Genomic DNA, 55,562 nt, shown 5'->3' with positions numbered 1-55,562 from the left:
ACAAGCTTTGCAAGCTGTAGATGCACCTGATGTGCTTTTGCGCGATATGGTGCGTGTTGGGAAACAAGCAATTATTACTTTTCCTAACTTTGCACACTGGAAAACACGCTCTTTCCTTGCTTTAAAAGGGAAAATGCCTGTTTCGGATGCCTTACCCTATATGTGGTATAACACTCCAAATATCCATCTGTGCACGTTTAAGGATTTCGAAGCACTTTGTGCTGAGAATCAAATTAAAATTATTGACCGTTTAGCCGTGAATGGGAATCAACAAGGGAGTTTGCTCAGCAAGCATATCCCGAACTTGTTTGGCGAGGTCGCGATTTATCGAGTGAGCGCTCTATGAAAAAGTTATTCTTAGGTACTTCATTATTTCTAGGGTTGTTGAGTTTCCAAGTTCATGCAGATTATGTACCTCAACAACCATCAACTTCTGCACTAGCTGCACAGTATTCACGTATGCCTGTATCTGAGCTCCAAAAAGCTGCTCGAGCAGGTCAACCGGCTGCCCAGTTTTATCTGGCAACACATTATCAACATGGTAAAGATGTTGCTAAAGACCTAAAGCAAGCTTTCGTTTGGTATAAGGCAGCAGCCGATCAAGGTATTTCATCTGCTCAGCTGAATGTGGGTCGTATGTATGCTGACGGTATTGGTGTTGCTAAAAATGAAACCTTAGCTCGCCAATACTTCGAAAAAGCAGCAAGTCATGGTGACAATCGTGCAAGCTTCAATTTAGCCGTTATGGAAGAGCAAAAGAAAAACTATATGGGTGCTTACCAATGGTATGAGCTTTCTACACGTGATGGCATGTTAGATAATAAAGTGATCAATATGTCTGAGACGAAAAAGACGGCTTTGGCTGCCAACCTGACACCAGAACAAATTCGTACTGCACGTGACCGTGCTGATCAATGGATTCAAAGCCGTTAATTACGCTTATAAGTTTGAAGAAAGCACCTATCGGTGCTTTTTTTATTCGATCATCTTCTTCATTCTTATGAATTTCATATCTTCGAATATTTCCACTTCACTCTGTGAAGTAAAACCTAATTTTTTATAAAAATGAACAGCCCCTATATGCGCATTGACTGTTATCTGTTGGATATCCGTTTGAGTTAATTGATCTAACACATAATTAAATAAATGAGTTCCAACGCCTTGAAATTGTAGATTTGGATGAACAAAAAAATGAAAAATATGGGCGGGTTGTTTGTAAGCAATCACCCCCACAAGCGACTGCTTTAATTCTGCAACAAAGTATTTTATCTCTTGATGATTGATGTGCGATACAAGAGCTTCTTTTGAAAATAGGGACTTACTTTTTGGCATTTCATCAAAGTAATTCAAAGCTAAAGCAATACAGGATGCAATATTTTCAGCATCAGCGATCTCGGCTTGACGAATATGAATGCTATTTAAATTTGTCATGTTTAATGATTGGTTATTTTAAAGATGAGTTCATCTGTATCATCGCAAATATCCGTTAGAATAGCTTCAAATTTGAAACAGAAAGTGATTCAACATGGCGTCTAAAGATTGGTTAGATCAAGGTACTTTGGTTTTAGCGAGCAACAATAAAGGGAAAATAGCTGAATTCGAAAAGTTATTTGAAGAATTAAAACTCCCTGTTAACGTTGTGCCTCAAGGACAACTGAACATTGAGGATGCGGTGGAAGATGGGTTAAGTTTTGTAGAAAATGCCATTATCAAAGCACGACATGCCTCTAAGATTTCGGGTAAACCAGCTATAGCAGATGACTCAGGTATTTGCGTCCCTGCACTTGGTGGTGCTCCTGGTATTTACTCTGCACGTTATGCTGGTGAGCATGGCGATGATGCTGCCAATAATGCTAAATTACTGGCGGATTTAGCACCATTACGTAACAATGGTGACGTGATTGAAGGGATGTTTGTGTGTGTACTCGCCTTAGTTCAACACGCTGAAGATCCTTTACCTCAGATTTTCCAAGGAATCTGGAAAGGTGAAATTTTGGAAGTAGCACGTGGCAAAAATGGTTTTGGCTACGACCCACTGTTTTGGCTACCTGAACTCAATATTAGTAGCGCTGAAATGACCAAAGAAGAAAAAAATAAGATCAGTCATCGTGGTCAAGCCATGCAGTTATTCAAAGCAAGCCTCGAAACGAACTAAACGATCAGTCCATGATAAACCATGGCAAATAAACCAATTGTCATGCAACTTACGATGGTACCCGCTGCGATATATTGGGCTGAAACGCCTGTTCCTGAATAATGTGTTTCTAAAGCAACAATATTCGCTGCGGGTGGCAATAAAAAAAACATAGACATCAGCGCAATAATAACCAGTTCGTGAGGAATCGGTAGAAGCAAATAGGCTACCGCACAGCACACTAAACCAAATAAAAATTTAATCAAAGCAAGTTTTAAACTTTCAATTAAGTCGGACAAGTGAATTTTTACTTGAGATAACCACATCCCAAGGATACACATCCCTGTAAAGGTCATTAACCACTTATCCAATATATACAATGATTGAATCATTGCATTCTGCTGAAAATGACTAACATTCCATAACGAAAGAAAACCAGCAACTAATAAAGCTAAAATCGGTGGAGAGAAAGTCAATTTTCTCAAAATCTCCATCGCAGACTGCTTTTCAGCACTTAATACGGTCACTGCACAAATATTACCAAAAATAGAGCCTCCGACATAAAGTGCAACCATAGGACTAGATGCTTGCGCACCAAAAATAGCGAATGCAAATGGAAAGCCCAGCCAAGCCATATTGAGGTAACTGGAACATAAGGAGACTAATTTGTCTTTTGTACGGTAATAAACAAATAAATACAGCAAAAATGAAGCGATAAAACTAAATAACATCAACCATATACTACCCTCTTGATAAAACACCATATTGTAAATAATGATGAGAGGAATCAGCACTTTCGCCAACAACATCGCCATAAAGGGACGAATTTTTTTTAAATATTCTACGCCAAAATAGCCGATAAGAAAGGAGACTAGTGGGAGTAGAAGAACCATATTAAATATGAAATAGATTTTTTCTCATCTTAGCACAACATCTATTTCACTTCAGGATAAGTCTCTTGCACACATAAGAAAGCCATGACTTCAAACTGAAATAATTCCGTCAACTTGCTGTCATAAAGAACTGTTGAAATCATTCAAGATCATTTTCAATAAGGAATATATCATGGCTGGATTATCAATTTGGCACGTACTTATTTTCGCAATTGTCGTTTTACTTTTGTTCGGTACGTCTAAGCTAAAAAATTTGGGTAAAGATGTTGGTGGTGCGGTTAAAGATTTTAAAAAATCAATTAAGGATGACGAAGACCAGAGCACATCTGCTCAATTAAAAGAACCACGCACGATTGAACATCAAACATCTCATGATTTGAATTCAACAGCGAAACATTAAAGGTAGGTAACAGTAATGCTGAATATTGGTATGGCTGAACTATTAATGTTTGGCATCATTGCATTGCTTGTTCTTGGACCTGAAAAGCTTCCTGAGGGTGCGCGATTTGCTGGTAAATGGTATGGCAAAATTAAACGTATGGTCAGCAATGTACAAAATGATATTGATCGTGAACTAAGAATGTCTGAACTTAAAGAACAAATGCAGACTGAAATGAAGCGCATTCAAGAATTAGAAGAAAAAATGAAAGCGCAAATGCAGGAAATTGAAAAACACACAGTATTAAGCGATGAATATTTAAATCCACCTATCCATCAACAGGTTCGCTCTGAAACAAGCCCTGTTTATGTGTATTTAAACGTTCAGCAAAGTACAGCAGTTCCTTTTAGAGGACACGCTACACCTAAGCAAAGTTTTATTCATATTCAAAATTCGGCGCAACACAATAAACCGTATGTAGTCTTAGCGGAGGCAGTATGAGTCACAATACTCTGCCAAATATCATCTCTTCAAATGAGGAAAATCCTCAGCTTGAAGAAATGCCAATAACCAAGCATCTTATTATTTTAAGAAAATATTTATTTAGAATAGTTGGGGTCATTCTCGTTTTATTCTTTTGTTTATTACCATTTGCAAATCAAAGCTATCAAATGATGTCTGAGCCTCTTAGAGCTCAACTCCCAATAAATTCATCAATGATTGCAACTGATGTCACCGCGACATTTATGGCACCATTTAAGTTAAACTTCTTCGTTGCTCTAATGATCGCCATGCCATTTATCATTTATCAAATATGGGCTTTTGTCAGACCGGCGCTTTATAAAAATGAGAAAGCTTTAGCTCTACCATTACTCATCGGAAGTATTACATTATTTTATGCAGGTGTTGCTTTTGCTTACTTTATAGCCCTCCCTTCGATTTTACATTTTTTCATTAGCGTTGCACCTGAAACGGTTGCACCCATGACTGACATTAATAGCTATCTGAGTTTCTGTTTAAAATTATTCTTGGTTTTTGGTTTAACTTTTGAAATTCCAATTGTGACTTTATTACTCATTATGATTGGGGTCGTTACCACAGAACAATTGGTTGAAAAAAGACGTTTTATTATTGTAGGTTGTTTCTTCGTTTCTATGTTTGTGACGCCACCTGATGCACTCTCGATGATTATGTTAGCGATACCAATGTGGATGTTATTTGAATTGGGACTTTTGTTTGGAAAATTACTCGAAAACAGAAGAGCAAAGTCAGTACTTTGATATCTTGACCCTTTTACACATAGGCGAGTCTGAAGACTCGCCTTTTTCATACTCTTTAAATAAAAGCTTAATTCAACTGACATAAATCTATCACTTGATTGTCATGATTCCGCATTAAGTTGTTTGTGACGCTAAAAACTACCAAGCAAGATGCTAGGAACGAACATGACTGATTTAACACCTTTTAACGATGATTACGATAGCAATGATTCGGGGAATCCAGAATTTCACCATTTACTTGAAAAGCAAATTACGCGTAGAGATCTCATTAAGAAGACTGCTGGTGGTGCAGTAGCATTGACAGTAGCGGCTTCAGTAGCAGGCTGTAACAGTGACGACAATGACAATAACAACTCAAATCCTTCTCTACCTGAATTCGACAAATCAAAAACGCCAACTGAACTAACATTTAAAGCGGTTGATAAAAATATTAAAAATGAATTCACAGTGCCTGAAGGATATGAAGCACGTGTTATTTATGCACTAGGAGACCCGCTTTTTGAAGGTATGCCTGAATGGGATGCAGATAATATTCCGAGTGGTGCTTCATTTACCATGCGCTCAGGCGAATGTCATGACGGTATGACATATTTCGGCATGAAAAATAGTCGTTATGATCAAAATGAGTCAAATGTAGGTTTACTGGTACTCAACCACGAATATGTAGATAACAAAGCGATTTTGCATCCAGCGAATAATACCATTTCAGCGGATATTCGTTCTGAAGATGAAGCATTACGTGAAATCAACTGTCACGGCGTTTCAGTGATTGAAGTACAAAAAAATCCTACAACTCAACAAGTCACTCTAAACAAACGCTCTGTATTCAACCGTCGAATTACAGCTGCAACACCGATCGATTTCGCTGGTCCTGTAAAAGGGCATGAATTGGTACAAACCAAGATCAGTCCAGAAGGCACATTTACATTAGGTACGATCAATAACTGTGGTAACGGTTATACGCCTTGGGGCACATACTTAACCACTGAAGAAAACTTTAACCAATACTTTACTCGCGATGATAAAGATCGTTCTGAAAAGGATTTGGAGTCGTTAAAACGCTATAAAATTGCTTCAAATAGTTCTTATAAGTGGCACACAGTTCAAGCACAACTGTTCCCTCAAGATGTTTATGAGCGCTGGTTAACTAAAGTCTCTGCATCTTCTGCAACTCAAGATTTTAGAAACTCACCAAATACATTTGGTTGGATTGTTGAAATTGACCCGTTTGATGGTCGTCAACGCCCAGTAAAACGTACAGCTCTTGGACGTTTTGCACATGAAGATTGTCGTGTCAGTCGTGCCATTCCTGGGCAACCACTAGCCTTCTATATGGGGGATGACTCTCAAGGCGAATATATCTATAAATTTGTTTCAGATGCGGTTTGGGACCCTAAAGATATCAACGGTGGTTATGCTGCTGGCGATAAATATATGAATAACGGTAAATTCTATGTTGCTAAATTTAACTTTAATGAAGCAACTCAAAAGACGTCTGGTGAGTGGATTGAACTCAATATCTCCAATCCATTAATTGCTAGTTATTCAAAATACAAATTTACAGATCAAGCTGATGTATTGGTAAATGCCCGTTTAGCAGGTGATGCAGTTGGTGCAACCAAAATGGATCGTCCAGAATGGGTTGCCGTAAACCCAGAGAATGGTGAGGTTTATGTCACCTTAACAAATAACTCATTACGTGGAAGTGAGCATACGATTGATGCTGCCAACCCTCGTAATTATGCTGATAATGATAAAGGTGGTAGTCCTCGCGGGAATATCAACGGACATATTATTCGTTTCCGTGAAACTGGTGATACTGTTACAGCAAAAACATTTGTATGGGATATCTTCTTATTTGGCGCAGAAGAAGATTCACTTCCGGGTGTAAACCTATCTGGACTCACATCAGCAAATGATTTCTCAAGTCCAGATGGCCTATGGTTTGATCCACGTGGTGTCTTGTGGGTACAGACTGATGATGGCGCTTATACAGATGAAACGAATTGCATGATGCTCGCTGCACTTCCAGGTCAAGTAAGTGATGGTAAAGTGACTTCTGCAAATGCTGGTTCAAATAATGCCACTCAACTTACTCCTGCTGGCGCACAGCTTGATGATTCAAAGTTACGTCGTTTTTTAACAGGCCCTTCAGGCTGTGAAATTACAGGTGTAACGATGACACCAGACTATAAAGCTATTTTTGTGAATGTTCAGCATCCAGGTGGCACTTGGCCTGCAAATCACAGCAACACTATCAGCGGTGGTAAAGGTACACGTCCTCGCTCTGCGACGGTCGTGATTACACGTAAAGATGGTGGCGAGATTGTTGGTGAAAGTCTAGAAAAGAAAGAAAACACTCCTGCTGCTTAATTCAAACATTGAAATAGAAAATGCCGACTACGATGTCGGCATTTTTTTTGAGAGATTCAGATCAATTTTGACTATGTGATTCTGATGTTCACCTTGCTGCGTTTTTTCAAGCCAAGTCCATTGGTTTCTTTTCAACAACAGGTAGTTTGAGCATCGTGTTCCATATATCGGGCTTTGTATAAAAGTAGAAGATAACAGCTGCTCCATTTCCACTGATATGCCCGTTTGAGGTAATAAGTCTAAATCAATTTTTCTTTCATCTTGTAAGATATCCCAAACGGCGTACTCTAAATCATACGCTTTTTGAGCATTGGGATTTAATTGCAATAATGGTAAGAACTCTTGTGTGAAGCGTTTACGCAAATGTTTGGTTTTTTCCCATGGATCACTTAATACACCATTGGAAACCACATATACACCTTTGGCAAGCACTTGTGGAGATTCACCACGATTACTCATATAAACCGCTTGATCAGAGGTTCCGATAAAAAGGTTAAATCCAGCGTAATCACATTGCTTTTTTTCTAATTCTTGGGCGAATCGGATCGGTGCTAAATCGGATTCCAGATATTGCTGAATGATATGTCCTCTTGAAGTTGGATATTCCTTCTTATCATTTGCATCACGGTAATTTGTCACAAGTGCCCAACGCCCTGCAGCAGTAATCCCCATCCATGTCCCACCAGATTGTAAATCTTGACCTGCAATAATTGGGCTATTTTCCCACTTATGAATTTGTGAAGCAGGTCGGTGATAAAACTCATCCCGATTTGAAATTAAGCATAATGGTGTTTCATCCAACACTTGCCATGCGATTGCTACAATACACATCGTTGCATCCTTAGAACTTTACACATTGAATGTACAACATTTTTTCAGTCTTTCCGTTAGAATCGACACAAAACATAATATAAAGGAAAAGCAATGCTGACCTATCCTTCTATTGACCCAGTGGCAATATCTGTGGGTCCATTACAAGTTCACTGGTATGGACTCATGTATCTACTCGCATTTTTATTTGCTTGGGGCTTGGCAACATTCCGTGCTAAGCAACGAGGATGGACACCAGACATGGTCTCTGATCTCATCTTTTACGGTGCATTAGGTGTCGTGATTGGTGGTCGAGTAGGCTATGTGTTCTTTTATGGTTTTGATCAATTCCTTGCAAATCCGATATGGTTATTCCAAGTTTGGACAGGTGGCATGAGCTTCCATGGCGGCTTCTTAGGTGTCATGTTGGCCATGTTATTGTGGTGTAAAAAATACAAAATGACTTGGTTCCAAACACTGGATTTTATTGCCCCATGTGTTCCAACAGGTCTGATGTTTGGTCGTATTGGCAACTTTATTGGCGGCGAACTTTATGGCCGACAAGTCACAGATCCAAATTTCGCATTGGGTATGATTTTCCCTACAGATCCTTTACAACTCGTACGACATCCATCCCAACTTTACCAAGCACTCTGTGAGGGTTTGATTCTTTTTATTGTTCTGTGGTGGTTTAGTTCTAAACCTCGTCCACGCATGGCTGTTTCTGCCCTCTTCTTAATTGGATATGGCATCGCTCGCTTCACAGTTGAATTCTTCCGTGAGCCAGATAATGGACAATTATTTATCGGATGGATGAGCAAAGGACAATTCCTTACAGTTCCAATGATTCTCATCGGGCTATGGATGCTTTGGTATGCCTACCAAAAGAAAGTATATGACTGGGGTCCTCTACAAAATAATGGCAAATAAGTAAATCATGCCCTCAAAGGTGAACATCTTGTTCACCTTTTTTTGTGCTAGAGTTTTGACTTATTTACTTTGATTCAGATTACTATGCTCGAGTTTTGGTTTGATCCTAAAGTTTCAATACAACACAAAGCTTTATTTTTTATTTTGATTACGAGTGCTACCGCTACGTTATATTGGATGCAACCGCTTAACTTCGATGCGATCTTAATGTTTGTGGGCACAGGTATCGTTTTTCTTATTTGCCGTTACTGTAAAATTCATTTCGCTTCACACCATCCAACAGGGTTGATGTACCGATTATTTACTTGGATTCCTATCGCTCTGCTACTTGCCTTAATTTTCATACATGCAAAGGATGGAGAAATTCTTTTACCTGGTGCTCAAGGATTAGGATTTATGGCTTTATCTATTTGCTTATTTTCTCCACTGTCACTACTTCATCAACATCAGCATTAAAACGTCATTATGTTAAATTTCTGGTATTCGGAACGATGCACACGCACGATTAAATTGATCATTTGTATATCAACGTGTGTAGTGATTCTGTTGACAGCTGAAATTAAAAAACTTGATTTTCTATCGACACTAATGAGCTTATGTTTAGGCTTAAGTCTACACATTATTCATCATGTTTTGATCCAATCTAAGCGTCTAAAGCATCAGCTGAAAGCATATTATGCTTTTAGTCCTTTCATCTTGATTGTATTTTTTATCTTCATGCTTTCAGCGCTGAACTTTCAAAATAGCAGAGAGTTTTTTGCACTTTTTGTACAACTCATGGGTTATAGCGCAGTGGGATTATTCGTAGTGAGTTTATATGCATCTCGTACACCCCGCTGAATTTCAAAACAACTAAGCAAATGAAAATAAATATAAAATTAATCACACTCACTTAACGCTTTGCTACAGAACAGTATTATTTCTACTCCAAAACTGTGCCTATACTCAAAGGATGTATCTAATTTAGATTAAATGGAGTAAATCATAATGAGTCAAAATTTAACGACCGTATCTAACTTCCAACTTGAACGCTATTTAGGTACTTGGTATGAGATTGCACGCTTACCAATGAAGCATCAACCTGAAGACAGTACGGATATTTCGGCAGTCTATACCTTAAACAGCGATGGAACTGTACGTGTTCAAAATCGTTGTCTTGATGGCAACAAAGAACTGGATGAGTCTATTGGCGAAGCCACAGTTGTAGATGCTGAACATGGCAAATTAGAAGTCAGCTTTTTGCCTGAAGGATTTCGTTGGATTCCATTCACTAAGGGTGATTATTGGGTACTTAAGATCGATGAAAATTATCAAACTGCTTTAGTCGGTGAACCTAATCAAAAATATCTTTGGATTCTGCACCGTGAACCTGTGTTAAATGAATCTATCAAGCAAGCGTATCTAGCATATGCTCAATCCATTGGTTATGACCTAAGCGATTTAATTCATACTGTACATACAGGACACAAAACTGTTTAAGCCCTAAAATTTTGTGTTAAATGAGAGCACCCTAAAGGGTGCTTTCTTATTTCTTTAATTACTCGCTTTCAAAGAGTCTATTCCGTAAGGAAGATATTAAAATGCATGCTGCTTTAGTATAAACTGATGCCAATGAAATTTTTGGCATTGGTTTATTCTTCAAATGCCACATTCAAATCGATCAGGACATTTATGAAAGCGTATTTAGACCTACTACAACATATCCTCGACAATGGCGGTGATAAAGGTGACCGTACTGGTACAGGTACTCGTTCTGTATTTGGTCATCAAATGCGCTTTGATCTTTCTAAAGGTTTTCCTCTACTGACCACAAAGAAAGTTCACTTCCGTTCAATCGTGATTGAATTACTTTGGTTCCTTAAAGGTGATACCAATGTTAAATATCTGCAAGATCATAAAGTTACAATTTGGGATGAATGGTCGACAGCTGAGCAGACTGCTCGTTTTGGACGTCCTGAAGGAGAGCTAGGTCCAGTATATGGACACCAATGGCGTAACTTTGGTGCAACTAAAAAAGACGATGGTTTATACGAGCAAGATGGTTTTGATCAAATCAAATGGTTAATTAATGAAATTAAAACCAATCCAAACTCCCGTCGTTTAATCGTATCAGGTTGGAACCCAAAAGAAGCTGGACAAGTGGCACTCCCTCCTTGTCACACGCTTTTCCAGTTTTTTGTTCAGGATGGAAAATTATCATGTCAGCTTTATCAACGTAGTGCTGATGTTTTTCTTGGCGTTCCATTTAATATTGCAAGTTATGCACTTCTCACCCATATGATTGCGCAAGTCTGTGATCTAGAAGTCGGTGATTTTGTTTGGACAGGTGGTGATACTCATCTTTACGCCAATCATTTCGAGCAAGCACAACTTCAATTAACACGTGAACCACTTCCATTGTGCCAACTCAAACTGAATCCCGAAATTAAAGATATTTTTGATTTCAAATTTGAAGATATTGAAATCGTAAATTACGAATCGCATCCTGCAATTAAAGCACCTGTTGCGGTTTGATTTTAACTAATGTCTTTTGGGATCACAGTTGATACTAATCGTGATCCAACTTTACATTTCCCTCTTTAACTCATATTCGCTGGAAGAATAATCATGGCATTTCAAGGTTTAGAAGTCGTACACGTCGTTGCAATGGATCAGCAACGTTGTATTGGCAAAGGAAATGATTTGCCATGGCATATTTCAGCTGATCTCAAACATTTTAAAGAAATTACCCAAGGTGGTGTTGTGGTGATGGGACGTAAAACACTTGAGTCTATGGGTAGAACGCTTCCTAAACGTGTAAATTGGGTCATTACACGAGATACGTCATGGCAATTTGAAGGAACAAAAATCGCGCATACAATCGAGAGTGCACTTGAGCAGGCAGTCCATGATGTAAAAGCTTCAGAAAAGCCTGGATCTATTTTTATCATAGGTGGTGGAGAAATTTTTAGCCAAACGATCTCTATTGCGGATCGCTTAGAACTCACGCATGTTGAATTAGACGTTCAAGGTGATGCTCATTATCCTGAGATTCCACCTGAATTTAAAAAAGTGGCATCAGAGCAACACATTGATGACAAAACAAATATTGCATTTGAGTTCGCAACCTACCAAAAATAAAGCTTTCTTACATATAGCCAATAACAATGCATAACATCGGTAAAAGAGAGTTTATTCTTGCGCTTGCAAAGGGAGCTTTTCACTCCCTATTTAGTTTATTTGTCATCTTCTCTTCAATTTGGTTATGTATGGCCTTATGGGTTCAAGAGCCATTTGGCTGGTTAGTCAGTCGTATTATCATTGGCTTTTGGGTCGCTTTTGCCTTAAGTGTTTTAGGCATATATGCAACACAACATTTTTTCAGCCGTAGTAAAGATGTTGTCTTATACATTGTCTTTTTTGCGTTCAGTTTAGTTTGGTATTTTAGTATCCCTGCCAAACAAGACCGTGAGTGGAATCCTGAAGTCGCAAGAATTCTCAATTATGAACGTCAAGGTGATTGGGTCACTTTACACAATGTGCGTAATTTTGCATGGAATGAAGACGGAACCTATCAAGAACGCTGGGAAACACGTCAAATTGATTTGAATCAAATCAGTGGCATTAACATCATTACTTCATATTGGATGGGACCACAAATCGCCCACACTTTAGTCAGCTTTGATTTCAAAAACTCTAAACCACTGACCTTTTCGATTGAAATTCGCAAAGAAAAAGATGAAGAGTTTTCTGCTATTGGTGGTTTTTTTAGAAAGTACGAAGTCAGTTTAGTTGCTGCTGACGAGAAAGACATTATTTATACACGTAGCAATGTACGTAATGAGCAGGTCTATTTTTTCCCAATCAACATGGAAGCTGCTGAAATGAAAGCTTTATTTGAGGAATATTTAGAGCAAGCAGATAAACTTAGTCAAGAACCAAAATGGTATAACACCTTGACCAGTAACTGCACCACTTTGGTTTTTGATATGGTTCAAGCGATTTCCAAACATGAACTGCCAGTGGACTACCGATTATTAGCCTCAGGTTATTTACCTAATTATCTGTATGACTTAGGGGCATTACAACATCATTGGGATATCAAAACATGGTACAACAAGGCACATGTCAACCCAAGAACAGACCAATTTAATCAATTTAAATATCAAAGTAGTGAAAATTATTCAAAATTGATTCGTCTGGGTCTCCCTCAGAGTCAGCCAGAGCTTGCACCTTAGCGTATCAGTTGATATACATAAAATTGACTTGAATTTAATTTACATTAGAAAGAAATAACACAGGGGCATTTCATATGTTAAAACAACTTTTAGCCGTATCCGTTATAGGCTCAGCATTACTTTTTACAGCATGTACCACAACACCATCTGCTGAAAAGCAACAACAAGCACTTAATCAATTGCAAAATAAAACTTGGATTTTGACACATATTGGCGCAACAGAATTTAAGACCGACCCTACTGCACACAATGTTCCAAGTATTCAATTTGATGCAGCATCTAGTCGTTTGAGTGGTGCAGATGGTTGTAACCGTTTTATGGGTGCATATAGCATTAAAGCTGACAAAATTAGCTTGAGTGAAGTTGCAACTACACAAATGATGTGTGTGAATACTCAAGAACTTGCAAATCGCTATAATGCTGCCTTGGCAAAAGTCGCGGCATTCCAAGTCTATGACAAAACGCTTCGCCTACTCGATGAGAATGGTAATCCAGTATTGCAGTATGAGTCTGCAATACAACCGCGTTAACAGTTAAGCAACCATTTCACTGGTTGCTTTTTTCATTCTACACCCCATTATTTCAGTCATTGCAACTCAATAAGGTGAATCCCATGCAACAAGCTTTGCTCGGTGGCGGATGCTTCTGGTGTGTTGAAGCAGTTTTCCTTCAACTCAAAGGTGTCACTAAAGTCGTGAGTGGTTATGCGGGTGGGTATACGGCCAATCCAAGCTATGAGGACATTTGCAAAGGAGACACCCATCACGCAGAAGTGGTTTTAGTGGATTTTGATGAAAGTCAAATTAGCTTTGCTCAATTGCTTGATGTATTTTTTGCAACACATGATCCAACCACACTCAATCGCCAAGGTAATGATATAGGTACGCAATATCGCTCTGTCATTTATTATTTTAATGAAGAACAGCGCCAGATTGCAGAGAAAGCGATTCAACAGTTAAAAGCAGAAGGTTTAGATATTGTTACAGAACTAAGCTCAGTACCGACCTTCTACCCTGCTGAAGAATATCATCAAAATTTCTTTGCTCGTAACCCGACTCAGGGCTACTGCAATTTTAGTATCCCACCAAAACTTTTAAAGCTTCGCTCTAAATTTGAAGGTTTACTCAAAGACTAATACAGGTATAAAAAAAGCGACCTTATGGTCGCTTTTCTCATGTTAATCAGTTAATTATCTGTGGCAAAGGCAATGTCAGCAAGCCCGGCTTCGCTTGCACGTGACATCACTTGAGCAACAGTATCGTAACGTGATTCTTTATCTGCTTTAAGAATAATTGTCGGTTGTTGTGCTGAACCACCGGCATCGTTAAATCTTTTTTGCAATTCATCTAAGCTGATAATTTCTGAATCCCATGCAATCTCACCCTGTGAGTTAATGCTTACTTGAATCGATTCAGGTGGCGGATCAATGATATCCGCTGTCGTTTTTGGTAAAGTTAATGGAATTGATGGGTTAGCAACGGTCGCTGTCACCAAGAAGATGATCATCAAAACCAACATAATGTCAATTAACGGGATGAGGTTCATCTCCGTCATGCCTGTATCGTTGTCTTCACCCAATTGAAAAGCCATTAAGCTTGACCTCCAACGTAACTTTCTTGAGTCGCTTTCACTTCAACTTTTTGCGCAGAAGAATCTTGTTGCAGCATCGTGTCGATTAAAAGACTGTGAGCATGATCTTGTAGTTCATTACTTAATGTACGATTAAAGCGAATACAAATGTTGTATGCGATCACTGCTGGAATAGCTACTGCTAGACCAATACCAGTCATAATCAGGGCTTCACCCACAGGGGTTGCAACTTGTGCAAGTCCTGCTTGACCGCTTTTACCTACTGCAACCAATGCATGGAAGATTCCCCATACTGTACCAAATAGCCCTACAAATGGTGCAAGTGAGGCAATTGTTCCGAGTACAGCAACACCTTTTTCAGCAGATGCTTTTTCCAAAGCAATCTGACGCAATAAAGCTTGCTCAGCAACAGCTTTACGTTGTTCAAATCCCAAAGGAGCGAGTTTTGCTTTCAATCCTGCTAATGCTTTAGAGAGTTGAGCATAAGCAACTTCTTTCAGTTGACGTGTTCCCATCACACGTAAAACGACAATTGTCCATGTCGCAATAGACATTGCGAGTAAAACGAAATAAAGCGTCTTACTGACTGCATCAGCATGTTGCCAATAAACTGAAAAGTTCATACTCGAACTCCTAATAAAAGTTAGCCGTTAGAATTCAACTTAAGTTCAAATGGTTGTTCCGCTCTAAACGGATAAGCCACGCCATTTTCCTTATAAGGTCTGAATTTTGCATTACGCACCGAGCGTAAAATCTTTTGATCAAGCGAATCAATTCCACTTGATTTTGTGATTCTGGCATTCACTACATTACCGTTAGTGTCCGCTTCAATCGATACTACAACAGTACGATCAGAACCTTGTAAATCTCGGTTGGTATATGATGGCTTCGGTGTACGAGACCATGATATTTGCCCAATACTTAAATTCTTTGGTGTATTACGTGCTTGCTGCTCACGACGTTCTTGTTCGCGTCTTTCATTTTCCAAGCGCTCACGTTCTTGTTGCTCACGTAGCTGTTGGTCACGCAATGCTTGCTCACGTCGCTGCTGTTCAAGCAACTCACGATTTTTACGTTCTTGCTCTAAACGCTGTTGTTCCTGCTTTTGCTTTTCTAATTTATCTTCTTGAACAATTGCTTTTTGTTCGACAGGTTTAGGCTTTTCAGCAATGACTTTGGGTTTAACCACAGGAGGTGGTTCAACGACTTTAGGTTCTGGTTTTGGTTGAACTTGAGGTTTCACAGGTTCAACAGGAGGTGGCGGCGGTGGCGCATCCTCTTTTATCTGAACAAAACGAACCTTAATTGGATCCTTATCAATAGGTTTTAATTCAGGTGTTTTCATCTGACTCACGGCAAATAAAACACCAATATGCCCGATCACCACTGCAATGAGCGAAGTAAGCACTTTCTTTTTCATTGAGATTGGATTTTGCATCATAGGAATGGGAGATGGGCTCATTAAAATTTATGATCTGATATACATTGACGCTGTCTTCATAAGGAAGATTTCAATCAAACTTATCGGTTAGTACAATTAAAGTACGCCAATAATAAATGAGAAGTGTTTTCATTTGCAACTATTAATTCTGCAGTTTTGATGAGTTTTTTTGATCATCAATAAAAAAGGCATGCTCATGCATGCCTTAATAAATCAGTGATATTTAATTAAAAATCACTGGAATACCACAGTTTTATTACCATCAACAATGATACGGTCTTCTAAATGCCACTTAACAGCACGCGCCAAGACATTACGTTCAACGTCTTGACCTAATTCACGTAATTGATCAACTGTAAAATCATGGCTGACACGCTCAACATCTTGTTCAATAATCGGACCTTGATCCAAATCAGCTGTCACATAATGCGCTGTTGCACCAATCAGTTTTACGCCTTTTTCATACGCTTGCTTATAAGGATTAGCACCCACAAAAGCTGGAAGGAAAGAATGATGAATGTTGATCACTTTCATTTCCCACTTAGAGACGAACTCTTCATCAAGAATCTGCATATAACGTGCGAGTACAAGCAAATCATTACCTTGCATTAACTCATCAATTTTTGCATATGCTTCGCGCTTGTTCTCTTTATTGACAGGCACAACTTCAAAAGGAATACCGAAGTTTTCCACAGACTCACGTAGATCTTCATGATTCGACACAACCTTAGTGATTTCACAAGGTAATCCACCACGTGCATGACGCCATAAAAGTTCAAGCAAGGCATGATCGACTTTCGATACCAAAATACCTACTTTCTTTACATCTGACACTAAAGCTAGACGCCAATGCATGTTGTAACGTTCAGCTACGTTTGTGGCGAAAGTTTGTAGAATATTTTCCTTACGGCTTTGCAAATTGTCGAGTTCAAACTCAACACGCATGAAATAACGCCCGCCCTGAGCTTCTGTTGCATATTGATCAAGCGCAGTGATGTTTGCCCCTTGATGATACAAAAAGCTCGATACAGCCTGCACGATTCCTGGTTTATCTTCGCAAGTAATCAGTAAACGTGCTGTGTTAGCAGTTGTCATATTCATGATGATTTATATCACTTAACAGTTAAATTGAAAAACAGCCGCGTATTCTAACTCTTTTTTTAATGCTTTCAAATTATCTTTGCTGAAATCAATCTTCTCGATCAGCAGAAAGACTAGCAAATAATTCAGATGTTCCCAACGTTTCAAGCAAGCGCTCATAAGTCTGACGACTTTCACCACGTAAATAAGGACCTTCAAGAAACACCATTTGACGCAGTGCCTGCCAAACCCACTTTTCATCTAGATGGTTGGAATCTTTTAAATGACCAGACATATAGAGAAAGTTCGTCCAATTGGTTAGGACAATCCATAGGTTAATGATCAACGCTTCAATTTCAGACTCTGTCATTTGCATGAGACCTGCATTGACGAAGGCTCGGTAAATCTTTTGACCTTGTTGCATCACTTTACCCGCGAAACGCGGGTAAATTTTTCTAAAGTCGTCATTATTTTCGGTTAAATGATATACATCACGATGCAGAAAACGATAGGCCCATAACTGACTACTGAGTACTTGAAAGTATCGGATTTTATCATTGGCATTTACATCACGGTCTTCTGGCAATGCTAGCAGCTCTAAAGTTGCATGCTGATATTGCTCCATCAACTCTTTAATGATCTCTTGCTTGTTACGAAAGTGATAATAGAGATTACCAGGGCTAATACCTAACTCTGCTGCGATATGGTTAGTTGTGACAGATCGCTCTCCACGTTCGTTAAAGAGTTGCAAACTAATTTGCAAGATTCGGTCTTTGGTTTTTAACGTTTTGGAATGCGACATCCTAATACCATCTATAACAAGAATAATGACGTTTAGCCCAAGCTAACATAAAAGTGACTTGACTTTTAGAGTATTTACTCTAAAAATAAAAATCACATCAACCCTTACATTAGTGGTACTGGTCATGAACAGTCAAACAAAAACAAATTTAATGACGACTGAAGCATCGGAAGTTCAGCATTTACATGATCTTCTAGCGCTTCAGAAAGCAGCCTATCGACGTTATCCGAACCCGACAGCAAAACAGCGTATTGAACGTTTGGCTCGTCTTAAAGCAGTTTTGATTAAATATCAGGACCAAATTGCAGAAGCAATTAGCCAAGATTATGGTAATCGTTCGGTTTCTGAAACGAAAATTGGTGAACTACTCACTTCACTCGAACAAATCAAATATTACAGCAAACATTTAACAGAGTGGATGAAGCCTTCTAAACGCCATATCGGTATTTTACATCAACCTGCAAAAGGTTGGGTTCAGTATCAACCTTTAGGTGTTGTCGGTATCATTTCCCCTTGGAACTACCCTTTATTATTGGCGATTAGCCCATTAGTATGTGCATTGGCAGCGGGCAACCATGCCATGATTAAAGTTTCAAGCACCTCTCGTAACTTTGGCTATGTATTACAAAATGCTTTATCTGAAGCGTTCCCACAAGAGTTAGTTGCCGTTGTTACAGGTGGTGGCGTAATCTCTGACACATTCAGTCATCTTGCATTTGATAAATTAGTCTTCACAGGCTCTACCAATGTTGGTAAGACTGTGATGAAAGCAGCATCTGAAAACTTAGTTCCAGTTATTCTAGAACTTGGTGGTAAATCACCAGTTATCGTGCACCCTTCAATTGACTTAAAGGATGTCGCGGAGCGTGTTGCATTCGGTAAATTGTGGAATGCGGGTCAAACTTGTGTCGCACCAGATTATATTTTCCTACCACGTGGTAAAACTTCAGAGTTTATTCACCAGTTTGAAACCGTTGCGAAAACGATGTATCCAACATTACGTGACAACCAAGATTACACCTCTATAGTGAGCGATAAGCAAAATAAACGCTTACAAGGTTACTTAGAAGATGCGATTCAAAATGGTGCTCAAGTCACTGAAATTAACCCATTAAAAGAAGAGCTTGCTTCTGTACGTAAAATAGCGCCAACCCTTCTGACCAATATCAGCCCTGATATGGAAATTATGAAGAACGAAATCTTTGGTCCAATTTTACCAATCTTAGAATATGATCAAATAGACGAAGTTATCGAGTTTATTAATGACCGACCACGTCCACTTGCATTATACTATTTCGACTTTAACGATGCTCGAGCAGAATACGTTTCGCAACGTACTCACTCTGGACACTTTGGTCAAAACGCTGTTGTTACTCATGTTGCACAAGATGATCTACCTTTCGGTGGCGTTGGTGCATCTGGTATGGGCAGATACCATGGTCCCGAAGGCTTCTTCAGTTTATCAAATGAACGCTCAGTCATGTCTATTCCAAAGCTATTCAGCTTGAAATACGTACTGCCTCCGTTTAATAGACCGATCCCTAGTCTTATCCGTAAAGCCTTTCTTCGTTAAATGATCAAGGCATGATCTATCACAACAGGTCATGCCCTGTTTTTATCAATTTCGCTTGTCTTTTAAGCGTATTTTTGATATAAAACGCCCCTTGAATGAATTCAATCCGTTTTATTTTGACTGGCCATACAGGTTTGCTGTTGGCTAAATCAATGGAGTTACACCATGTCTAAGGTTTGCCAAGTTACCGGCAAGCGTCCAGTCGTTGGTAACAACGTCTCACACGCCAACAACAAAACTAAGCGCCGGTTCGAGCCGAACCTGCACCACCACCGTTTTTGGTTAGAAAGCGAAAAACGTTTCGTACGTCTTCGTCTAACTACTAAAGGTATGCGTATTATCGACAAATTGGGCATCGAAAAGGTTGTTGCTGACCTACGTGCTCAAGGTCAAAAGATCTAAGGAGCAACGAAAATGCGTGATAAGATTCGCCTAGTTTCTTCTGCTGGTACAGGTTATTTCTATACCACTACTAAGAACAAACGTACTATGCCGGAAAAAATGGAAATCAAAAAATTTGATCCAAAAATCCGTCAACACGTAATCTTCAAAGAAGCTAAAATCAAATAATTTTAGTTCTTTAAAAAAATACGACCCATTGGGTCGTTTTTTTTGCCTTTTTTTTCTTCAGGTTGTTAAAATTTAATCTCAGTTTGGCATTTTTTATGCTTATACAGCTCAAAAGCCAATTCATAATTTATAAATATTTAAGGGGTGATTAGTGCCACATGATGTAGATTTAATTATATTGCTTGCGGTTGGTTTTGGCTTAGCCCTTATTTTTGGCTTTATCGCCGCACGTTTACGTCTACCCCCTCTTGTTGGCTATCTCATTGCCGGCATTATTATTAGCCCCAAAACCCCCGGTATCGTCGCCGATATCACACTAGCCAATCAACTCGCAGAACTGGGTGTCATGTTTTTGATGTTCGGTGTCGGGATGCACTTTTCACTGAAAGATTTAATGCAAGTTCGGCGTATTGCTGTCCCTGGTGCAATTTTACAAATCACAGTGGCTACCATCCTCGGGATTGGCGTCTCTATGCTATGGGGATGGAGTTTTGGGTCAGCATTGGTGTTTGGCTTAAGCTTATCTTGTGCGAGTACTGTGGTACTCCTGAAAGCTTTGGGTGACCGAGGCTTATTGGATTCAGTCAATGGAAAAATTGCTGTGGGATGGCTACTCGTCGAAGACCTAGTTATGGTGCTCGCTTTAGTTTTATTACCCGCTACAGCCGTACTCCTCGGCGGAACAGCACTCGAAGGCGCCAATCCAGATCAAAATGTCTTTGTGACTTTAGGAATAACCTTACTTAAAGTTGCGGGCTTTATCGCCTTTATGCTGATTATAGGTAAGCGCCTCATCCCTAAAATTATTCAGTTTGTCGTACGCTTAGGTTCTCGCGAGCTATTTACATTGACTGTGGTTGCAGCAGCCGTATCCATTGCCTATGGTTCGTATGCAGTTTTTGGCGTTTCAATGGCATTAGGTGCATTCTTTGCTGGGATGGTGGTTAAAGAGTCTGACTTCAGTCATCGTGCTGAAGAAGAAACGTTACCACTGCGTGAGATATTCTCCATCCTATTCTTCGTCTCTGTCGGAATGTTGTTTGACCCAACAATTATCGTTGAAGAACCACTTCATATTCTGGCTGTGATTGGCATTATCATGATCGGAAAAACATTAGCAGCAATGGCGCTGGTTTTGTTCTTCCGCTATCCATTAAATACCGCACTTACAGTAGGTGCCTCACTGGCTCAAATCGGTGAGTTCTCCTTTATCTTGGCAACACTCGGTCTATCTATAGGATTATTAACCCCTGAAGCTCAAAACTTGATTTTAGCCGGGGCATTATTTTCTATTTCGCTCAATTCTGTTTTATTTTCAGCCATTGAACCCGTACAGAAATGGATTCGTGAGCGCTCGCATTTGGCTCGTTTGCTTGAGCGTAGTGGTGATCCATTGGCGATGTTACCTGACGAGGTCTCACAGGACTACCTGCGCGATCAAGTGGTCATGGTCGGTCATGGAGAAGTTGGACGTCGCTTAACAAAAACACTGATGGAAAATAACATCAAAGTGGTGATTGCTGAAGAAAATCGAGAAATTGTTGAAAAACTACGTGCAAAAGATATTGCTGCAGTATCAGGTTCAGCAACAGAACCGGGCGTATTAATTCAAGCGCATATACAACATGCGAGGCTTTTAATTATCTCGCCGATGGATATTTTAGATATTCATAAGATTGTAGATACTGCCAAACTTCTGAATCCACAGATTCAAGTTTTGATCTGTGCAGAAAGTAAAGAAGAAGCTGAAGCAATACGTGCAGATGAAATTGGTGAAGTGTATTACGCGAAGGAAGAAATGGCGAAGAACATGAGCAATCATATTCTAAATCAAATTGAAATCGCACATCATCATGCACCATCTCACTAAGTAAAATAAAAACCGCGCTATTTGCGCGGTTTTTTCTTAGCTATAAAACTGTGGTTTTTCATCTACGACTTCCGCATGCCATTCATTCGATTGTTTTTCGAGAAGTGCAAATAACGCAGCCTGAATCATGTGTTGGGCAATCAAAGGCATATGATCACCTAATAAAGCTTTCACTTCATCATTAAATTGAATTTTCACAAGTGGCTCATCCTCGGATGCAGCGTGACGAAGAGCTAACTCGCCATTCTCAAGTTGCACCAATTCTAAAATTGCTTCTTGTGTTCCGAATAATTCTTTCAATTGCTCTATAGACATATACCCTCCATGATTCACATGGTGGCAAAATGCTGAATGCACTTTGCATTGCTTAGACTATTTTATATAAGTTCTAAAATTTATATTTCAAGTCTAATCGTTTAAAACTGTCATGATTACAATTAAAACTCAACCATTTCGTTACGAAAACCGTCAATAAGATGGGTTAAGTCACGATGCCACTCTCGAAGAATTTGAGTGTCTGGCAACCACGCTTGAGGTGTCTGCGTGACTTTAATAATAAGATTTGAAGAAGTCTCATCCTCAGGTTCTGGTGCACTTGGTTCAGGTGCATACTGGCACATACGATAAGCGCGCTTTAGTTCTGCAATAAAACCATCCTTTGCAAGATGCTGTAACACGGTGATTTCTGGAGAAACTTGCCCTTTAGCGGCCATATGCTCTTCAATAGATTTTAATGTAGGTGAAAAATCATTTAAACGGTAATAACGCACCAACTCTTGCAAAAATGCCAAGACCGCTCCATGCAAATGAAAGACTGCCGCTTCACGATGGGCTTGAGCTTGTTGAATATGCTCTGTCTGTTCTGCTTGCTGACATGATAGACGGGCAAAATAGAGTTTTTGATTAGTGCGATCTGCATGAAAACGAGCAACACGAGACATGAAAACTTCCTAACAACATTTATGTCATACAACTTAAATGTTGACGCCATATCACGCAATGCTTTTAAGAAAAAAATCAAGATTAATTTTAGATCAACAAGATTGATTGAAAGCCTGATTATTAATGCATACTGCTTAAATAAAAAAGCCAGCCAAATGCATGGCTGACCCTTTCGAATGAATCTAAGGTTATATTAGCGAACAATACCCTTAAAAATTCCTAATGGATTATAAGTCCCATCGCCTTTTTCATTGTCATAATGAAATTTGACCTGATCTTGATCGCCACCTAACAGTGTTCCAGCCCTGTAAAGACCTTCTGAAATCGCAAGGAAGCCAACATCAATTGCTTGATGAACTGTACCAACACCAGGAATTAGGCTCAATGGCTTCCAAATTGGAGCTTGAACATTCAATGTGCTCGAAAATAGGTTTGATGCGTTTTGAAGCGTGTCACCGATTAACGTACCTGCACCTGATACGATTTCTGTTTCTAGATGATTTAATTCTTGAATAGACATTTTTATAACCTTTTGGGGTTTTATAATGGAGCTTTTATACTACACACTTCACTCAAACTTATTCAATCTATTATTAAGATATACTTCACAATAATTTGTATATAAATGTGATTTTAAATGTATGTTTTTAATAAAAATATTAATATATAACAGAAATAAATTTCAAAAATATGTCAACTCTTCAAAGTACAAAAGTTGGTCAAAAAAGCTAAAAAAGATTCATATTTATTAGTAAAATTAAATAAAATATCAAATAAAAAGGAGCAATAACTGCTCCTACTTTATTTAGACATCAAGTTATGCTTCTGGCTTTTCGTCTGCAGCTTTTACTCGAATACCTGCACCTTTAACTTTACGGGTGTTCAGCCCCTTAATTGCTTTCACAGCTTCACGGCCATGTGGCATTTCAACAAAGGCAAATCCTTTCGATTTGCCTGTTGCAGCATCTAACACCAATGTACATGAGTCTACTGTTCCAAACTGCTGAAATAACTCCAGAATCTCAGCTTCAGTAATGCTGCGCTCTAAGTTACGAACTAAAATTTTCATGAAAAAACCTTAAGAAGATAGGCAAAAAAACCAAAAAGTACGCGCCTACTCTACTTTTTGTATGAAACAATCTAGATAGTTTAATCGAGATCAATTCCAAAATCTAAATTAATCGACTGTCGCTCAATCAAAGCACTCTTAACCGTTTGCTGCCTGGTTTTATAATGTGTTTCACTTGTACACAAATGTCTTGAAAGATTATTAAGAAAATAGCTTTCAACTTTTCGTCCTTGCTCATCGACTTGTTCCCTTGCCCACGTCACCAAATTTTGCTTGGTTAAAATCAATTCATTTTGTGCACGGGTAAGTGCTACATAAAGCACACGGCGTTCTTCTTCAACTTCATCAAAATCCCCTTGAGCTCTTGCATGTGGATACTGACCAGGTGTCACATTCGCCACGTAACAAACTTTTTGTTCAGTTCCTTTAGCAGAATGTATCGTGATCAAGGTAACAACATCAGTATCTGACTGGCGTTCGATTTCACTGATTGAAACTGGATCAAGCACGTAGGCTTCTAAAAACTCACTTAACTGAGTATGTTTTGAAGCTAACTGTTTCACCAACTCAAAGTCTCCTTGACGACGCCCCCAATCCTTTTTGTAATTTTCACTCAACTGAATTTCTATTGCCTGAATTGCCAAGCTTACGCAAGCTTGAACTTCAGTCTTTAACACATTCAACTGCTTCATAATGAGTAGAGCCTCAGCAGGAATACGTCCAAATTTTTCTAGTTTTTCCGCAATGACGTCATCTTGAGGGTCCTGTAACAACTGTTGCGCTAAACGGCTTGCGCCAACATCACCGACCCCATCCCAAAGCGTCAAAAACCGCATCCATGCAATATCGTCTGAAGGATTGGCAATGACCCGTAGTAAACTCAGTAAATCCTTAACATGCGCAGTTTCAAGAAGTTTCATACCACCAATAAACCGATATGGGACATTCGCTGCAATGAAAGCTGCTTCAATATGACGAGCTGCAAAGCTTGAACGTACCAGAACCATATGATCGCGCCAAGGACTTCCCTCAAGCAAATGTCGCTCTTTAATATCTATGGCAATCCATTTTGCTTCATCAAACTCATTCGGGAAAATATGAATTTTAGGCTTTATGCCTGTACCTCGATACGCATTTAAGCGCTTGTCATATTTAATCTCACTTTGATCAAGCAACCAATTTGATAAATCTAAAATTTCTTGAGTAGATCGGTAGTTTTTTTCTAATTTAAAGATCTGTGCTGCTGGCACACGCTCTTTAAAATGATGAATGTTTTCGAAATCTGCTCCACGAAAACCATAAATCGATTGAGCATCATCCCCGACACAAAACAAACTTACTCGATCCTTTAAAGGCTCTAATAGCGCCCATTGCAATGGATTGGTGTCTTGCATTTCATCCACAAGCATATGTCTGCAAATCGAGGCCACATAATCGACTAGACCCTCAGACTGTGCTAAAGCTGATGCCACGATCGCAAGAATATCGTCATAATCAAGAAAGCTACGTGCCTGCTTTCGAGTTTCATATTCTTTCATGATTTCTGCAATCAGGTCTTTCATTGCTAAGAATTCAGGCATTTGCTTTTCTATGGCAACACTTAGCTTTTGACGCGTATTTCTAGCATATGAATACAGATCACATAATTCAGCAGGCTTCGGGAGCTGATTGGGATTCTTCTTATCATCTTTACCACGTATCAAACGAAACATCATGAGTTGATCATCACGATCAATAATTGAGAATTGCGCTAAGCTGAAAGCTTTTGGTATACGACGCAGCAAGTACATACAAAAAGTATGGAATGTTGATGCTCGTAATCCTTTTGCTTGTTCACCGAGTGCCAATTCGACACGCGCCACGATTTCACTGGCAGCACGACGCGTAAACGTCAAAATTTGAATTTGATTGGCGGGTACACCTTGATCAATGAGATAAGCAGCACGTGCCACAATCGTTTTGGTTTTACCACAGCCCGCACCCGCCAACACCAAACTATGTAAGGCTTCTGTGGTTGCAGCTTGTTTTTGTTGAGGATTTAATTCATCAATCAGGCTGTCTAAACTCATCGCTACTCATCAATTTTACAATAACAATAGTTTAACAGAGCTAGATTTAGAAAATACAAACACGCTTCAGTTTTAAACATCAAAGCCCACTTACATAGAGAATTAGATATACTGCCTTACGATATTTTGTACCGTTAAATCTAAATTCTGAACTGCATTTTTCAAGGATTCTGACAAACTTTGATCCAGAGGATTAATACTACAGATGTGATGAAACCCTTGTTCGTACAATGGTTCTACTCCTTCACCAACTCTACCAGCGAATGCAAATACAGGCTTGTTGTGCCGATATGCGACTTGAGCAACGGCAAATGGGGTTTTACCAAATTGAGTCTGAGTATCAATTTTCCCTTCACCCGTAAATACATAATCAGCTTGCTCAATTTTTTCAGCCAATTGAGTTTCCTCAATGATTAATTCAGCACCCGATCGAATATCTGCGCCTGTAAATGCCATCAAACCAAATCCCAAACCACCTGCTGCACCAGCACCAGATCGATGACGTAAATCGACTAAAAGCTGCTGCTCTACCACCCCTGCAAAGTGCAATAAATTATGATCCAATACTTGCACCATTTCAGGTGTTGCCCCTTTTTGCGGACCAAAAATATAAGATGCGCCAAGTGGACCACATAATGGATTGTTTACATCTGAAGCAATAACAATATCTGTTTTAGTCAATCTTGGGTCGAGTTGTGACACATCAATGGAATCGATTTGGTTTAAGTTTCCACCTGTTGGCTCAAATACTTCATGATATTGATTAATAAATTTCACGCCCAAAGCATGCGCCATACCAGCACCACCATCATTGGTCACACTCCCACCCAATCCGATGATGATCTTTTTCACACCGAATTCGAGAGCTGCGGCAATCAGTTGCCCTGTTCCTACAGTATTAGTGAACAAAGGATTTCTTAAATGAGGTGGTATGAGATGAATGCCATTGGCTTTCGCCATTTCAATGACTGCTGTTTGTCCCTGATCAATTAATCCAAAATGAGTCATGACACGCTGATTAGCGAATGGGCCTTGTACTTCGCACGCGATTTTTAATCCTGATTTTGCCATGACCAATGCATCAATGGTTCCTTCACCACCATCTGCCATTGGATTCAAAATACATTGTGCATCGGGTAAGACTTTATGGATTGCATTTTTCATAATCATGCATACCTGCTCAGCAGGCATGCTTTCTTTGAAAGAGTCGGGAGCCAAAATAAAAGTTTCTATCCTTTGCTGCATGCTTTATTGCTATTCTCATATTTAAATTAATTCAGATACTTATTTATTACATTGAGATTTTCAATTTTTCAAATAGAACCCTTATATATATTGTAATAAACTTACAATTCCCCAAAAAAAATAACGGTATAACAATGCAAAAATATCAAATATTTAAAAAAACTTTAGTGCTGTGTACATTCATTTTTGTATGTAATCAAGCTACCAGCTCGTCTGCAACCAATTCACACAGTAGTGAAAATATTCAATTATCAGCACTTTCAGCCAAATGGAAATGTACTGAAGAAATGGATTACATGGGTTATGCTGCGAAAAGCGAAATAGTGTCTGAGTTCAAACCAAATGGTCAATATTTTGAAAAAAATCAAATGACCTTTATTAAAGATAACGAGAAAGCAATTGCTTATACCCAATCTGAAGCTCAATGGAGTTTACAAGAACATATACTCACAATTGATCAAAATAAATTACTGAAATTTGAAATAGACAATGCTCAAGTTGAAGAGCAATTAAACCTTAAATCAGCTTTAGCTGATCCTGATGCTGTGAAATTACTAATTAAAAAACTCGATAACAAAGAAATGATTGCGAATTTCATTCTATTTGATACAGAAATAGAAAATCTCTCAAGAGTATGTGTAAGACAATAAATTTAATGTCATAAAAAAATGCTGACCTAAGTCAGCATTTTCTGTTATTTAAACGTTAAGCTTCAATCCATTTACCATCTTGGTAAATCAAAGACCATTTCGTTTGTTTACCTTCAGGCGTTTCAGAACCAATATATTGCGCTTGATTTTTACGACTAAACTTCACTAAAGTTGGGTTTCCATCAGGGTCAGTATCTGGCGCTTGCAGAATAAACTGATACTTTGGATCTAGCTGTTCAGCAACCGTACGCAATTCCGCAACCTTAGGAGCACGAGTTTCACGTACTTTAGGGAATTTACTTGCTGCTAAGAATAAGCCTGCTGCTCCATCACGTAATACGAAAAAGTCGTCGTGTTTCGTTGAGCGCAAATGTTCCATTTTAATCGGGTCGACACGAGGAGGCGCTGGTTGACCGTTCTTCAATACTTTACGTGTATTTTCACAGCTTGTGCAGGCAAAATAAGGACCAAAACGCCCTGTCTTTAACTGCATCTCACCATCGCATTTGTCACATGGAATTGTTGGACCATCGTACCCTTTAATTTTGAACTCACCTTCTTCAAGCTCAAAACCTTCGCAGTCTGGATTGTTCCCACAGATATGAAGTTTACGACCACCATCAATAACATAGCTATCCATTGCTGTTTCGCAAATTGGGCAACGTTTTTTCGACATTAAATCTGCGGTTTCTGCAGACTCATCATCAGATAATGCGGCCAAGGACTCTACTGGCGTTAAGTTGAGTGTACCTTTACAACGTTCTTTCGGTGGTAAGTTATAGCCAGAACAACCTAAGAATACACCTGTGGTACCGGTACGAATCTGCATCGGACGATCACATTCTTTACAATGCACAGCATCAACTTCAACAGGCTGATTACGGCGCATGCCATTTTCACCCTGTGCAGTAGTCAGACGTTTCTTAAAATCACCATAGAAACTATCTAATAACTCTTTCCAATTACGCTCACCATCTGCAACTTTATCCAGTTGACCTTCTAGATCTGCAGTAAATGCATAATTCATTAAGTTGTTAAAACTTTCGTCCAAACGATCTGTAACGATTTCACCCATCTTCTCTGCATAGAGACGACGGTTATCCAATTTCACATAGCCACGATCTTGGATCGTTGAAATAATCGCTGCGTAAGTTGAAGGACGACCAATGCCTTTTTTCTCAAGCTCTTTCACCAATGATGCTTCTGTAAAACGTGCAGGTGGTTTAGTGAAATGTTGCGAAGGATCTAACTTTTGAAGTTGCAGAACTTCACCCACTTTCACAGCAGGCAGTAAAACATCATCATCCGACTTGTTCTGGCCACGTACTTTCGTAAAGCCATCAAATACCAAAGTACGACCTTTAGCTTTAAGTTCTACACCGTTTGCATCGACCAAGATTGTCGAAGACAAATATTCAGCAGGTGTCATTTGACATGCAACAAACTGACGCCAAATCAGATCATATAGACGCTGAGCATCGCGATCTACGCCCGCAAGCTGATCACCCTTCAACGCGACGTTTGATGGACGAATCGCTTCATGGGCTTCTTGCGCACCTGCTTTATTTCCAAAACGGTTTGGCTTTGCAGGAAGATATTTTTCACCATACTCGGTTTCGATATGTCCACGTACCATATTGACCGCATCATCACTCAAGAATGTAGAGTCGGTACGCATATAGGTAATATAACCTGCCTCATACAAGCGCTGTGCCATCGTCATTGTTTTCTTTACAGAGAAACCAAGTCGAGTACTTGCTGCTTGTTGTAAGGTCGATGTGATATAGGGTGCGCTCGGATTAACTTTGGTCGGTTTATCTTCACGGGCAGCAACTTTAAATTCAGCTTCTTTTAAAACATCCAATAAAGCATCTGTTTGTGCTTTGTTTTGAAGTTTTAATGTCTTACCTGACTGTTTGACTGCTTCTAAACGAATATCATCTTTTTTAGATTTGGTATCTGCAAAAACTTGCCAATATTCTTCAGGAATAAAAGCACGAATTTCTCGCTCACGCTCTACCACAAGTTTCGCAGCAACTGACTGTACACGACCCGCAGATAAACCACGTGCGATCTTCTCCCACAATAGTGGTGAAATCATAAAGCCAACAATACGATCAAGGAAACGGCGTGCTTGTTGTGCATTGACTTTATCAATGTCTAAACGAGCAGGCTGTTTAAATGCTTCTTGAATGGCATTTTTAGTAATTTCGTTGAAAACCACACGTCTATAACGAGAGTCATCACCACCAATGACTTCTTTTAAATGCCAAGCAATTGCTTCTCCTTCGCGGTCCAAATCGGTTGCGAGATAGACCTCGTCAACCTGCGAAGCAAGCTTTTTCAGTTCTGAAACAACATTTTCTTTACCAGGAAGCACTTCATAGTGTGCTTTCCAACCGTGCTCAGGGTCTACCCCCATACGATTAATCAGTGCCTGTTGAGCTTTTTCAGCTTTCTCTTCAGCAGTCTGTTTGGTACGTGTTACTGGTTTCTTTTCCGTACTTTTTGAAGCACCTGTTGGTAAGTCACGGACATGACCCACAGATGATTTCACAATGTAGTTTGAACCTAAGTATTTATTAATGGTCTTCGCTTTAGCAGGCGACTCGACGATCACTAAAGCACGTTTTTTTCCAGCTTCTGACGATTGAGCTGTAGCGCTTTTGGATGTGGACTTAGGAGCATTCGCCATAGTGAACCGTTATTCCTATAAGATTAAAAAAATTAAATTTCAGCCAATTTATGTAAAAGTGCTTTCATTTCATCAAGTTGTGTAGCGTGAAGATCTTCTTCTTCATTCCAGTACAAACCGACGCAATTAGACTGCATATCAATAGCATAAATCCCTTTTAATGCAATGGGGAAATCATTAAATTTCTCATTTCCGTGAACAACATTGAGTTTTTCATTTTCAACCAAAGCGCGCATTAAAGGTAGGCGACCATCAGGAATGATAACGCTGTAATACGCCACCATACTGGCACGATTTTCTGATGCCATTGGAATATTGGTCCATGAAGGTGCAGCAATCAAACGTGGGTGTAATCCCATTTTTCGCGCTTTCTCACGCATAATCCCCAAAGCTTTTTCTCTTGGATTTACACGTAATCCGAAGATCGAGCCCAGCACAAACACAACGATAAGAATCGTTATCCAAAGTCCAGCATTTTCCATAGTTCACCTTTTGCTTCTTATATTAGAGTTGCATAAGCCGAATATAAAAGGCAAGTTGAAAATTAAAAATACGATTTATAGCGGCATGAAACCAGTATTGAGACCTGAACCAAATAAGGCACGATGTGGTATAACCCACCTAAGCACAGTGCAACTGAAATAAAAAAAAAGCGATAAAATCATCGCTTTTTTCCTAGGCATATTTTAGTTCAAAAACATCTCATGGCTATAAAGTACTTCATGACCATTCCAATAAATATATCCCTTATCAATCATTTCCTTAAGCAATAATCGCACATCAGATTTTGGAAATAGCTGTTCTAATAAATCACGCAGTTCATAAATATCTTTAGGCTTTCCGGATTTTAAAGCGTTCAATTTTTGGATGACTTCCAGCTGGACAGGATCTATTTTTTCAAAATTTTTAAACAAATCACTCTGAATATGTTGAATGTCTTGTGACTCTTCAATTTCAGCTAAAATGTCTTTTGCTTCGATATGTAGCTTCGCCAATAACGCATCTACCTGACCAAGCTTGTGGTCTGCTACTACATCTTCATCAACATTCATATCCAATTGAGCCCACTGCTTTAATACCTTTTTACGAAAGGAAATTTGCTCACCTTCTTTTTTAACTACCTTTAAATTAATCAGCATGCCAATCAATTTAGCGCTGTGCTCGTCATTTATGCGCAACGTATTCTCGATCGAGTTTTTAAGCTTAGCTAAGGTGTTGGGCTTCCCTTCCATACGAACCACAACATCACAATACTGCTTTACTTTAAATAAATCATGATTTTGACGAATAGTTTCAACTGAAGGCACGTTGTATTTGAGTTTTGACACAGGTTGCTCTGGTTGTACCTGTATCAAATTACATTGAATGCCAGAAGCTCGCATCATGTCAGCCAACATGGTGCTACAGTCTCGTGCAGAAATCACATCAATCTCTGCGCCATGCTCAACCAATGCCAAGATTTGCCCCACAATCACAGCGTACTCAAATTCTTTTTCTTTTGCCTCAAGCATTTCTAAAATGACAATTTGACCACTACTAATCCAACTCGCAAATTCAGTCAAATCAGTGAGACTGTAATAAAAACTCCCTTTCGAATGAAATAGATAGGTCGTGGTGTAATGTTGCACAATCTCCCGAAATAACGTCGAAGTCGGCATGTTATTTTCAAGATCTATTAGGACAACTTTAGCGCTCATAGGATAAGATTCAGAATTCGGCAAGTGAAAAGACTATTACAACGACCTTCATATCAAAGGTCAAACTATTTACGCATACTTCTTAATAAATAATCAGTATTTATGTCACGTCTTAATAATGTGGCGGTTTATCCAAAATTGGATCAAATGGAGCAACACCATCGTCAGCATGAGTAGCTTCAACACGTTGATACAAAATTTGCATTTGTTTCTTTAAATCGCTGATTTCACGGCTTTGTAATGCAATTTGAATATTTAACTGATCAACTAATTCATCTAAAAATGCAATTCGGACTTGCAAATCTTCTATGGGTGCGGAAAATGACGCCTGCTCATTTAGATTTTTTTGATTCGACATTATAAGTCCTCATCAGGGGATTTCAGGAAACATTATGGCCTATATTACCTTAAGGGACGTCCAACTCGCATTTGGTGGACCGTACTTACTCGACGGCGCGAATTTTAGTTTAGAGCGCGGCGAACGAGTGTGTTTGATTGGCCGTAATGGTGAGGGTAAGTCTACTTTACTTAAACTCATTGATGGAAGTTTATTGCCTGACGCTGGTGAAGTTTCCCTGCAAAATGGTATTACCATTTCTATGCTGGCTCAAGACGTGCCAATGGACTCGGGACGTGTTGCAGATATTGTGGCAGATGGCGCAGGTGAAGCAGCTTCTGTTCTTAGAGCTTATCACGAAGCAAGCGAAGCTTGTGTAGTCGGCGATATGGAAGCTTGCGATCGCATGGGTAACTTGCAACATAAAATGGATCAATTAGATGGTTGGGCACTTGAAACTAAAGTGAATTCAATCCTCAGTAAAATGGGACTTGATCCTGATGCTGATTTAGCTGATCTTTCAGGTGGTCGTAAACGTCGTGTGCTTCTTGCACGCGCACTACTCACCCAACCTGATGTTTTGTTACTCGACGAACCAACGAACCATTTAGATGTTGAAAGTATCGAGTGGTTAGAAAAATTCTTACTCGATCAAAATAATCTAACATTACTCTTCATTTCGCATGACCGTTCATTTGTAGACAGTATTGCTACACGTATTGTGGAACTGGATCGTGGCATCTTACGCAGTTATGAAGGGAACTATTCACGTTACCTCGAACTCAAAGCTGCACAGATGGAAGCAGAAGAAAAACAAAATGCGCTGTTCGATAAAAAGTTAGCAGAAGAAGAAGTTTGGATTCGTCAAGGTATTAAAGCACGTCGTACCCGTAACGAAGGTCGTGTGCGTGCCTTAAAAGCATTACGAGAAGAATCTAAAGCCCGCCGTTCGCAGCAAGGCAAAGTGAGCATGGCCACCCAAGATGCTCAACGTTCAGGCAAAGTGGTCTTCGAAATTGAAAACCTCAGTGTGCAATTTGGCGACAATCCTCCAATTATCAAAAACTTTAACGCATTGGTGCTACGCGGTGACCGTATTGGTCTAGTCGGTGACAACGGTGTCGGTAAAACCACGCTGATCAAAGCAATTTTGGGTCAACAAGAACACTCAGGTACGGTCAAAACAGGGACACAACTCGAAGTGGCTTATTTTGACCAGCTTCGTAACGTGCTCGATCTTGAAAAATCGGTAAAAGACAACGTGGCCGAAGGGTCAGACTTTGTCGATATCAATGGCGGACGTCGTCATATCTATAGCTATTTACAAGATTTCTTGTTCTCCCCTGAGCGTGCTCGTACACCTGTAAAAGCCCTTTCTGGTGGTGAACGTAACCGCATTTTATTAGCGAAATTACTGCTTAAACCATCGAACCTCATCGTGATGGATGAGCCAACCAATGACTTGGATATGGTGACGCTTGAGCTGCTTGAAGAGATGCTCAGTGATTACAAAGGAACTTTATTGTTGATCTCGCATGACCGTGCCTTTATGGACAATGTCGTGACCTCAACTTGGGTATTCGATGGCAAAGGCAATATCGATGAATATGTCGGTGGTTATCAAGACTACCTCATGCAACGTCCTGATCAAACTGTAGTCGATCAGAAATCTGCGGTGAAGAAAGCAGCTGCAAAAGCTGAAGCGGCGGCAACCCCTGCACCCGCAGTTAAAAAAGTAAAACTAAGCTATAAAGATCAACGTACTTTAGAACAACTTCCTGCTGAAATGGAAGCTTTGGAAAAGGAACAAGCCGAGATTAATGCGCTTTTAGCTGATGGTTCTTTATTTGTGACAGATAGTGACAAAGCAACTCAACTTTCGATTCGCCTTACTGAAATTGATGAGTTACTTTTAGAGAAATTAGAGCGCTGGGAAGCGCTTGAAAGTCTTGCGAATGGTGGCTGATTACCCTGATGAATAAAAAACTCCGCGCTTGCGGAGTTTTTTTATTTTGCCAAGTTTGATCACGCTAAACCAATTACTGCAACCAATGCTGCTAGCACACCTACAATCTTTTTACCTTGTGGAACAAATTTCACCATCAATGCCCCTAAACCCAGTCCAAGAGCATAAATCATTGCCATGGCAGTAATCATGCCTAAAATCTGAACGCCAACATTTCCATTCATCGCTAATTCAGCTCCGTGTGCTGAACCATGAAAAACTGATAGAAACACTGCTGCAACTGGAAAAATTCTGTTCGATTTGGTCCATAAACTTACAGCTAAGATGAACAATGAACCTACAATTCCAATTTCTGCAACGCCATTCGGAATAATTCCATGCGCACCTAAACTGAATCCAGCAACAAGCGCTGTAAGCAAGCCCCATGCCCCTATCATCTTCCAAATTTTAGACATGCTCCACATCAAAACGCCGAAACTGAGTGCCATCATCAAATGATCCAATCCTGTAAACGGATGAATGAAGCCCGTCCAAAAATTAGCGTCATGGTGATGATGGCCTGGATGTGCCATTACAAGGCTCGGAACACTTGCCAGAATGAATAGACCGAATTTATTGCATTGTTTCATCCTTTAAGCCCTCTTGTTTAAGCTTTGAATAAACCTTGTTTTTCAATAAAACTGATAATCTCGTTTAAACCATCTTCAGTTTTCATGTTTGAAAACAAGAACGGTTTATCTCCTCGCATACGCTTGGCATCTTGGTCCATCACCTGCAAATTCGCTCCAACCATTGGCGCCAGATCTGTTTTATTGATAATCAGTAAGTCAGACTTGGTGATGCCTGGACCACCTTTACGTGGAATTTTTTCACCACCAGCAACATCAATCACATATAACGTCAGATCAGACAGTTCAGGGCTAAACGTTGCTGCCAAATTATCGCCACCACTTTCAATGATAATTAACTCTAGACCATCAAACTTTTCACATAAGTCATCAATCGCTGCCAAATTGATTGAGGCATCTTCACGAATAGCCGTATGAGGGCAACCGCCAGTTTCCACCCCCACAATACGATCGGGTGACATGGCTTCATGACGAGTTAAGAAGTTGGAATCTTCTTTTGTATAAATATCATTGGTCACCACCGCCATATTGTATTTATTACGTAATGCACGGCATAAATTTAAAGTCAGTGCTGTTTTACCAGAGCCGACTGGTCCACCAATTCCGACACGTAAAGGAGAACGTTCTGACATGATTGATTCCTTATGATAATTTTTAAGATCTAAATAAACGCGAATATTGTGTTTCATGGGACATGCTGAGCATGGCATATTGAGGTAAGGCACTGCTGAGTTGATGATCTTCTATACACATTGCATGCGTTATGGCATCTGGGACTAAACCATGTAAATGCCACAAAATTCGTTGACCACTCATCTGTCCGAGCGGCACAGTTTTGACTGCGCCAAGTACTTGGTTTTCTAAAACAGTAAATGTATACGCCGTTAAAACATCTTCGATATTCAGATCCAATCGCCCACATAACTGAGCATATACAGGTACAAATCCAAGTTGTTTTTTGACCGTAACGGGCATTTTCAATACATCTTTAATCCATGCGTTCAAGGAAAATGCCAACTGCTGCGATTCAGCCAATAACTCACGACTTTCACGACTGGCTCGATACAACTGCGCCCAATGATTAAACTGCTGTTCATCATCATGGGCCTGCATCAAACGCTTCAATACAGGTAGCTCAAAACGAACCAAAAGCATTTCCAGAACTTCTTCGAAGTACGCAATACTGGATTGCTCATCATGGATCAAACCTTGATCGATCGCACTTTCAACACCTTGCGAATAGCAATAAGCGCCTACAGGCAAAGCTGTAGACGACAAAGTTAACAGTTTGAGTAAGTGAGCTGCATTAGTGATGCGCATGAGCATGAATCGCTTTGATTGGGCTGAGACGATGATCATGTCCATGCTGAGCATAAGCACCACTTTCTGGCTCAAATGGATGATCCACTTCAGTCACCATTAAACCCAATCCTTCGACCATTTCTGCTAAGACATGATCAGGTTCAAAATATAATGCATGAGGAGTGAGCATAAGAGGGACATGACGATTCCCTAAATGATAGGCTGCTTTCAAAAGCTCAAAATCAGAAGAAGCTTGGGCACACATCAGGCGTTCGGGCAATGCGTCCACCCGCAGTAAGTCACCTGATTCAGTTGCAATAAATGATCCGCCGCGAAGAATACCTGTGCGCGGTAAATCTGCACCAATATCGCACCCTGAAACTAAAGTTGCACGAAAACGGCTCTTTTGTCGTGTATCAAAGTTGAGTTGCACAGTTTCGAAAGCTTGATCTTCTGTCACTGCTTCTATTCTTTGAGTATAGATTTTCATGCCTTTCCTATTGTCGCTTGAATACTTTGCTTTAATTTCAACTCGCGAAATGTCTTGTTCAACATCAATCCATTTACGCATCAAAATTAAGCATTATTCATGCCAACATGAAATCTATTGGTGCATCCCCTTCTTTCTTATTAAATAATATTTGATGATCTCTAAAAATATTTAAGCCCAAATCACCAAGATTGCTGCAATCACAACTAAGGCTAATCCCCAATGTTCGGCTTTCGCTAACTTTTCTTTAAAGAAATAAGCGGAGATCAACAAACTAAATAAGATTTCAATTTGACCAAGTGTTTTTACAACTGGGACACTCATCATACTCATGGCAGTAAACCATCCGAGAGATGCCATAAAACTACATACACTGACTTTAAAGGTCAGTCCTAGACGTTGCCACATCGCCAGCAACGTTTGATGACTGAATAAACTGAGATACAAAAGCATACTCAAACATTGTAAGCCAATCACCGACAGTAATACCCATGCAGCGCGATGAATTGTTGGCAACATTGTTAGTTCAAGACTGGCCTCTCTAACCAATAGTGAAGTGATAGCAAAACACAAACCACTTCCGATGCCAATCACCAGTGTTTTGGGTGAAAATCCTGTAAAACCATGTCCCCGACTCAACAGAAACACAGCAAAACCACCCAGTAACACCCCAAACCATACCAACCATGACAAATGATCAGAGAGAAAAGCAACGCCAATGATTGCAGCTAAGATCGCTTCACTTTTAGCCAGTCCCACGCCAATGGCATAGTTTTTTTGTTTAAATAACTGCACCATCAATGCAGTGGCTAAAATTTGGCTAATGCCTGCGATAAAAATATAAACCCAATATTTTGTCGTAAATTGAACAGTCGCTGTTACAGGTGAGAAGTGATAAAGGCTACTCAAATAAATCAATGCAAAAGGCAAGGCGAAGATAAAGCGTGCAAGGGTGACGCCCCATACATCGACAGTGGTACTCAATTGTTTTTGAAAGGCATTGCGCCAAGCCTGCATAAAAGCAGCCATGAGGGTAAAGAGAATCCAACTGAACGCCATAAAAATATCACTTTAATGAGTAGGACTGACGGGTTTTATTCTATGCCTCATCCAGTGTAATGACTAATCAAAAAAGGATTGTATGTAGATAGCATAAAGTTTGATTTTATTCGTTAGATAAAAAGATGATATTTTTTGAGCTAACATTCCTCGTGTAACTGTCACCTAAATCAGTTGAAGTAACATGGTATCTAAATTGCATAACATTGAGATCACTGATAAATTTTTCACATGAATATTTTTATATGTTAAAAGTATGTAATTAGACCCTAAGTCTAATTGCAAGATGCTGCCCCTTAATGCAGTATTTACTTATAAAAAAAATGATTTATCAGTGACGATATTTCACCCTATACCCGATAGCCGGAAGCCATCTCAGGTAAGGACCTACAATGACCAGCTTACAATATTATCAAACTATTTTTGATAAAGCGGGCGATGCAATTTTTGTACATGATATTGGCAGTGTCCAATTTATGGATGCCAATGAAGCCGCTGTAGAACTTACTGGATATAGTAAATCTGAATTGACACAAATGAACGTTGAAAAGATCAGTGCTTTTCAACATGGTTTTGATTTGCATCATGCACTCCGAAAAGTTCAACAGGCCGCCACTACAAAAGACGAAGCAATCACATTTGAATGGTTAATAGAGTCTCAAGACCAACGTCATATCCCAGTTGAAGTATGTCTTAAAAAAGTTGAGATTGAAAATAAACCAAAGCTTCTCGCTCTAGTACGTAACATCAGCGAAATCAAAAAGTATCAATATGCTCTACAGTCTAAAGATCAATATTTCAAAATGCTGCTTGAGCATTCTGGAGATGGAATTGCTATTCTCGACTTACAAGGCAAACTACTTTATGCCAGCCCATCATTACAAGGTATTCTTGGTTATCGGGATCGCTTTGTACTCAATAAGAATGTGTTAACTGCAATTCATCCTGATGATCGTATTAAAGTCAGACAGCTTCTATTTAAGAAAACGGAACAACGTGCAGTTGGTGTGATTCATTACAAAATCTTGCACCACAATGGAAAATGGCGACACCAAGAGGCAACCTATCGTAACTTATTAGATCACCCTGATATTCAGGGAGTATTGGTGAATTATCGTGATATCACTGAGCGTATTGAGGCTGAAGAAAAAGCACGTGCTCGTGAAAAGCAACTTGGTCATATGTCACGTTGCAAAACGATGGGCGAACTGGCTACAGCGCTCGCCCACGAATTAAATCAACCACTGGCTGCACTCAACAATTACGTTGGAGGTAGTATTATTCGCATTCAAAACGGTTTAGCCAACACACAAGAGACTCTTGATGCCCTCAATGCTGCTTTAAATCAAACACATCGCGTCAATGGCATTATTCACAGCATGAGAAGCTTTTTACGTAAAGGCGAAGCGAATTTCCAGATTCATTCTGTGAGTCATCTTATTCAAGAGTTACATCCTTTGATTAAGCTTAAAGCAGATCAAGGTGGATGTACCATCCATTATGAATTAAGTGTTTCGCCTATTTTTATATCAGCAGATGAAACGCTCTTTAGCCAAGTCATTATCAATCTCGTCTTCAATGCGGTCGATGCTCTACAAACTAACCCTGAGGGTGAAAGGGACATTTATATCCGCACTTGGCAACATAACCAACATGCTCGAATTGCAATTGCAGATAATGGGCCTGGACTCGAAGGGCAAAATCCAGAACAAATTTTTGAATCTTTCTATTCAAGTAAAAACAACAGCATGGGTATTGGCTTAACTCTGTCTCGAAGCATCATTGAAAACCATCATGGTTATTTATGGGTCTGTGAAGGTGAGTCCGGCGCTATTTTTAATATCTCTCTGGCAGCACAGGAGCGTACAAAATGTATTTAACCAATTCTCATGTTCCCGAGCCCATTGTGTATGTGATAGATGATGATCAAGACATTTGTAATTCACTCACATGGTTGCTCGATTCCGTGCAACTCGAAACAAAAACATTCAATAGTGCTACTGAATTCCTGAATTATCAGCGCCCGCAAACGCCTGCATGTTTGATTCTTGACATTCGTATGCGAGGAATGAGTGGCTTGCAATTACAACAACAATTGAACCAACAAAAAACCCGTATGCCGATCATTTTCATGACTGGCCACGGCGACATTCCAATGTCGGTCAATGCGATGAAAGCTGGGGCATTTGATTTTTTAGAAAAACCTTTTAATCCACAACATATGCTTAATCAAATCCAAGCCTGTCTGCAACTTGCTGAACAAGACTTTATTGAAGAAGAAAAACGTCAAGAACAGATGATTAAATTGAAATCTTTATCACCAAGAGAAAGTGAGATTATAAATTTATTGGTCGATGGACTTTCGAGTAAACATATCGCACAAATGTTGAATATCAGCCATAAAACAGTAGAAATTCACCGCACTCATATTCGTCAGAAATTAGGAACTGAATCTATCGCACAGATCGTCAATATGGTCTTGATGTGTCGTGATCGCTCAATACCGGCGATGGGTTAACCATCGCCTGAGCGGGAGAAAAATGATATCTTCGATTAAAAGAAACGATCAAAATGAATTTGTTGTTGTGGAATACCTGCTTGATGGGCCATTTGTTCAATAGATTTCACCATCGGTGGCGGACCTGCACAATAAATTTCATGCTCACGCAATTGTTCGCCTAATACATCTTGAATCACTTCATGAATAAACCCCGAACGGATACCTTCAATGAGTTCAGAGGAGGTTGCAGGTACATAATTGAGGCGTTCCCCTAACTCTGTCCAGTCACGTAATTGATTTTCAGTAAACAAATCACGTTGCTCACGACCACCATGGAAAAACCAGACTTTTTGATGTTGCAAATGTGGGTTAACTGCAACGCCACGAGCAATCGCTAACATGGGAGCAAGTCCAGAACCACCAGCCACACAGACAATAGGGCGAGGCTTCTCTTGTAAATGCGCTAACCCATATGGACCATCAATTTGAATATCAGCCTTTTCACGTAACTGTTCATCAAATAACAAATTGGTCATTTTACCATCAGGAACACGTCGAATTTGGAAGACCCATAAACCGTCGTCATTCGGCAGATTGGACATCGAATAGGCACGAAGTAACTCTTGATTCACCCAAATTAAAGCGTATTGTCCAGGAATAAATTGTGCTGGCTCATCTGATTGAAAATGTACTTCCAAAATATCATGTGTCACCAAATGAGCATGCTTCAATGTTACTTTTTTTTGTTTTGGAATAATTTTAGGAACACATTGTTCGTCTAAACGAAGCTTAATCACGCAATCCGATTTGGGGCGACACTGACACGCCAGTAACCGACCTTTACGTTTATCACGATCGCTTAATCCAGGTGCATCTGCCCATAAATTTTCTACTTCACCTGACAGGACTTCGATTTTACACGTCCCGCAACCACCCGCATTACATTCGTAAGGAATGCCTAGTCCTTCACGTAAGCCACCGCGTAGCAATACATCATTAGCTGAACAATAAAATTCGGCTTGACCGTCTATTTGGATTTTATACATCGGCATCACTCCACCAAATAAACATTATTGTCACGTACAATCGATTGATAGGTTTTCAGTGGAATCGTACAAGGTGCACCACATGGTTCACCGGTTTTGATATTAAATGCACCCGCATGAAATGGGCACTCCACTTCACAGCCATCAATCTCACCATCTGCCAATGATGCATCACCATGTGTACACGTATCATCGGTGACATAGAACTCGCCATCTTCTAAGTGAAACACTGCCAATGGAGGATAACCGTCAATAATGATTTGTAGTCCCTCACCCTGTTCCACATCAGAGGTTGAACACAAAAATTTCTCAGCAACATTGGTCATTTTAATGTTCATTGAGTTAACTCCTCTATCGGTGAATCTGTGGCTTCAGGACCTAGAATGTGATAACCACCATCGGCATGAATCACACTGCCTGTAAGTAATTTTGCTTTCGGGCTACACAATAAACTTAATGCTTGTGCGACTTCCTCTGCATCCGCAATACGTCCTAACACATGGAAACGTCCTGCCACTCGATCAGTTTTGGCGCGGTCTCCGCCGGAAATCATTTGCATTGGGACGGACCAAGTCCAACCTAATGAGAGTGCATGTACACGAATACCATCTTGTGCTAGATCCAGTGCCATGCTTTGTGTGAGTTGCTCTAAAGTTGCTTTAGATGCTGGATAGACCCAGCGTTCTTTTTGTGCAATACGTGCACTGACACTGCTGATATTAATTACGGCACCATCAGTACTTTTTTTCAAAAGTGGTCGACATGCTTGTACTAACGCTGCGTGACCAAATACCGTGACATTGAACGTGTTTTGCCAATCTTGACGTGTAGATTCAGATCCATGATCTTCATACAAACACGCTAGGTTAACCAAGACGTCTAACTGAGTGAGTTTTCCACTTAATGTGCGAATACTGTCATCATTAGCGAGATCTAGAAATTCGTACTGAGCTTGGGTTGATTGTGCAACTTGCTGTCCTTGAGTTTGATTAATATCAGCAACAATGACCTGTGCACCTAAGCCTTTCAACTCTTGGACTACGGCTTGACCAATATGTGTCGCACCACCTGTCACCAAGACGACTTTTCCATCTAAGTCTGTCATGAAACCTCCTTGTACTCAGGCCATTCATTAAATTGTCCCTTGCAAAACAGCAGAGGTCGTTGATTACTGTGGCGACATTGCTCAATTTTACCGAGGAAGATTTGATGATCACCCGCTTCAATTTGTTGAGCTCTTTTGCAAATAAATTGCACGACACATCCTTCTAAAACAGGTGCTTTCGAACCTTGAATTTTCCACGTACCATACTGAAATTTGTCCGCAATCGGCTTAGCGAAGTTTAAGCCTACTTCCTGCTGATGTGCACCTAAAATATTAATGGCGAAGTATTCAGCATTTTCAAAAATAGATCGGCTTGGAGAATGATTGACTAAACTCCATAACACCAATGCAGGATCTAAAGACACTGAACTAAAGGAATTAATCGTCAACCCTACAGGTTGTTGATCTTGGTCTAGGCAAGTGACGATCGCCACTCCTGTCGCAAAGCCACCAAATGCCTGACGGAGCGATTTCGCTTCCGCCAGATCAACATCCTGCCAAAGTAATTCAGGCAGCTGCATGTTGAAACTCCTTTCGTGACAAGTATTCTTTTGCCCCAGCTTCACCATCTACCGCTGGCCAGAAACCACATGGATTGTTGAAATGCCCCATAAAATCATCTGCAATCGCTTGGTTTTGCGATGCTGCGCCTAACACTTGCAATAAGCTTTCACTTGGTGGGTTTAACAGCAAGTTGGTAAATTCTGTGGTATAACGACCTGACTTTTCCCAGAATTGCTCGAATACTTCTGTCATCCAATCTGCACTAAAGTCTTCATCACCTCGTGCTAAAATCGCAGCTAAATAATGCTCCACCATACGAGTTGCATTGTTTGCGCCTTGTCCTGCGATTGGATCATTTACAATGACAGTGTCTCCAATCCCCCAAATTTTTGCACCGTTATCTAAGGTTGCAACAGGATCTCGAACTTCAGGGCGGAATGCACCTTTGAGCCATGCATTTGGATCACTTAATTCCATATTATCGACCATACGGAAGCTTTGATCTGGTGTTACTTTGGCAACCGCTTCTTTCATGCGTTGGACCATTTCTTCGCCAGATGTCACATCATCGAAGATATCCATTGGACCATTCGGTACACATTCAAATAAGAAACTACGACATGGACCATGCGTGTGACTGTAGAATGGCATACTGAAGTATTCACCTGCACCTGCCACGAAGTTGAAATGTAAGGTCTGTGAGGGTTGACCTTGCCAACTATTTGGACCACACAAATCATCACCTACGACGAGTGCAGCAGCCAATTTACGTGGCGGTGTTTGATGCACTGAACGTGTTTCATTACGTTTGAATAGGCTCGTGATATTGCCCTTACCTGCCGCCAAAATCGTCAGATCATTTTCAGCAGTGATTACTTCCAAATCTTCTGGACTGACATTTTGAATGATGAGCTTGCCACCACGGCGTGGATATTCTTCTAACCAACGGTGATACTTGGTTCGCTGATCCATCGCGATACCTTTGTTCTGATGCAAGAATCCTGTAAGTGGCAATGCAATTGAACCATCTGGACCACGGAAATCTACATGAATGGCTTGACCATGATGGGCTTTACCATCCCAGAAATTCAAACCAAGTTTGCGTTCAAACTCTAATGTATTGGCGAAGAACATCGTGGTACTGACCATACGACCGTGTAACAATTCATCCGCAGGGCGATCTACATATAAAGTGACATCATATTTATTTTCGAGTAGCGAGAACGCCAGTAATAAGCCTGCTTGTCCACCACCGATAATTGCGATTTTTCTCATCTTGAATTCCCCTTAGGCCGTACTGATACAGTGCCTATATTGCTGTGTTCGGATAAGGTTGATTGAAGGTCAGATTCAGTTCGACACGATCAAATTTCCATTCACCCCATTGATTCCGACGTACTTCCGTTTTATAAAAACCACCTAAACAACAGGTTGTTGGTTGGTTTTGTTGTGTTGATGAATCTGCCAGATTACAGACTTCCCAAAGCATCCATGACGCGTTTGCATGATTTTGATCAATGACTTCAATATCTGGCATCGCCATGATATGTAAGCTCCAAAGCACTTGTGCTTCTGCAATCTCTGACAATGCATTCAAGATATTTTGGCGTCCTTGATATTCTCCAAAACCATTTGCACACCATATGGCATCCTCATGAAATACATGCTGTAAAATGGCTGAATTGTTGCGCTGATCAGCCGCTGTTGCATAACGACCGATCAGGCTACGAATCGCCTCGCAGGTCTCCAGATAGTGCAAACGCTGTTCTAGATTGTGCTGGCTCATCTTCGAGATCCTTTTAAACGTTAACTACATCACCAGTTTCATAAACGAAACGCTTTTCTTCAAAGGCGTATGGCACACCTACTGAACCTTTATAAAGTTCAATATGTGGAGCAACTTCGGCAAAACTCAGGCTTAACCAGTACAACTTGTGCAGCTCTTCAGGCAAGGTACCTAAAGCGTATTGGTCAAGTGCTGCAAGGAGCTTGCGCATTTCAGGCAAAATAGCATCGTAAAAAGCTTGCAATTCAGCTGTAGTCGAATTTAAGCGTGCTGCATGACGTTGTTTCGATGTCCCTAAAGCCCATTTCGCGACATAAGGTTCTAAGCTTGAAAAGTCAGCTGGCAATTGTGAAATGATGTTTGACATGTGCATTCTCCTTATGCGCGATTCAGGTATTGTTCAAGAACGTGGTAACCGTGACGAATCAGGATTTCTTCGTCTTGTAGATGCATCACTTTTTTCGCTCGAGACTCAAGTGCTTCTTGGGTATCTTCCATGGTGGCAGTATCTTCTAACCACGCATTACGTTGTAATACTTGTGCAAACTCTTGCGCCCAACGCTCTGAATAGGTTTTCGCTTTAGGCAGGTAATAGCGACCCTCCCAACGGGTTTGGTTATGACCGACCGGCCAGAACTGATGGGTGAACCATACACCTTCAGTCACATGCACCAAGATATTCGGGAAAATGACAGATAATTCAAACGAGAAGTCATCACGATCATTTGGATTGACTGATTTAGGTAGCTGAACACGTTCATAGTGATTCACCAATGATGCGCCAGTGATCTCACCTGACAATGCAGCCGCTGGTTTTGGATTGGCGTTTTTGGTTAAGCACACAGCGCAAGTACGATGATCACCAAACAATTGCACTTCTTGTAAACCTGATGCGAATACATTCGGGAAAGAGCCTGCATGAATGGTCGCCACGTGATACGCTTCAGCAAATGCGTCATGAGCGACTTTCCAGTTACAGTTCAGAACTGTGTTATAGGCAAAGCATTCTTCCATTTCATGGAATGGATAACCGCCTAAATGCTGTCCCATACCACCTAAGAATTCTTCTACCGATTGAGTGCCATCATTATCCAAATTGATGAAAATAAAACCTTCCCAAACTTGGGTACGAATAGGTGCAAGACCGTTATGACCTTTATCAAAACAAGAAGTGAATTTTTCTTCTTCAGGTACACTAACCAAATCACCTTTAGCATCGTAAACCCAGCCATGGAAACGGCAAGTCACGACTGCAGCTTTATTTGAACCAAAAGTTTCATTGCCAGTCTCCACCACAACTTTATTGCCACGGTGTGAACAAATATTATGAAACCCACGAATTTCACCATCTTTACCGTGCATTAAAATGACTGAGGTTTTAGCAAAATCTAAGCGTTTAACTTTGTAGTCGCCTTTCTTTGGTATTTCTTCTACACGCCCCACTTTCAGCCAAACTTTTGAGAAAACTTTTTCAATTTCCTCTTGATAGATCTCTGGCGAAATACATGGTTCGGTTGGAATCGGCTCAATACCAAGTTCTGGATATAAATCGCCCCAACGGAGTTTTGCATTACTGTTCATATGACATTCCTGTTCAAGTTCTCGTTTCTAAGTTTTAAGTTCAGTAAATTTCATGCTTATTTGCGAACAGCGTTTGAATCATCTGAATCAACCGCCGTTCACGTGATGAATTAAAGTTGGTAATGTTCGCGAACTAAGTTTGCGATCCCCAATTTTTCTAAAATTGGCATTGGGCATAAGAAGGTTGCACGTACCATTCCTGGTAAACGGCTGATTTCGATAGAGCCTGTGATGGTGCAACGGTTCATAACCTCATCCACACTTAAACCTGTGACTTTTGCCGCTCGATTTAAAGCATTGTCCGTTGCATCATTGAGGTTCTTACCTGTTCCCATAAATGTGATTGGACCACTTTCCTCAATCTCAGTTTGTCCCCAACGCGCACCTAATGCTTTCACTTTTTCACGCTCTTCCTTGGTAAATGGACGTGCCATTGGTGGTAAGTCATCTGGTGCTTGAAGTAAAATTGGGCCGTCAATTGTTAAACCTTTAATCACTTCCACTTGTAATTCTGTTTCGCCTGAAACGTCCGTGGCATGCCCTGCAATTTCACCATTGCCTTGTTGCGCATGCATATCTCCCATGTAGACACCTGCACCTGGTACTTTCACAGGACAAATCAAAATACAGCCTGGACGAATCGAATTGGTATCCATGTGACCGTCTGTTTTGGCTGCGATAAGTTCTTCTTCAGTCATTCCGAATTTATGCGGTGCATCAATCAAATACTGACCAAAGTCGTGGCAGTTGTGAGAGTCTGGTAAGTCACGTGAAGGTGTCGTACCAATATTTCCGAGGAATGGACGCATATGCGCAGCAACCCCAGGCATATCAGCACGTGCAAGCGACAAGATTGAATGTTGCGCTGCATGTTCAGGCAGTGCAGAAAGCTCATTGGCATTGCCTGCTAACTTGTTGGCAATCTCTTGATTGACCGTCAAGCTCACTTTGTTTTCTTCATCCAACACAATCACATAACCATGTGAAAAGCGAAAAGCACTGACTTCTGCCCCACAGTTTTTACAGTGAATCGCATCTTCACCAATTCCTTCTACATAACTTGCCGGTTGCTCTGTACCACATGCTTCACAGTATTTCGCAACAAACGGATCGCCTTTATAACGCCCTTCAACAAATTGCATCACACCCGATGAGGTTGCTGTAGAAGTGACATGCATATCCTTAATCTTTAAAGCGACAGCATCACCTACCTCTGCACCTTCAATAAAGACAGGGAGTGTCACTTCATGACCACCTTGGAATGCAGGTGTAATCATTGGACCCCAACAGCCAGGCGGTGTGCCTGTTTTTAACGTTCCACCATTTTTTAAAGGTCCCAGCATACGTTGGCTTGGTCCCACAATACCGCCTGAAAACTCATTCACCACTAAATAATCGACAGCTCCAGCACTGCCTGCTGCATATTCTTGATTCTCAATTTTCATGGCCTTACCTCTATATGCTTGCTCTAATGTTTGGGTAACAATGTTTTAAAATGGAATGGTGATATCAATTGCGAACTTCTGACCTTCTGGTCGGTTTTCAACATCAAATTCTTTTTGATATTTCGCTGCGATTGCATACCCTTTAGGGAATTGATAGCGAACCTGTGGTCCTACGCTGGCTGCTTTAGCTTTAAAATCACCTAAAACAGCACCTTCACCTGAGTCACCTTCAAGCTGACGATGTACGTAACCACCAACACCAACCGCCAAAGGTCCCATGTGTTTCGCGACTAAGTAATCGACATGCAAAGCATTACCCGACTCGTATTTGGTATCTTTATTCTCGAAATTGATGTCATACATCCACTTGGTACTGACTTCGATACCTTGTTTATTTAAGTATGTGGTCGAGATAATCGGTTGAATGGTGTAATAATTACGTCCAATATTTGCGAGTCTATTTTTGTTGTAAGAGCCAACTGGAATATAAAAGTCGACACCTGTCGCCACATGCCAATCCCCTTTATGCCAACCCAATAAGAATGGATCGATAATGAGATCACCCATTGCCATGTGATCATCTTGACGACCACCTAATGTAAGATCTGCATTGGCATATACAAGGAATGCATGCATGCCCCATGTCGCGCCTAAAAATGTTTTGTCACTGACATAGACACCACGAGCAACTGTGGCAAAAGTATCAATTTTAAAATCATCAAATACTGGATGATCATTTTTAAATTTATCTGCGTTGTAGTATTGGTTATAACTGACGAGATACATCCCAGGTGGCGGCATTGCTCCACCAAAAAAACTCTCTGTCCCATCTGGATAAGCACTTCCGCCATTTTCAGCGGCAAGCGCTAAACTTGCGCTACTGAAAAGACATGTGGTCAATGCCACAGAAGTTAGATATTTCCTTACCATTACCGCATCCCCCTCGTTGCTAAATTCCTTGCTGGCGATGTTCTAAATCGTCTAGCGCATGTCTTAATCTAGTCTTGAAAGGAGGCAGGGAAATATAAGGATGAATCTATGTTGAATTAAGGGATTATCTTGTAGAAATATTGATTTTTTCTCACCGGTATAGAGGTTTTAGAGAAATAAAATAGGTTTTCTTTACTATAGTGATAGGTAAAATCCCCTATAAATGTGAATGCTTTTTTATTTAAATTACATGTTTTGAAACATTTGAAAGTTAGCGTTGTCATATCGCTGTTGTACTTTGTAGAACACAGAGCAGCTAGATGTGCACAATCATGAATATTAAAAGTAACCCAATCATCGGCGTGGGCATCATGTTGATTGATCAACGTCAAAAAGTTCTATTGGGTTATAGAAACAAAAATGATGAACCTGCCTCATGGTGTTTTCCAGGTGGAAAAATGGATGCGCATGAATCAGTTGAGGATGCTGCAGTACGCGAATTGTTAGAGGAAACTGCTTTAGATCTGAGTCAATATATTGAGTCTATTCAACCCTTAAATACGATCATTGATCAAAATGCTGAGGCGGTGAAGATTACGTTCGGAACGATTTATCAACTTTTAGATGAACGTTTAAAAACTCAAATTTGCGTGACAGAACCTGAGATTTTTGAGCGTTGGGAATGGTTTAGCATTGATGAGCTTCCACAACCACTTTTTTCTGAAACTGAAGTCATGATTAGACATTGGCTCAAACAATTTCAAGATAAAAAATGGTCTGTATATTCCTTGTCTAAGAAAGATTAGTTTTAATAAATTAATTTCAAAATTATTTTATAAAGGTATCTTTATTTATTTCATATAAAATATGATTTTCAAGAATATGCCCTGTAGGTAATTCTGGATGCTTGAATTGCTTAACTTCGGTCATACCTAGCCTTTTCATAACTGCTTCTGAAGGCTTATTTGTCAAAGCTGTAAATGCAACTACTTTATTTAAATTAAGCTCTTCAAAAGCATATATCAATGCAGCTCTTGCACCTTCTGTTGCGTACCCCATTCCCCAATATCTTTTTAATAACCGCCATCCAATTTCAACACATGGAGAAAATTCGAATAACACTGGTTGATTGTGCAATCCAATAAAACCAATAAACTCACTAGTATCTTTCAACTCTACAGCCCAAAAGCCCCACCCGTTTCGTTCAATTAACTCATAAATTTTTTCCGCCATCTCAATACTCTGTTGTGGGGTCAAAACTTCATGAAAATATTTCATAACATCTGGATCTAAACCCATTTTTATAAAAGATGAGTAATCTGCTTCCTTCCATTGTCTTAATATTAGTCTCTCAGTTTCAATCATTAGAGTACCTCTATGAATCTATTAAATTTAATATTTTTTGTGCTTGGAAAACTTCTAATATCGATTAAATTTAAAATTTATATATTTTAATTCAGTGTTTAATTTCTTTTAGCAAACGCGTTTATTCCGCTGAAATTTTTATGTATTTAAAATAAATCGATGAATTCTATCTAATGATAAAGTCTTATTAATTACATAAGACTTTATCACCTATCACAGTAATTATCTTTTCTAGAGACAACTTTAAAACAAGAAATACCGCTGTGCCATCGGCAATACTTCCGCAGGCTCACAGGTTAGCAATTTCCCATCGGCTCGCACTTCATAAATTTCAGGATCAACCTCCATCACAGGACAGTAGGTATTCAGTTTCATATCTTTCTTCTGAATATCGCGTGTACCTTTACATGGACTGATCAACTTTTTCAGACCCAATTTTTCATGCACGCCTGCTTCAATCGCGACTTGTGACAAGAACGTAATACAGGTGTTATGCACACCGCGCGCATTTGCCCCAAACATCGGACGATAATGCACAGGCTGTGGTGTTGGAATCGAAGCGTTAATATCTCCCATCGGCGCAGCTGCAATCATGCCACCTTTAATAATCATCGACGGTTTTACCCCAAAAAATGCAGGCTTCCACAGTACCAAGTCAGCAAGTTTACCTACTTCCACCGAACCAATTTCATGGCTTAAACCATGCGTAATTGCAGGGTTAATTGTATATTTAGCGATATAACGTTTTACACGATTATTATCATGTGTCGCATTGTCACCCTCTAAAGGTCCACGCTGCACTTTCATTTTATGCGCGGTTTGCCACGTACGAATCACCACTTCACCGACACGCCCCATCGCTTGCGAGTCTGATGACATCATGGCAATGGCACCTAAGTCCTGCAAAATATCTTCTGCAGCAATGGTTTCACGGCGAATACGACTTTCCGCAAAAGCCACATCTTCAGAAATCGCAGGGTCTAAATGGTGACAAACCATCAGCATATCCAAATGCTCATCAATGGTATTGATGGTATAAGGACGAGTTGGATTGGTGGAAGATGGCAACACATTCGGCTGACCAATGGCTTTTAAAATATCAGGGGCATGTCCACCGCCTGCTCCTTCGGTATGGTAGGTGTGAATGGTACGATTTTTAAATGCAGCGAGGGTTTCTTCCAAGAAACCACTTTCATTTAAGGTATCGGTATGAATCGCCACTTGGACATCAAACTCATCGGCAACGGTCAGACACGTATCAATCGCTGCAGGGGTTGAACCCCAATCTTCATGTAGCTTTAAACCGACCACACCTGCACGAATTTGCTCACGAATTGGGTCGGGCTGACTTAGGTTTCCCTTACCGAGTAGACCAATATTCATCGGTAAATCATCTATGGCTTGAAGCATTGTCCCAATATGCCAAGGCCCCGGTGTCACTGTTGTTGCAGAAGTCCCTGCCGCAGGGCCTGTACCACCACCAATCATGGTGGTCACACCGGACATCAGTGCGGTTTCAACTTGCTGCGGGCAAATCCAATGAATATGCGTATCGACACCGCCTGCGGTGAGAATCTGTCCTTCACCAGCGATCACTTCCGTCGCTGCACCAAGTGGAATGGTGATATCGGGCTGAATATCTGGATTTCCCGCTTTCCCAATTTTCCAAATGCGACCGCTCTTTAAACCGACATCAGCTTTGACAATACCCCACCAATCCACAATCAGCGCATTGGTAATGACCGTATCCGCAACATCTTCAGCCAACAGTTGTGATTGTCCCATGCCATCACGAATCACTTTACCACCGCCAAACTTCACTTCCTCACCATAGGTAGTGAGGTCTTGCTCAACTTCAATAAACAGCTCAGTATCCGCGAGACGAACTCGATCACCTACCGTTGGACCAAACATTTCCGCATAAGCACGGCGTGACATTTTCATTATTATTTTCCCTTAATCCAACTTACCCATAACACGACCCGCAAAGCCATACACCTCACGCTTACCTGCGAGTGCAACAAGTTCAATATCTCGACTCTGTCCTGGCTCAAAACGCACCGCTGTACCTGCAGCAATATTCAGTCGATATCCTCGTGCCAACTCACGATCAAACTGCAACGCATCATTCGCTTCAGCAAAGTGATAATGTGACCCAACCTGAATCGGTCGATCCCCTGCATTTGCTACCGTCATTTTGAGCGTTGCCCGTCCGACATTCATTTCAATGTCTGTATCGGACGTAATGATTTCACCTGGAATCATATTTAATTTTTCCTCTCAGACATCACACAATCGGTTGATGTACAGTGACCAGTTTTGAACCATCAGGAAATGTCGCTTCCACTTGGACCTCTGCGATCATTTCAGCCACGCCTTCCATTACTTCATCCCGTTTTAGCAATGTTGTTCCAAAATGCATGAGGTCACTCACACTCATTCCATCACGTGCACCTTCTAATAGTGCGGCAGAAATATAAGCCACTGCTTCTGGATAATTCAGCTTTAAACCACGGGCCTTCCGTCTTTCCGCTACAAGCCCCGCAGTAAAAATCAGCATTTTGTCTTTTTCTGTAGGTGTTAGTTCCATAATGCTTTCCTCACTATCTTTAAATATTGATGCAAGATGTGTGCTCAAATATTTGTGTTAAAACAACTTAACTATGTTGCTATGACAAGAATAAATTTATGTGCGCCAAATTCTTGGGAACTCTTCATCAAGATCAAACCAATAACGACGAAGCTTTGCACGAATTGCAGCAAATGCATCATGACACTCACGTACATCATTTCCGAGATAACGTGCTGTCACGACGTAATCGAGTAACGTCAATGTGACGTTAATATTCATACGCATGATTAATTCACGAATTTGATCAATATGTTGATCAAGATAGAAATTTGACCGGTATTGTTCTGGAGGCACTGCCCAAAAACTGGCCATCACTGCATGAGCGTTCATCCCTAAACAAGACTTTAACCAACGATCATTGCCTTTAAAATTTAAACAGTCTGCAACCAATATTTTCTGATTTTGATAAAGCTGAAATTTATTTTGGTAAGCACCCTGTGAGAAAGTTTCATGTCGTGCTTGCCGTCCAATCACCAACATATCCCAACCGATAAAACTGGCAGCAGCGTCCAAATGTACGATTGTTTCTGAATTTGCATTCGCACCATTAAAGAGCATCGTCTCTTGAGGAAGCCATTCGAAAATCGCCTCATCTTGGACATGAATATGAATATGTTGAAATGCTTGTTTAAGATTGGTTTTGTACCACTTCCCTGCGCCAGGTGTGGTAACCAAAGCATGCGAATCCTGATCTATTTTTATTTCAAAGGTAAGATGATCTCCACCAGCAATTCCAGCAGGTGGATGAACAATAATGGCATGACATACTCCTGTTTTTTCAGGCCACAGCATCTTTTGCACGCGAACAGGTCCAAAGTGCTTACGATGCGCCAAAATTGTGCGATTTGAATCTTTGGTAAAACCTAACTCTAATTTAGCAAACCAATACTGTGCATTTTTGACTGGCTCATTGAACAATACTTGATTCATTCACGGTCATCTTCGTATTCATATCATTTTCAGTAAATGTTCTGCAAAAATTGCACCAAGTTTGCTCAAGCTAATTTTGGTTAAAGGTTTTTAGGCACTTAATGTTGTTATTGATGAGTAATTCATGTGAAAAATCTAAGAACGTTTTTCTAAAGAATCCGATTGTTGCCTTCGCCGAAAAAAAACAGTTCGTGCTAATATAGTGAATTACCTTAAATTGTTATCAAGTTTAAATATGAGTAAGCAGAAAAACTACCAACCGGGAGAGTTCCAGTGGTCTTTCTTAATGCCAAAATATTGGGGCATTTGGATTGGTATTATATTTCTGATGCTCCTTGCGATATTACCTTGGGCAATTCAGCATCGTTTAGCTTATCTGATGGGAAATGTAGCTTTCAAATACTTGCGTTCACGTCGTGAAACAACTTTAAGAAATTTAGAAGTCTGCTTTCCTGAATGGATGCCCGAACTTCGTTATGAAAATGCTCGCCAAGTCTTTATTGATCAAATGGTCGGTGTTTTTGAAACACTGAATGCTTGGTATTGTCCCAAATGGTTTAAAGATCGTGTAACGATTGAAGGTTTAGAACATATTCAACAAGCGCAAGCTGAAGGGCGTGGGGCTTTACTACTTGGTACACACTCTACCCTACTCGATGCAGGTGGATATGTCTGTGCCCAGTATTTTGATCCAGATGTCGTATATCGTCCGCAAAATAATCCATTGCTAGATATGCTGATTTACCGTTGTCGTGCCACGATTTATACCAATCAAATCGACCATGATGATATGCGTGGATTAATCCGTCATTTAAAAGAAGGACGACCTATTTGGTATAGTCCCGACCAAGATTTTGGTCTTAAACAAGGCGTTATGGCACCCTTTTTTGGTGTACCCGCAGCCACTGTAACTGCACATCGCCGTATATTAAAAATGACCAAAGCTGCCGCGATTCCACTTTACTTCTACCGTAAAGATGATATTACAAATCCGAAATATCATATTTTGATTGAACCTGCGTTAGACAATATGCCAAGTGAAGATGAAATTGCAGACGCGACACGAACAAATTTGATTATTGAAAATCAACTTCGTTTAGCACCAACCCAATATATGTGGTTCCACCGTAGATTTAAAACACGTCCGGAAGGTTTTGAAAAAATTTATTAAAAAAAGCGGCTGAGCCGCTTTTTTATTGTGTTTCTAATACATCTGAATTTTTATCAGTATCAGGCTTTTTCGCCTCTACCATCTTATAGCGGTTGATACGACCTAACTCATCTTTTAAAGTCATATGCTGCATGTCCAAGACATTTAATATCAGCTTTTCTGAAGTTTTATTTTGATTCTGATCTGTCCAATTTACATTGAACTCCGTACCTAAACGAGTCCATTGATTTGCATGAATTTCCCCGACAGCAACAGGGGTTATAAATTTTGGTACTTTTCCGTTGAGATCAATTTGAATCTCTTTTAAATCCACCCTTGGACATTGCTCAGCAAAACATTGATAGGCTGCTGGTTCAGGCGTTACTTTTTGAGCAAAAGACTGTGCTTTAGCTTCTTTAGCTTCTTTAGCTTCTTTAGCTTCTTTAGCTTCTTTAGCTTCTTTAGCTTCTTTAGCTTCTTTAGCTTCTTTAGCTTC

The 55,562-nt window shown here is 40.1% G+C and carries 64 protein-coding genes and 1 pseudogene (1 of these 65 running past the window's edge); 26 read left to right on the top strand and 39 right to left on the bottom strand.

Annotated elements, in window-relative coordinates:
* Window positions 1–346, top strand: partial view of a methionine biosynthesis protein MetW gene (metW, locus tag AC1M89_RS08490; RefSeq protein ID WP_092766759.1) — the 3' portion only. It extends 248 nt beyond the left edge of the window; only the last 346 of its 594 coding nucleotides appear in the window; its start codon lies beyond the left edge, outside the window; it ends in the stop codon at window positions 344–346.
* Window positions 343–933, top strand: a complete 591-nt coding sequence (locus AC1M89_RS08485; protein WP_092766758.1) for a tetratricopeptide repeat protein — start codon at window positions 343–345, stop codon at window positions 931–933. Before metW ends, AC1M89_RS08485 begins: the two co-directional genes overlap by 4 nt.
* 42 nt (window positions 934–975) lie before the next feature.
* On the opposite strand, the gene AC1M89_RS08480 is transcribed toward AC1M89_RS08485, so the two are convergent.
* Window positions 976–1,431 carry a GNAT family N-acetyltransferase gene (locus AC1M89_RS08480; RefSeq protein WP_481591563.1) on the bottom strand — a complete coding sequence of 152 codons (456 nt, stop codon included), beginning with the start codon at window positions 1,429–1,431 and terminating at the stop codon, window positions 976–978.
* Window positions 1,432–1,525: 94 nt separating this feature from the next.
* Between AC1M89_RS08480 and rdgB the strand changes: the two genes are divergently transcribed.
* Window positions 1,526–2,155 (top strand): RdgB/HAM1 family non-canonical purine NTP pyrophosphatase, encoded by a 630-nt coding sequence (gene rdgB, locus AC1M89_RS08475; RefSeq protein ID WP_481587585.1) that lies wholly within the window; start codon window positions 1,526–1,528, stop codon window positions 2,153–2,155.
* On the opposite strand, the gene AC1M89_RS08470 is transcribed toward rdgB, so the two are convergent.
* The gene (locus tag AC1M89_RS08470) at window positions 2,152–3,027 is read right to left on the bottom strand and encodes an AEC family transporter (RefSeq protein ID WP_481591564.1); all 876 of its coding nucleotides are present in this window, start codon (window positions 3,025–3,027) and stop codon (window positions 2,152–2,154) included. The genes rdgB and AC1M89_RS08470 overlap by 4 nt on opposite strands.
* 172 nt (window positions 3,028–3,199) lie before the next feature.
* Between AC1M89_RS08470 and tatA the strand changes: the two genes are divergently transcribed.
* The 4 genes and pseudogenes from tatA to AC1M89_RS08450 all read left to right on the top strand — a co-directional run bounded on the left by tatA (window position 3,200) and on the right by AC1M89_RS08450 (window position 7,059).
* Entirely contained in the window at window positions 3,200–3,427 is a 228-nt protein-coding gene (gene tatA, locus AC1M89_RS08465) for a Sec-independent protein translocase subunit TatA (protein ID WP_035266725.1), read from the top strand.
* Window positions 3,428–3,442: 15 nt separating this feature from the next.
* Window positions 3,443–3,692: pseudogene (gene tatB / locus AC1M89_RS08460) on the top strand (Sec-independent protein translocase protein TatB); the annotation flags it as partial.
* Between the two features lie 211 nt (window positions 3,693–3,903).
* Entirely contained in the window at window positions 3,904–4,686 is a 783-nt protein-coding gene (gene tatC, locus AC1M89_RS08455) for a twin-arginine translocase subunit TatC (RefSeq protein WP_481591565.1), read from the top strand.
* Window positions 4,687–4,851: 165 nt separating this feature from the next.
* A complete protein-coding gene (locus AC1M89_RS08450; protein ID WP_035266728.1) occupies window positions 4,852–7,059 on the top strand; it encodes a PhoX family protein in 2,208 nt (735 codons plus the stop codon).
* A gap of 27 nt (window positions 7,060–7,086) precedes the next feature.
* On the opposite strand, the gene AC1M89_RS08445 is transcribed toward AC1M89_RS08450, so the two are convergent.
* Window positions 7,087–7,890 (bottom strand): NRDE family protein, encoded by an 804-nt coding sequence (locus tag AC1M89_RS08445; RefSeq protein WP_481591566.1) that lies wholly within the window; start codon window positions 7,888–7,890, stop codon window positions 7,087–7,089.
* A gap of 93 nt (window positions 7,891–7,983) precedes the next feature.
* On the opposite strand from AC1M89_RS08445, the gene lgt reads away from it, so the two are divergent.
* The 9 genes from lgt (at window position 7,984) to msrA (ending at window position 14,151) form a co-directional block, all read left to right on the top strand.
* Window positions 7,984–8,799, top strand: coding sequence for a prolipoprotein diacylglyceryl transferase (gene lgt / locus AC1M89_RS08440; RefSeq protein ID WP_035266733.1), 816 nt, complete (start codon window positions 7,984–7,986; stop codon window positions 8,797–8,799).
* 84 nt (window positions 8,800–8,883) lie between these two features.
* Window positions 8,884–9,255, top strand: a complete 372-nt coding sequence (locus tag AC1M89_RS08435) for a hypothetical protein (RefSeq protein ID WP_481591589.1) — start codon at window positions 8,884–8,886, stop codon at window positions 9,253–9,255.
* Window positions 9,256–9,387: 132 nt separating this feature from the next.
* Window positions 9,388–9,639 (top strand): hypothetical protein, encoded by a 252-nt coding sequence (locus AC1M89_RS08430; RefSeq protein ID WP_179998671.1) that lies wholly within the window; start codon window positions 9,388–9,390, stop codon window positions 9,637–9,639.
* Between the two features lie 147 nt (window positions 9,640–9,786).
* Window positions 9,787–10,278: a lipocalin family protein gene (locus AC1M89_RS08425; RefSeq protein WP_481591567.1), complete on the top strand. Its 492-nt coding sequence runs from the start codon at window positions 9,787–9,789 to the stop codon at window positions 10,276–10,278.
* A gap of 192 nt (window positions 10,279–10,470) precedes the next feature.
* On the top strand, window positions 10,471–11,313 hold the full coding sequence (gene thyA, locus AC1M89_RS08420) for a thymidylate synthase (RefSeq protein ID WP_035266815.1): 843 nt from the start codon (window positions 10,471–10,473) through the stop codon (window positions 11,311–11,313).
* Window positions 11,314–11,406: 93 nt separating this feature from the next.
* On the top strand, window positions 11,407–11,919 hold the full coding sequence (locus AC1M89_RS08415) for a dihydrofolate reductase (RefSeq protein ID WP_035266739.1): 513 nt from the start codon (window positions 11,407–11,409) through the stop codon (window positions 11,917–11,919).
* A gap of 26 nt (window positions 11,920–11,945) precedes the next feature.
* The gene (locus tag AC1M89_RS08410; RefSeq protein WP_481587592.1) at window positions 11,946–13,016 is read left to right on the top strand and encodes an Lnb N-terminal periplasmic domain-containing protein; all 1,071 of its coding nucleotides are present in this window, start codon (window positions 11,946–11,948) and stop codon (window positions 13,014–13,016) included.
* A gap of 74 nt (window positions 13,017–13,090) precedes the next feature.
* Window positions 13,091–13,546: an META domain-containing protein gene (locus AC1M89_RS08405; protein WP_035266743.1), complete on the top strand. Its 456-nt coding sequence runs from the start codon at window positions 13,091–13,093 to the stop codon at window positions 13,544–13,546.
* 83 nt (window positions 13,547–13,629) lie between these two features.
* Window positions 13,630–14,151 carry a peptide-methionine (S)-S-oxide reductase MsrA gene (msrA, locus tag AC1M89_RS08400; protein ID WP_035266744.1) on the top strand — a complete coding sequence of 174 codons (522 nt, stop codon included), beginning with the start codon at window positions 13,630–13,632 and terminating at the stop codon, window positions 14,149–14,151.
* Window positions 14,152–14,201: 50 nt separating this feature from the next.
* Here msrA and AC1M89_RS08395 read toward each other — a convergent pair whose 3' ends face one another.
* From AC1M89_RS08395 to AC1M89_RS08375, 5 genes are all read right to left on the bottom strand, one after another.
* The gene (locus AC1M89_RS08395; protein ID WP_035266746.1) at window positions 14,202–14,606 is read right to left on the bottom strand and encodes an ExbD/TolR family protein; all 405 of its coding nucleotides are present in this window, start codon (window positions 14,604–14,606) and stop codon (window positions 14,202–14,204) included.
* Window positions 14,606–15,229, bottom strand: coding sequence for a MotA/TolQ/ExbB proton channel family protein (locus AC1M89_RS08390; RefSeq protein WP_180028347.1), 624 nt, complete (start codon window positions 15,227–15,229; stop codon window positions 14,606–14,608). Before AC1M89_RS08390 ends, AC1M89_RS08395 begins: the two co-directional genes overlap by 1 nt.
* A gap of 20 nt (window positions 15,230–15,249) precedes the next feature.
* Entirely contained in the window at window positions 15,250–16,068 is an 819-nt protein-coding gene (locus AC1M89_RS08385; protein WP_092766747.1) for an energy transducer TonB, read from the bottom strand.
* Between the two features lie 213 nt (window positions 16,069–16,281).
* Window positions 16,282–17,148: a formyltetrahydrofolate deformylase gene (gene purU, locus AC1M89_RS08380; RefSeq protein WP_092766746.1), complete on the bottom strand. Its 867-nt coding sequence runs from the start codon at window positions 17,146–17,148 to the stop codon at window positions 16,282–16,284.
* Between the two features lie 88 nt (window positions 17,149–17,236).
* On the bottom strand, window positions 17,237–17,929 hold the full coding sequence (locus AC1M89_RS08375) for a TetR/AcrR family transcriptional regulator (protein ID WP_035266753.1): 693 nt from the start codon (window positions 17,927–17,929) through the stop codon (window positions 17,237–17,239).
* 124 nt (window positions 17,930–18,053) lie between these two features.
* Between AC1M89_RS08375 and AC1M89_RS08370 the strand changes: the two genes are divergently transcribed.
* The 4 genes from AC1M89_RS08370 (at window position 18,054) to AC1M89_RS08355 (ending at window position 21,942) form a co-directional block, all read left to right on the top strand.
* Window positions 18,054–19,502, top strand: a complete 1,449-nt coding sequence (locus tag AC1M89_RS08370; RefSeq protein WP_035266754.1) for a coniferyl aldehyde dehydrogenase — start codon at window positions 18,054–18,056, stop codon at window positions 19,500–19,502.
* A 165-nt stretch (window positions 19,503–19,667) separates the two neighbouring features.
* Window positions 19,668–19,904, top strand: coding sequence for a 50S ribosomal protein L28 (gene rpmB / locus AC1M89_RS08365; protein WP_000048256.1), 237 nt, complete (start codon window positions 19,668–19,670; stop codon window positions 19,902–19,904).
* 12 nt (window positions 19,905–19,916) lie between these two features.
* On the top strand, window positions 19,917–20,072 hold the full coding sequence (rpmG, locus tag AC1M89_RS08360; protein ID WP_001205031.1) for a 50S ribosomal protein L33: 156 nt from the start codon (window positions 19,917–19,919) through the stop codon (window positions 20,070–20,072).
* A 151-nt stretch (window positions 20,073–20,223) separates the two neighbouring features.
* Window positions 20,224–21,942, top strand: coding sequence for a cation:proton antiporter (locus tag AC1M89_RS08355; protein ID WP_179998680.1), 1,719 nt, complete (start codon window positions 20,224–20,226; stop codon window positions 21,940–21,942).
* Between the two features lie 36 nt (window positions 21,943–21,978).
* On the opposite strand, the gene AC1M89_RS08350 is transcribed toward AC1M89_RS08355, so the two are convergent.
* The 6 genes from AC1M89_RS08350 to AC1M89_RS08325 all read right to left on the bottom strand — a co-directional run bounded on the left by AC1M89_RS08350 (window position 21,979) and on the right by AC1M89_RS08325 (window position 27,267).
* Window positions 21,979–22,257: a hypothetical protein gene (locus AC1M89_RS08350; RefSeq protein WP_035266758.1), complete on the bottom strand. Its 279-nt coding sequence runs from the start codon at window positions 22,255–22,257 to the stop codon at window positions 21,979–21,981.
* A gap of 122 nt (window positions 22,258–22,379) precedes the next feature.
* Window positions 22,380–22,883, bottom strand: coding sequence for a DUF6586 family protein (locus AC1M89_RS08345; protein WP_481591568.1), 504 nt, complete (start codon window positions 22,881–22,883; stop codon window positions 22,380–22,382).
* 194 nt (window positions 22,884–23,077) lie between these two features.
* Complete coding sequence (locus tag AC1M89_RS08340) at window positions 23,078–23,404, bottom strand: hypothetical protein (RefSeq protein ID WP_481591569.1); 327 nt, start codon at window positions 23,402–23,404, stop codon at window positions 23,078–23,080.
* A 297-nt stretch (window positions 23,405–23,701) separates the two neighbouring features.
* The gene (locus tag AC1M89_RS08335; RefSeq protein WP_035266766.1) at window positions 23,702–23,953 is read right to left on the bottom strand and encodes an RNA recognition motif domain-containing protein; all 252 of its coding nucleotides are present in this window, start codon (window positions 23,951–23,953) and stop codon (window positions 23,702–23,704) included.
* Between the two features lie 80 nt (window positions 23,954–24,033).
* A complete protein-coding gene (locus AC1M89_RS08330; protein WP_481591570.1) occupies window positions 24,034–26,022 on the bottom strand; it encodes an ATP-dependent helicase in 1,989 nt (662 codons plus the stop codon).
* A gap of 102 nt (window positions 26,023–26,124) precedes the next feature.
* Window positions 26,125–27,267 carry a glycerate kinase family protein gene (locus AC1M89_RS08325; RefSeq protein ID WP_481591571.1) on the bottom strand — a complete coding sequence of 381 codons (1,143 nt, stop codon included), beginning with the start codon at window positions 27,265–27,267 and terminating at the stop codon, window positions 26,125–26,127.
* 134 nt (window positions 27,268–27,401) lie between these two features.
* Between AC1M89_RS08325 and AC1M89_RS08320 the strand changes: the two genes are divergently transcribed.
* Window positions 27,402–27,917, top strand: coding sequence for a hypothetical protein (locus tag AC1M89_RS08320; RefSeq protein ID WP_481588666.1), 516 nt, complete (start codon window positions 27,402–27,404; stop codon window positions 27,915–27,917).
* Window positions 27,918–27,972: 55 nt separating this feature from the next.
* Here AC1M89_RS08320 and topA read toward each other — a convergent pair whose 3' ends face one another.
* The 4 genes from topA to AC1M89_RS08300 all read right to left on the bottom strand — a co-directional run bounded on the left by topA (window position 27,973) and on the right by AC1M89_RS08300 (window position 32,667).
* Complete coding sequence (topA, locus tag AC1M89_RS08315) at window positions 27,973–30,612, bottom strand: type I DNA topoisomerase (protein WP_481591572.1); 2,640 nt, start codon at window positions 30,610–30,612, stop codon at window positions 27,973–27,975.
* 32 nt (window positions 30,613–30,644) lie between these two features.
* The gene (locus AC1M89_RS08310) at window positions 30,645–31,094 is read right to left on the bottom strand and encodes an ammonium transporter (RefSeq protein ID WP_481587602.1); all 450 of its coding nucleotides are present in this window, start codon (window positions 31,092–31,094) and stop codon (window positions 30,645–30,647) included.
* A gap of 204 nt (window positions 31,095–31,298) precedes the next feature.
* On the bottom strand, window positions 31,299–32,309 hold the full coding sequence (locus AC1M89_RS08305) for a hypothetical protein (protein ID WP_481591573.1): 1,011 nt from the start codon (window positions 32,307–32,309) through the stop codon (window positions 31,299–31,301).
* A 112-nt stretch (window positions 32,310–32,421) separates the two neighbouring features.
* A complete protein-coding gene (locus AC1M89_RS08300) occupies window positions 32,422–32,667 on the bottom strand; it encodes a SlyX family protein (RefSeq protein WP_035266784.1) in 246 nt (81 codons plus the stop codon).
* 34 nt (window positions 32,668–32,701) lie between these two features.
* Between AC1M89_RS08300 and AC1M89_RS08295 the strand changes: the two genes are divergently transcribed.
* Window positions 32,702–34,612 (top strand): ATP-binding cassette domain-containing protein, encoded by a 1,911-nt coding sequence (locus AC1M89_RS08295; protein WP_481591574.1) that lies wholly within the window; start codon window positions 32,702–32,704, stop codon window positions 34,610–34,612.
* Between the two features lie 59 nt (window positions 34,613–34,671).
* Here AC1M89_RS08295 and AC1M89_RS08290 read toward each other — a convergent pair whose 3' ends face one another.
* From AC1M89_RS08290 to AC1M89_RS08270, 5 genes are all read right to left on the bottom strand, one after another.
* Entirely contained in the window at window positions 34,672–35,241 is a 570-nt protein-coding gene (locus AC1M89_RS08290; RefSeq protein WP_035266789.1) for a HupE/UreJ family protein, read from the bottom strand.
* 17 nt (window positions 35,242–35,258) lie between these two features.
* A complete protein-coding gene (ureG, locus tag AC1M89_RS08285; RefSeq protein ID WP_035266791.1) occupies window positions 35,259–35,873 on the bottom strand; it encodes an urease accessory protein UreG in 615 nt (204 codons plus the stop codon).
* Between the two features lie 22 nt (window positions 35,874–35,895).
* Window positions 35,896–36,561: an urease accessory protein UreF gene (locus tag AC1M89_RS08280; RefSeq protein ID WP_481590387.1), complete on the bottom strand. Its 666-nt coding sequence runs from the start codon at window positions 36,559–36,561 to the stop codon at window positions 35,896–35,898.
* Window positions 36,548–37,033, bottom strand: coding sequence for an urease accessory protein UreE (gene ureE / locus AC1M89_RS08275; protein WP_481591590.1), 486 nt, complete (start codon window positions 37,031–37,033; stop codon window positions 36,548–36,550). The genes AC1M89_RS08280 and ureE overlap by 14 nt, the downstream gene beginning before the upstream one ends.
* Before the next feature lie 171 nt (window positions 37,034–37,204).
* Complete coding sequence (locus AC1M89_RS08270; protein ID WP_481591575.1) at window positions 37,205–38,092, bottom strand: DMT family transporter; 888 nt, start codon at window positions 38,090–38,092, stop codon at window positions 37,205–37,207.
* A 392-nt stretch (window positions 38,093–38,484) separates the two neighbouring features.
* Here AC1M89_RS08270 and AC1M89_RS08265 point away from each other — a divergent pair, with 392 nt between their 5' ends.
* A complete protein-coding gene (locus tag AC1M89_RS08265) occupies window positions 38,485–39,972 on the top strand; it encodes a PAS domain S-box protein (RefSeq protein WP_481591576.1) in 1,488 nt (495 codons plus the stop codon).
* Window positions 39,963–40,610 (top strand): response regulator transcription factor, encoded by a 648-nt coding sequence (locus tag AC1M89_RS08260; RefSeq protein WP_092766732.1) that lies wholly within the window; start codon window positions 39,963–39,965, stop codon window positions 40,608–40,610. Before AC1M89_RS08265 ends, AC1M89_RS08260 begins: the two co-directional genes overlap by 10 nt.
* Before the next feature lie 35 nt (window positions 40,611–40,645).
* On the opposite strand, the gene AC1M89_RS08255 is transcribed toward AC1M89_RS08260, so the two are convergent.
* From AC1M89_RS08255 to AC1M89_RS08210, 10 genes are all read right to left on the bottom strand, one after another.
* Window positions 40,646–41,638, bottom strand: coding sequence for a 2Fe-2S iron-sulfur cluster-binding protein (locus AC1M89_RS08255; RefSeq protein ID WP_481591577.1), 993 nt, complete (start codon window positions 41,636–41,638; stop codon window positions 40,646–40,648).
* Window positions 41,639–41,643: 5 nt separating this feature from the next.
* Window positions 41,644–41,976: a non-heme iron oxygenase ferredoxin subunit gene (locus tag AC1M89_RS08250; protein WP_092766730.1), complete on the bottom strand. Its 333-nt coding sequence runs from the start codon at window positions 41,974–41,976 to the stop codon at window positions 41,644–41,646.
* A complete protein-coding gene (locus AC1M89_RS08245) occupies window positions 41,973–42,743 on the bottom strand; it encodes an SDR family oxidoreductase (RefSeq protein ID WP_092766729.1) in 771 nt (256 codons plus the stop codon). Before AC1M89_RS08245 ends, AC1M89_RS08250 begins: the two co-directional genes overlap by 4 nt.
* A complete protein-coding gene (locus AC1M89_RS08240) occupies window positions 42,740–43,264 on the bottom strand; it encodes a flavin reductase family protein (protein ID WP_092766728.1) in 525 nt (174 codons plus the stop codon). Before AC1M89_RS08240 ends, AC1M89_RS08245 begins: the two co-directional genes overlap by 4 nt.
* A complete protein-coding gene (locus tag AC1M89_RS08235; RefSeq protein ID WP_481591578.1) occupies window positions 43,251–44,522 on the bottom strand; it encodes a styrene monooxygenase/indole monooxygenase family protein in 1,272 nt (423 codons plus the stop codon). The genes AC1M89_RS08240 and AC1M89_RS08235 overlap by 14 nt, the downstream gene beginning before the upstream one ends.
* Before the next feature lie 34 nt (window positions 44,523–44,556).
* A complete protein-coding gene (locus AC1M89_RS08230) occupies window positions 44,557–45,033 on the bottom strand; it encodes a nuclear transport factor 2 family protein (protein ID WP_481587616.1) in 477 nt (158 codons plus the stop codon).
* 13 nt (window positions 45,034–45,046) lie between these two features.
* Window positions 45,047–45,400, bottom strand: a complete 354-nt coding sequence (locus AC1M89_RS08225) for a hypothetical protein (RefSeq protein ID WP_481587617.1) — start codon at window positions 45,398–45,400, stop codon at window positions 45,047–45,049.
* An 11-nt stretch (window positions 45,401–45,411) separates the two neighbouring features.
* Window positions 45,412–46,614 (bottom strand): aromatic ring-hydroxylating oxygenase subunit alpha, encoded by a 1,203-nt coding sequence (locus tag AC1M89_RS08220; RefSeq protein WP_481587618.1) that lies wholly within the window; start codon window positions 46,612–46,614, stop codon window positions 45,412–45,414.
* 110 nt (window positions 46,615–46,724) lie between these two features.
* A complete protein-coding gene (locus tag AC1M89_RS08215) occupies window positions 46,725–48,059 on the bottom strand; it encodes an acetamidase/formamidase family protein (RefSeq protein WP_225530670.1) in 1,335 nt (444 codons plus the stop codon).
* Between the two features lie 45 nt (window positions 48,060–48,104).
* Window positions 48,105–48,989, bottom strand: a complete 885-nt coding sequence (locus AC1M89_RS08210; protein ID WP_481591579.1) for a SphA family protein — start codon at window positions 48,987–48,989, stop codon at window positions 48,105–48,107.
* 332 nt (window positions 48,990–49,321) lie between these two features.
* Between AC1M89_RS08210 and AC1M89_RS08205 the strand changes: the two genes are divergently transcribed.
* Complete coding sequence (locus tag AC1M89_RS08205) at window positions 49,322–49,795, top strand: nucleotide triphosphate diphosphatase NUDT15 (protein WP_481591580.1); 474 nt, start codon at window positions 49,322–49,324, stop codon at window positions 49,793–49,795.
* Window positions 49,796–49,817: 22 nt separating this feature from the next.
* On the opposite strand, the gene AC1M89_RS08200 is transcribed toward AC1M89_RS08205, so the two are convergent.
* From AC1M89_RS08200 to AC1M89_RS08180, 5 genes are all read right to left on the bottom strand, one after another.
* Window positions 49,818–50,354, bottom strand: coding sequence for a GNAT family N-acetyltransferase (locus AC1M89_RS08200; protein WP_481591581.1), 537 nt, complete (start codon window positions 50,352–50,354; stop codon window positions 49,818–49,820).
* Between the two features lie 243 nt (window positions 50,355–50,597).
* A complete protein-coding gene (gene ureC / locus AC1M89_RS08195) occupies window positions 50,598–52,298 on the bottom strand; it encodes an urease subunit alpha (protein ID WP_481591582.1) in 1,701 nt (566 codons plus the stop codon).
* A gap of 12 nt (window positions 52,299–52,310) precedes the next feature.
* Window positions 52,311–52,619, bottom strand: coding sequence for an urease subunit beta (locus AC1M89_RS08190; RefSeq protein ID WP_035270651.1), 309 nt, complete (start codon window positions 52,617–52,619; stop codon window positions 52,311–52,313).
* Between the two features lie 22 nt (window positions 52,620–52,641).
* On the bottom strand, window positions 52,642–52,944 hold the full coding sequence (ureA, locus tag AC1M89_RS08185) for an urease subunit gamma (RefSeq protein ID WP_035270654.1): 303 nt from the start codon (window positions 52,942–52,944) through the stop codon (window positions 52,642–52,644).
* A 96-nt stretch (window positions 52,945–53,040) separates the two neighbouring features.
* Window positions 53,041–53,916, bottom strand: coding sequence for an urease accessory protein UreD (locus AC1M89_RS08180; protein ID WP_481591583.1), 876 nt, complete (start codon window positions 53,914–53,916; stop codon window positions 53,041–53,043).
* Between the two features lie 235 nt (window positions 53,917–54,151).
* On the opposite strand from AC1M89_RS08180, the gene AC1M89_RS08175 reads away from it, so the two are divergent.
* Window positions 54,152–55,087, top strand: coding sequence for an LpxL/LpxP family acyltransferase (locus AC1M89_RS08175; protein ID WP_092766717.1), 936 nt, complete (start codon window positions 54,152–54,154; stop codon window positions 55,085–55,087).
* Between the two features lie 22 nt (window positions 55,088–55,109).
* On the opposite strand, the gene AC1M89_RS08170 is transcribed toward AC1M89_RS08175, so the two are convergent.
* On the bottom strand, window positions 55,110–55,562 hold a 453-nt coding region (locus tag AC1M89_RS08170; RefSeq protein ID WP_481608987.1), incomplete at its 5' end, for a hypothetical protein.

The sequence above is a fragment of the Acinetobacter sp. ANC_7635 genome, from assembly GCF_056779945.1.
This window is presented reverse-complemented; position numbering and strand designations above follow the sequence as displayed.

What these genes read in the sequence shown, in the direction of transcription:
- AC1M89_RS08330 (WP_481591570.1), bottom strand. Translation starts at nt 26,022, where the DNA reads ATGAGTTTAGACAGCCTGATTGATGAATTAAATCCTCAACAAAAACAA.
- AC1M89_RS08470 (WP_481591564.1), bottom strand. Translation starts at nt 3,027, where the DNA reads ATGGTTCTTCTACTCCCACTAGTCTCCTTTCTTATCGGCTATTTTGGC.
- thyA (WP_035266815.1), top strand. Translation starts at nt 10,471, where the DNA reads ATGAAAGCGTATTTAGACCTACTACAACATATCCTCGACAATGGCGGT.
- AC1M89_RS08345 (WP_481591568.1), bottom strand. Translation starts at nt 22,883, where the DNA reads ATGTCTCGTGTTGCTCGTTTTCATGCAGATCGCACTAATCAAAAACTC.
- AC1M89_RS08375 (WP_035266753.1), bottom strand. Translation starts at nt 17,929, where the DNA reads ATGTCGCATTCCAAAACGTTAAAAACCAAAGACCGAATCTTGCAAATT.
- AC1M89_RS08270 (WP_481591575.1), bottom strand. Translation starts at nt 38,092, where the DNA reads ATGGCGTTCAGTTGGATTCTCTTTACCCTCATGGCTGCTTTTATGCAG.
- AC1M89_RS08395 (WP_035266746.1), bottom strand. Translation starts at nt 14,606, where the DNA reads ATGGCTTTTCAATTGGGTGAAGACAACGATACAGGCATGACGGAGATG.
- AC1M89_RS08175 (WP_092766717.1), top strand. Translation starts at nt 54,152, where the DNA reads ATGAGTAAGCAGAAAAACTACCAACCGGGAGAGTTCCAGTGGTCTTTC.
- AC1M89_RS08260 (WP_092766732.1), top strand. Translation starts at nt 39,963, where the DNA reads ATGTATTTAACCAATTCTCATGTTCCCGAGCCCATTGTGTATGTGATA.
- AC1M89_RS08215 (WP_225530670.1), bottom strand. Translation starts at nt 48,059, where the DNA reads ATGAAAATTGAGAATCAAGAATATGCAGCAGGCAGTGCTGGAGCTGTC.
- AC1M89_RS08210 (WP_481591579.1), bottom strand. Translation starts at nt 48,989, where the DNA reads ATGGTAAGGAAATATCTAACTTCTGTGGCATTGACCACATGTCTTTTC.
- AC1M89_RS08445 (WP_481591566.1), bottom strand. Translation starts at nt 7,890, where the DNA reads ATGTGTATTGTAGCAATCGCATGGCAAGTGTTGGATGAAACACCATTA.
- AC1M89_RS08235 (WP_481591578.1), bottom strand. Translation starts at nt 44,522, where the DNA reads ATGAGAAAAATCGCAATTATCGGTGGTGGACAAGCAGGCTTATTACTG.
- tatA (WP_035266725.1), top strand. Translation starts at nt 3,200, where the DNA reads ATGGCTGGATTATCAATTTGGCACGTACTTATTTTCGCAATTGTCGTT.
- AC1M89_RS08295 (WP_481591574.1), top strand. Translation starts at nt 32,702, where the DNA reads ATGGCCTATATTACCTTAAGGGACGTCCAACTCGCATTTGGTGGACCG.
- AC1M89_RS08280 (WP_481590387.1), bottom strand. Translation starts at nt 36,561, where the DNA reads ATGCGCATCACTAATGCAGCTCACTTACTCAAACTGTTAACTTTGTCG.
- topA (WP_481591572.1), bottom strand. Translation starts at nt 30,612, where the DNA reads ATGGCGAATGCTCCTAAGTCCACATCCAAAAGCGCTACAGCTCAATCG.
- AC1M89_RS08485 (WP_092766758.1), top strand. Translation starts at nt 343, where the DNA reads ATGAAAAAGTTATTCTTAGGTACTTCATTATTTCTAGGGTTGTTGAGT.
- tatC (WP_481591565.1), top strand. Translation starts at nt 3,904, where the DNA reads ATGAGTCACAATACTCTGCCAAATATCATCTCTTCAAATGAGGAAAAT.
- AC1M89_RS08180 (WP_481591583.1), bottom strand. Translation starts at nt 53,916, where the DNA reads ATGAATCAAGTATTGTTCAATGAGCCAGTCAAAAATGCACAGTATTGG.
- AC1M89_RS08255 (WP_481591577.1), bottom strand. Translation starts at nt 41,638, where the DNA reads ATGTATAAAATCCAAATAGACGGTCAAGCCGAATTTTATTGTTCAGCT.
- AC1M89_RS08230 (WP_481587616.1), bottom strand. Translation starts at nt 45,033, where the DNA reads ATGAGCCAGCACAATCTAGAACAGCGTTTGCACTATCTGGAGACCTGC.
- AC1M89_RS08410 (WP_481587592.1), top strand. Translation starts at nt 11,946, where the DNA reads ATGCATAACATCGGTAAAAGAGAGTTTATTCTTGCGCTTGCAAAGGGA.
- AC1M89_RS08480 (WP_481591563.1), bottom strand. Translation starts at nt 1,431, where the DNA reads ATGACAAATTTAAATAGCATTCATATTCGTCAAGCCGAGATCGCTGAT.
- AC1M89_RS08245 (WP_092766729.1), bottom strand. Translation starts at nt 42,743, where the DNA reads ATGACAGACTTAGATGGAAAAGTCGTCTTGGTGACAGGTGGTGCGACA.
- ureG (WP_035266791.1), bottom strand. Translation starts at nt 35,873, where the DNA reads ATGTCAGAACGTTCTCCTTTACGTGTCGGAATTGGTGGACCAGTCGGC.
- AC1M89_RS08200 (WP_481591581.1), bottom strand. Translation starts at nt 50,354, where the DNA reads ATGATTGAAACTGAGAGACTAATATTAAGACAATGGAAGGAAGCAGAT.
- AC1M89_RS08265 (WP_481591576.1), top strand. Translation starts at nt 38,485, where the DNA reads ATGACCAGCTTACAATATTATCAAACTATTTTTGATAAAGCGGGCGAT.
- lgt (WP_035266733.1), top strand. Translation starts at nt 7,984, where the DNA reads ATGCTGACCTATCCTTCTATTGACCCAGTGGCAATATCTGTGGGTCCA.
- AC1M89_RS08430 (WP_179998671.1), top strand. Translation starts at nt 9,388, where the DNA reads ATGAGCTTATGTTTAGGCTTAAGTCTACACATTATTCATCATGTTTTG.
- msrA (WP_035266744.1), top strand. Translation starts at nt 13,630, where the DNA reads ATGCAACAAGCTTTGCTCGGTGGCGGATGCTTCTGGTGTGTTGAAGCA.
- AC1M89_RS08415 (WP_035266739.1), top strand. Translation starts at nt 11,407, where the DNA reads ATGGCATTTCAAGGTTTAGAAGTCGTACACGTCGTTGCAATGGATCAG.
- AC1M89_RS08385 (WP_092766747.1), bottom strand. Translation starts at nt 16,068, where the DNA reads ATGAGCCCATCTCCCATTCCTATGATGCAAAATCCAATCTCAATGAAA.
- AC1M89_RS08325 (WP_481591571.1), bottom strand. Translation starts at nt 27,267, where the DNA reads ATGCAGCAAAGGATAGAAACTTTTATTTTGGCTCCCGACTCTTTCAAA.
- AC1M89_RS08335 (WP_035266766.1), bottom strand. Translation starts at nt 23,953, where the DNA reads ATGAAAATTTTAGTTCGTAACTTAGAGCGCAGCATTACTGAAGCTGAG.
- AC1M89_RS08370 (WP_035266754.1), top strand. Translation starts at nt 18,054, where the DNA reads ATGAACAGTCAAACAAAAACAAATTTAATGACGACTGAAGCATCGGAA.
- AC1M89_RS08220 (WP_481587618.1), bottom strand. Translation starts at nt 46,614, where the DNA reads ATGAACAGTAATGCAAAACTCCGTTGGGGCGATTTATATCCAGAACTT.
- rdgB (WP_481587585.1), top strand. Translation starts at nt 1,526, where the DNA reads ATGGCGTCTAAAGATTGGTTAGATCAAGGTACTTTGGTTTTAGCGAGC.
- AC1M89_RS08425 (WP_481591567.1), top strand. Translation starts at nt 9,787, where the DNA reads ATGAGTCAAAATTTAACGACCGTATCTAACTTCCAACTTGAACGCTAT.
- AC1M89_RS08205 (WP_481591580.1), top strand. Translation starts at nt 49,322, where the DNA reads ATGAATATTAAAAGTAACCCAATCATCGGCGTGGGCATCATGTTGATT.
- AC1M89_RS08435 (WP_481591589.1), top strand. Translation starts at nt 8,884, where the DNA reads ATGCTCGAGTTTTGGTTTGATCCTAAAGTTTCAATACAACACAAAGCT.
- AC1M89_RS08390 (WP_180028347.1), bottom strand. Translation starts at nt 15,229, where the DNA reads ATGAACTTTTCAGTTTATTGGCAACATGCTGATGCAGTCAGTAAGACG.
- AC1M89_RS08300 (WP_035266784.1), bottom strand. Translation starts at nt 32,667, where the DNA reads ATGTCGAATCAAAAAAATCTAAATGAGCAGGCGTCATTTTCCGCACCC.
- AC1M89_RS08320 (WP_481588666.1), top strand. Translation starts at nt 27,402, where the DNA reads ATGCAAAAATATCAAATATTTAAAAAAACTTTAGTGCTGTGTACATTC.
- AC1M89_RS08450 (WP_035266728.1), top strand. Translation starts at nt 4,852, where the DNA reads ATGACTGATTTAACACCTTTTAACGATGATTACGATAGCAATGATTCG.
- AC1M89_RS08340 (WP_481591569.1), bottom strand. Translation starts at nt 23,404, where the DNA reads ATGTCTATTCAAGAATTAAATCATCTAGAAACAGAAATCGTATCAGGT.
- rpmB (WP_000048256.1), top strand. Translation starts at nt 19,668, where the DNA reads ATGTCTAAGGTTTGCCAAGTTACCGGCAAGCGTCCAGTCGTTGGTAAC.
- AC1M89_RS08405 (WP_035266743.1), top strand. Translation starts at nt 13,091, where the DNA reads ATGTTAAAACAACTTTTAGCCGTATCCGTTATAGGCTCAGCATTACTT.
- AC1M89_RS08305 (WP_481591573.1), bottom strand. Translation starts at nt 32,309, where the DNA reads ATGAGCGCTAAAGTTGTCCTAATAGATCTTGAAAATAACATGCCGACT.
- AC1M89_RS08350 (WP_035266758.1), bottom strand. Translation starts at nt 22,257, where the DNA reads ATGTCTATAGAGCAATTGAAAGAATTATTCGGAACACAAGAAGCAATT.
- AC1M89_RS08290 (WP_035266789.1), bottom strand. Translation starts at nt 35,241, where the DNA reads ATGAAACAATGCAATAAATTCGGTCTATTCATTCTGGCAAGTGTTCCG.
- AC1M89_RS08190 (WP_035270651.1), bottom strand. Translation starts at nt 52,619, where the DNA reads ATGATTCCAGGTGAAATCATTACGTCCGATACAGACATTGAAATGAAT.
- ureC (WP_481591582.1), bottom strand. Translation starts at nt 52,298, where the DNA reads ATGAAAATGTCACGCCGTGCTTATGCGGAAATGTTTGGTCCAACGGTA.
- purU (WP_092766746.1), bottom strand. Translation starts at nt 17,148, where the DNA reads ATGAATATGACAACTGCTAACACAGCACGTTTACTGATTACTTGCGAA.
- rpmG (WP_001205031.1), top strand. Translation starts at nt 19,917, where the DNA reads ATGCGTGATAAGATTCGCCTAGTTTCTTCTGCTGGTACAGGTTATTTC.
- AC1M89_RS08250 (WP_092766730.1), bottom strand. Translation starts at nt 41,976, where the DNA reads ATGAACATTAAAATGACCAATGTTGCTGAGAAATTTTTGTGTTCAACC.
- ureA (WP_035270654.1), bottom strand. Translation starts at nt 52,944, where the DNA reads ATGGAACTAACACCTACAGAAAAAGACAAAATGCTGATTTTTACTGCG.
- AC1M89_RS08225 (WP_481587617.1), bottom strand. Translation starts at nt 45,400, where the DNA reads ATGTCAAACATCATTTCACAATTGCCAGCTGACTTTTCAAGCTTAGAA.
- AC1M89_RS08240 (WP_092766728.1), bottom strand. Translation starts at nt 43,264, where the DNA reads ATGCAGCTGCCTGAATTACTTTGGCAGGATGTTGATCTGGCGGAAGCG.
- AC1M89_RS08310 (WP_481587602.1), bottom strand. Translation starts at nt 31,094, where the DNA reads ATGGAAAATGCTGGACTTTGGATAACGATTCTTATCGTTGTGTTTGTG.
- ureE (WP_481591590.1), bottom strand. Translation starts at nt 37,033, where the DNA reads ATGAAAATCTATACTCAAAGAATAGAAGCAGTGACAGAAGATCAAGCT.